The organism is Pseudomonas sp. GW823-FHT06E10 (genome assembly GCF_058794995.1).
This window is the reverse complement of the sequence record NZ_JBXAHJ010000011.1, coordinates 114,275-170,755: the sequence shown is the minus strand read 5'-3', so window position 1 is coordinate 170,755 and position 56,481 is coordinate 114,275. Positions and strand designations below refer to the sequence as shown.

General features: G+C 59.5%; 52 protein-coding genes and 2 pseudogenes (2 of these 54 only partly in view). 17 read left to right on the top strand and 37 right to left on the bottom strand.

Features of this window, described 5'->3' with window-relative positions; all coding sequences use genetic code 11:
* Window positions 1-138: the 3' portion of a hypothetical protein gene (locus tag AC1Q6Y_RS19010; RefSeq protein ID WP_090457778.1), read on the top strand. 126 nt of this gene lie to the left of the window's left edge; the window shows 138 of its 264 coding nt (coding positions 127-264); its start codon lies beyond the left edge, outside the window; it ends in the stop codon at window positions 136-138.
* 67 nt (window positions 139-205) lie between these two features.
* Here AC1Q6Y_RS19010 and AC1Q6Y_RS19005 read toward each other — a convergent pair whose 3' ends face one another.
* From AC1Q6Y_RS19005 to sdhC, 12 genes are all read right to left on the bottom strand, one after another.
* Window positions 206-607 (bottom strand): MAPEG family protein, encoded by a 402-nt coding sequence (locus AC1Q6Y_RS19005; RefSeq protein WP_150814888.1) that lies wholly within the window; start codon window positions 605-607, stop codon window positions 206-208.
* Window positions 607-1,344 carry a DUF599 domain-containing protein gene (locus AC1Q6Y_RS19000; protein ID WP_090453895.1) on the bottom strand — a complete coding sequence of 246 codons (738 nt, stop codon included), beginning with the start codon at window positions 1,342-1,344 and terminating at the stop codon, window positions 607-609. The genes AC1Q6Y_RS19005 and AC1Q6Y_RS19000 overlap by 1 nt, the downstream gene beginning before the upstream one ends.
* Before the next feature lie 272 nt (window positions 1,345-1,616).
* A complete protein-coding gene (brnQ, locus tag AC1Q6Y_RS18995; protein ID WP_057715825.1) occupies window positions 1,617-2,930 on the bottom strand; it encodes a branched-chain amino acid transport system II carrier protein in 1,314 nt (437 codons plus the stop codon).
* A gap of 402 nt (window positions 2,931-3,332) precedes the next feature.
* Window positions 3,333-4,214 (bottom strand): succinate--CoA ligase subunit alpha, encoded by an 882-nt coding sequence (gene sucD / locus AC1Q6Y_RS18990; protein ID WP_007919877.1) that lies wholly within the window; start codon window positions 4,212-4,214, stop codon window positions 3,333-3,335.
* Window positions 4,214-5,380 (bottom strand): ADP-forming succinate--CoA ligase subunit beta, encoded by a 1,167-nt coding sequence (sucC, locus tag AC1Q6Y_RS18985; protein ID WP_007919879.1) that lies wholly within the window; start codon window positions 5,378-5,380, stop codon window positions 4,214-4,216. The genes sucD and sucC overlap by 1 nt, the downstream gene beginning before the upstream one ends.
* 196 nt (window positions 5,381-5,576) lie before the next feature.
* Window positions 5,577-7,013, bottom strand: coding sequence for a dihydrolipoyl dehydrogenase (gene lpdA / locus AC1Q6Y_RS18980; protein WP_007998079.1), 1,437 nt, complete (start codon window positions 7,011-7,013; stop codon window positions 5,577-5,579).
* Window positions 7,014-7,111: 98 nt separating this feature from the next.
* Complete coding sequence (gene odhB / locus AC1Q6Y_RS18975; RefSeq protein WP_056721685.1) at window positions 7,112-8,332, bottom strand: 2-oxoglutarate dehydrogenase complex dihydrolipoyllysine-residue succinyltransferase; 1,221 nt, start codon at window positions 8,330-8,332, stop codon at window positions 7,112-7,114.
* A 42-nt stretch (window positions 8,333-8,374) separates the two neighbouring features.
* On the bottom strand, window positions 8,375-11,206 hold the full coding sequence (locus AC1Q6Y_RS18970) for a 2-oxoglutarate dehydrogenase E1 component (protein ID WP_090453893.1): 2,832 nt from the start codon (window positions 11,204-11,206) through the stop codon (window positions 8,375-8,377).
* Between the two features lie 253 nt (window positions 11,207-11,459).
* A complete protein-coding gene (locus AC1Q6Y_RS18965; protein ID WP_008063297.1) occupies window positions 11,460-12,164 on the bottom strand; it encodes a succinate dehydrogenase iron-sulfur subunit in 705 nt (234 codons plus the stop codon).
* An 11-nt stretch (window positions 12,165-12,175) separates the two neighbouring features.
* A complete protein-coding gene (gene sdhA / locus AC1Q6Y_RS18960; protein ID WP_057715828.1) occupies window positions 12,176-13,948 on the bottom strand; it encodes a succinate dehydrogenase flavoprotein subunit in 1,773 nt (590 codons plus the stop codon).
* Between the two features lie 3 nt (window positions 13,949-13,951).
* The gene (gene sdhD / locus AC1Q6Y_RS18955; protein ID WP_008049683.1) at window positions 13,952-14,320 is read right to left on the bottom strand and encodes a succinate dehydrogenase, hydrophobic membrane anchor protein; all 369 of its coding nucleotides are present in this window, start codon (window positions 14,318-14,320) and stop codon (window positions 13,952-13,954) included.
* Entirely contained in the window at window positions 14,314-14,688 is a 375-nt protein-coding gene (gene sdhC, locus AC1Q6Y_RS18950) for a succinate dehydrogenase, cytochrome b556 subunit (protein WP_057715829.1), read from the bottom strand. The genes sdhD and sdhC overlap by 7 nt, the downstream gene beginning before the upstream one ends.
* Window positions 14,689-15,052: 364 nt before the next feature.
* Here sdhC and gltA point away from each other — a divergent pair, with 364 nt between their 5' ends.
* Window positions 15,053-16,342 (top strand): citrate synthase, encoded by a 1,290-nt coding sequence (gene gltA / locus AC1Q6Y_RS18945; protein WP_007977501.1) that lies wholly within the window; start codon window positions 15,053-15,055, stop codon window positions 16,340-16,342.
* Between the two features lie 731 nt (window positions 16,343-17,073).
* Here gltA and AC1Q6Y_RS18940 read toward each other — a convergent pair.
* The 3 genes from AC1Q6Y_RS18940 to AC1Q6Y_RS18930 form a co-directional block, all read right to left on the bottom strand.
* Entirely contained in the window at window positions 17,074-18,732 is a 1,659-nt protein-coding gene (locus tag AC1Q6Y_RS18940) for a cation acetate symporter (RefSeq protein ID WP_154909967.1), read from the bottom strand.
* Window positions 18,729-19,040, bottom strand: coding sequence for a DUF485 domain-containing protein (locus AC1Q6Y_RS18935; RefSeq protein WP_102669691.1), 312 nt, complete (start codon window positions 19,038-19,040; stop codon window positions 18,729-18,731). The genes AC1Q6Y_RS18940 and AC1Q6Y_RS18935 overlap by 4 nt, the downstream gene beginning before the upstream one ends.
* Window positions 19,041-19,324: 284 nt before the next feature.
* A complete protein-coding gene (locus AC1Q6Y_RS18930; RefSeq protein WP_057715833.1) occupies window positions 19,325-20,176 on the bottom strand; it encodes a glycine betaine ABC transporter substrate-binding protein in 852 nt (283 codons plus the stop codon).
* A gap of 287 nt (window positions 20,177-20,463) precedes the next feature.
* Between AC1Q6Y_RS18930 and AC1Q6Y_RS18925 the strand changes: the two genes are divergently transcribed.
* Complete coding sequence (locus AC1Q6Y_RS18925) at window positions 20,464-22,059, top strand: glycoside hydrolase family 17 protein (RefSeq protein WP_492624959.1); 1,596 nt, start codon at window positions 20,464-20,466, stop codon at window positions 22,057-22,059.
* A 126-nt stretch (window positions 22,060-22,185) separates the two neighbouring features.
* On the opposite strand, the gene AC1Q6Y_RS18920 is transcribed toward AC1Q6Y_RS18925, so the two are convergent.
* Complete coding sequence (locus tag AC1Q6Y_RS18920) at window positions 22,186-22,554, bottom strand: hypothetical protein (RefSeq protein ID WP_057715835.1); 369 nt, start codon at window positions 22,552-22,554, stop codon at window positions 22,186-22,188.
* Between the two features lie 225 nt (window positions 22,555-22,779).
* Here AC1Q6Y_RS18920 and AC1Q6Y_RS18915 point away from each other — a divergent pair, with 225 nt between their 5' ends.
* Together AC1Q6Y_RS18915 and AC1Q6Y_RS18910 are read left to right on the top strand one after the other, a co-directional pair.
* Window positions 22,780-24,078: a serine/threonine protein kinase gene (locus tag AC1Q6Y_RS18915; RefSeq protein ID WP_057715836.1), complete on the top strand. Its 1,299-nt coding sequence runs from the start codon at window positions 22,780-22,782 to the stop codon at window positions 24,076-24,078.
* A complete protein-coding gene (locus AC1Q6Y_RS18910; RefSeq protein WP_057715837.1) occupies window positions 24,071-24,859 on the top strand; it encodes an MlaA family lipoprotein in 789 nt (262 codons plus the stop codon). The genes AC1Q6Y_RS18915 and AC1Q6Y_RS18910 overlap by 8 nt, the downstream gene beginning before the upstream one ends.
* 146 nt (window positions 24,860-25,005) lie before the next feature.
* On the opposite strand, the gene AC1Q6Y_RS18905 is transcribed toward AC1Q6Y_RS18910, so the two are convergent.
* Window positions 25,006-25,920, bottom strand: a complete 915-nt coding sequence (locus AC1Q6Y_RS18905; protein WP_349735934.1) for a DUF808 domain-containing protein — start codon at window positions 25,918-25,920, stop codon at window positions 25,006-25,008.
* Window positions 25,921-26,054: 134 nt separating this feature from the next.
* On the opposite strand from AC1Q6Y_RS18905, the gene AC1Q6Y_RS18900 reads away from it, so the two are divergent.
* The gene (locus tag AC1Q6Y_RS18900; protein WP_057715839.1) at window positions 26,055-26,660 is read left to right on the top strand and encodes a TetR/AcrR family transcriptional regulator; all 606 of its coding nucleotides are present in this window, start codon (window positions 26,055-26,057) and stop codon (window positions 26,658-26,660) included.
* A gap of 71 nt (window positions 26,661-26,731) precedes the next feature.
* On the opposite strand, the gene AC1Q6Y_RS18895 is transcribed toward AC1Q6Y_RS18900, so the two are convergent.
* The 3 genes from AC1Q6Y_RS18895 to kynU all read right to left on the bottom strand — a co-directional run bounded on the left by AC1Q6Y_RS18895 (window position 26,732) and on the right by kynU (window position 30,886).
* Window positions 26,732-28,141 carry an amino acid permease gene (locus tag AC1Q6Y_RS18895; protein WP_090453885.1) on the bottom strand — a complete coding sequence of 470 codons (1,410 nt, stop codon included), beginning with the start codon at window positions 28,139-28,141 and terminating at the stop codon, window positions 26,732-26,734.
* A gap of 74 nt (window positions 28,142-28,215) precedes the next feature.
* Window positions 28,216-29,529 (bottom strand): OprD family porin, encoded by a 1,314-nt coding sequence (locus AC1Q6Y_RS18890; protein WP_492588299.1) that lies wholly within the window; start codon window positions 29,527-29,529, stop codon window positions 28,216-28,218.
* 106 nt (window positions 29,530-29,635) lie between these two features.
* Entirely contained in the window at window positions 29,636-30,886 is a 1,251-nt protein-coding gene (gene kynU / locus AC1Q6Y_RS18885; protein WP_489340029.1) for a kynureninase, read from the bottom strand.
* 209 nt (window positions 30,887-31,095) lie between these two features.
* Between kynU and AC1Q6Y_RS18880 the strand changes: the two genes are divergently transcribed.
* Window positions 31,096-31,569: an Lrp/AsnC family transcriptional regulator gene (locus AC1Q6Y_RS18880; RefSeq protein ID WP_057398413.1), complete on the top strand. Its 474-nt coding sequence runs from the start codon at window positions 31,096-31,098 to the stop codon at window positions 31,567-31,569.
* Between the two features lie 102 nt (window positions 31,570-31,671).
* On the opposite strand, the gene AC1Q6Y_RS18875 is transcribed toward AC1Q6Y_RS18880, so the two are convergent.
* From AC1Q6Y_RS18875 to AC1Q6Y_RS18855, 5 genes are all read right to left on the bottom strand, one after another.
* On the bottom strand, window positions 31,672-32,685 hold the full coding sequence (locus tag AC1Q6Y_RS18875; protein WP_492624958.1) for an AraC family transcriptional regulator: 1,014 nt from the start codon (window positions 32,683-32,685) through the stop codon (window positions 31,672-31,674).
* Window positions 32,686-32,707: 22 nt separating this feature from the next.
* Complete coding sequence (locus AC1Q6Y_RS18870; protein ID WP_057715844.1) at window positions 32,708-34,111, bottom strand: amino acid permease; 1,404 nt, start codon at window positions 34,109-34,111, stop codon at window positions 32,708-32,710.
* A gap of 98 nt (window positions 34,112-34,209) precedes the next feature.
* A complete protein-coding gene (kynA, locus tag AC1Q6Y_RS18865) occupies window positions 34,210-35,064 on the bottom strand; it encodes a tryptophan 2,3-dioxygenase (protein ID WP_057715845.1) in 855 nt (284 codons plus the stop codon).
* Window positions 35,061-35,726, bottom strand: coding sequence for an arylformamidase (gene kynB / locus AC1Q6Y_RS18860; RefSeq protein WP_407515218.1), 666 nt, complete (start codon window positions 35,724-35,726; stop codon window positions 35,061-35,063). Before kynB ends, kynA begins: the two co-directional genes overlap by 4 nt.
* A gap of 223 nt (window positions 35,727-35,949) precedes the next feature.
* Window positions 35,950-36,390 (bottom strand): GlcG/HbpS family heme-binding protein, encoded by a 441-nt coding sequence (locus tag AC1Q6Y_RS18855; protein ID WP_492624957.1) that lies wholly within the window; start codon window positions 36,388-36,390, stop codon window positions 35,950-35,952.
* A 268-nt stretch (window positions 36,391-36,658) separates the two neighbouring features.
* Between AC1Q6Y_RS18855 and gcl the strand changes: the two genes are divergently transcribed.
* From gcl to AC1Q6Y_RS18815, 8 genes are all read left to right on the top strand, one after another.
* Window positions 36,659-38,434 carry a glyoxylate carboligase gene (gene gcl, locus AC1Q6Y_RS18850; protein ID WP_057715848.1) on the top strand — a complete coding sequence of 592 codons (1,776 nt, stop codon included), beginning with the start codon at window positions 36,659-36,661 and terminating at the stop codon, window positions 38,432-38,434.
* Window positions 38,435-38,565: 131 nt separating this feature from the next.
* Window positions 38,566-39,348, top strand: a complete 783-nt coding sequence (hyi, locus tag AC1Q6Y_RS18845; protein ID WP_090453874.1) for a hydroxypyruvate isomerase — start codon at window positions 38,566-38,568, stop codon at window positions 39,346-39,348.
* Window positions 39,349-39,504: 156 nt separating this feature from the next.
* The gene (locus tag AC1Q6Y_RS18840) at window positions 39,505-40,398 is read left to right on the top strand and encodes a 2-hydroxy-3-oxopropionate reductase (protein ID WP_057715850.1); all 894 of its coding nucleotides are present in this window, start codon (window positions 39,505-39,507) and stop codon (window positions 40,396-40,398) included.
* A gap of 162 nt (window positions 40,399-40,560) precedes the next feature.
* Window positions 40,561-41,841, top strand: a complete 1,281-nt coding sequence (locus AC1Q6Y_RS18835) for a glycerate kinase type-2 family protein (protein ID WP_007971416.1) — start codon at window positions 40,561-40,563, stop codon at window positions 41,839-41,841.
* Window positions 41,831-43,246 (top strand): pyruvate kinase, encoded by a 1,416-nt coding sequence (pyk, locus tag AC1Q6Y_RS18830; RefSeq protein WP_090453871.1) that lies wholly within the window; start codon window positions 41,831-41,833, stop codon window positions 43,244-43,246. Before AC1Q6Y_RS18835 ends, pyk begins: the two co-directional genes overlap by 11 nt.
* A gap of 145 nt (window positions 43,247-43,391) precedes the next feature.
* Window positions 43,392-44,306, top strand: a complete 915-nt coding sequence (locus AC1Q6Y_RS18825) for an urea transporter (protein WP_090457776.1) — start codon at window positions 43,392-43,394, stop codon at window positions 44,304-44,306.
* 21 nt (window positions 44,307-44,327) lie between these two features.
* Complete coding sequence (locus AC1Q6Y_RS18820; RefSeq protein ID WP_492624956.1) at window positions 44,328-45,152, top strand: ion transporter; 825 nt, start codon at window positions 44,328-44,330, stop codon at window positions 45,150-45,152.
* Between the two features lie 91 nt (window positions 45,153-45,243).
* Window positions 45,244-46,242 (top strand): sulfate ABC transporter substrate-binding protein, encoded by a 999-nt coding sequence (locus AC1Q6Y_RS18815; RefSeq protein ID WP_102669706.1) that lies wholly within the window; start codon window positions 45,244-45,246, stop codon window positions 46,240-46,242.
* Between the two features lie 129 nt (window positions 46,243-46,371).
* On the opposite strand, the pseudogene AC1Q6Y_RS18810 reads toward AC1Q6Y_RS18815, so the two are convergent.
* A pseudogene (locus AC1Q6Y_RS18810) lies at window positions 46,372-46,467 on the bottom strand (hypothetical protein); the annotation flags it as partial.
* Between the two features lie 169 nt (window positions 46,468-46,636).
* Here AC1Q6Y_RS18810 and AC1Q6Y_RS18805 point away from each other — a divergent pair.
* Both AC1Q6Y_RS18805 and AC1Q6Y_RS18800 read left to right on the top strand, forming a co-directional pair.
* A complete protein-coding gene (locus AC1Q6Y_RS18805; protein ID WP_150813444.1) occupies window positions 46,637-47,842 on the top strand; it encodes an MFS transporter in 1,206 nt (401 codons plus the stop codon).
* A 60-nt stretch (window positions 47,843-47,902) separates the two neighbouring features.
* Window positions 47,903-48,187: pseudogene (locus AC1Q6Y_RS18800) on the top strand (LysR substrate-binding domain-containing protein); the annotation flags it as partial.
* Window positions 48,188-48,201: 14 nt separating this feature from the next.
* On the opposite strand, the gene phnN reads toward AC1Q6Y_RS18800, so the two are convergent.
* The 11 genes from phnN to ccmA all read right to left on the bottom strand — a co-directional run.
* Complete coding sequence (gene phnN / locus AC1Q6Y_RS18795; protein WP_349735928.1) at window positions 48,202-48,753, bottom strand: phosphonate metabolism protein/1,5-bisphosphokinase (PRPP-forming) PhnN; 552 nt, start codon at window positions 48,751-48,753, stop codon at window positions 48,202-48,204.
* A 523-nt stretch (window positions 48,754-49,276) separates the two neighbouring features.
* Window positions 49,277-49,684, bottom strand: coding sequence for a hypothetical protein (locus tag AC1Q6Y_RS18790; protein ID WP_079246789.1), 408 nt, complete (start codon window positions 49,682-49,684; stop codon window positions 49,277-49,279).
* A 14-nt stretch (window positions 49,685-49,698) separates the two neighbouring features.
* Window positions 49,699-50,901, bottom strand: a complete 1,203-nt coding sequence (gene ccmI / locus AC1Q6Y_RS18785) for a c-type cytochrome biogenesis protein CcmI (RefSeq protein ID WP_340315072.1) — start codon at window positions 50,899-50,901, stop codon at window positions 49,699-49,701.
* Window positions 50,894-51,367 carry a cytochrome c-type biogenesis protein gene (locus AC1Q6Y_RS18780; RefSeq protein ID WP_218497131.1) on the bottom strand — a complete coding sequence of 158 codons (474 nt, stop codon included), beginning with the start codon at window positions 51,365-51,367 and terminating at the stop codon, window positions 50,894-50,896. The genes ccmI and AC1Q6Y_RS18780 overlap by 8 nt, the downstream gene beginning before the upstream one ends.
* Window positions 51,364-51,900, bottom strand: coding sequence for a DsbE family thiol:disulfide interchange protein (locus tag AC1Q6Y_RS18775; RefSeq protein ID WP_218497129.1), 537 nt, complete (start codon window positions 51,898-51,900; stop codon window positions 51,364-51,366). Before AC1Q6Y_RS18775 ends, AC1Q6Y_RS18780 begins: the two co-directional genes overlap by 4 nt.
* Window positions 51,897-53,885 (bottom strand): heme lyase CcmF/NrfE family subunit, encoded by a 1,989-nt coding sequence (locus tag AC1Q6Y_RS18770; protein ID WP_154910947.1) that lies wholly within the window; start codon window positions 53,883-53,885, stop codon window positions 51,897-51,899. Before AC1Q6Y_RS18770 ends, AC1Q6Y_RS18775 begins: the two co-directional genes overlap by 4 nt.
* A 3-nt stretch (window positions 53,886-53,888) precedes the next feature.
* On the bottom strand, window positions 53,889-54,344 hold the full coding sequence (gene ccmE, locus AC1Q6Y_RS18765; RefSeq protein ID WP_008052305.1) for a cytochrome c maturation protein CcmE: 456 nt from the start codon (window positions 54,342-54,344) through the stop codon (window positions 53,889-53,891).
* On the bottom strand, window positions 54,341-54,517 hold the full coding sequence (gene ccmD / locus AC1Q6Y_RS18760) for a heme exporter protein CcmD (protein WP_057715863.1): 177 nt from the start codon (window positions 54,515-54,517) through the stop codon (window positions 54,341-54,343). The genes ccmE and ccmD overlap by 4 nt, the downstream gene beginning before the upstream one ends.
* Entirely contained in the window at window positions 54,514-55,269 is a 756-nt protein-coding gene (locus AC1Q6Y_RS18755; RefSeq protein ID WP_057715864.1) for a heme ABC transporter permease, read from the bottom strand. The genes ccmD and AC1Q6Y_RS18755 overlap by 4 nt, the downstream gene beginning before the upstream one ends.
* Window positions 55,270-55,342: 73 nt before the next feature.
* The gene (gene ccmB / locus AC1Q6Y_RS18750) at window positions 55,343-56,011 is read right to left on the bottom strand and encodes a heme exporter protein CcmB (protein WP_007983326.1); all 669 of its coding nucleotides are present in this window, start codon (window positions 56,009-56,011) and stop codon (window positions 55,343-55,345) included.
* Window positions 56,008-56,481, bottom strand: the 3' portion of a protein-coding gene (gene ccmA / locus AC1Q6Y_RS18745; protein WP_429521398.1) for a cytochrome c biogenesis heme-transporting ATPase CcmA. 162 nt of this gene lie beyond the right edge of the window; only the last 474 of its 636 coding nucleotides appear in the window; its start codon lies beyond the right edge, outside the window — the gene reads right to left on this strand; it ends in the stop codon at window positions 56,008-56,010. Before ccmA ends, ccmB begins: the two co-directional genes overlap by 4 nt.

The window sequence follows — 56,481 nt, the reverse complement described above, 5'->3', positions numbered from 1 at the left end:
AACAAAGCTCAGGATAAAGTGAACGACGCTGCGAAAGAAAACGCCGAAGCTGCCAAAGCTCAGGCCGAATCGAACGCAGAAGCGGCAAAAGAGGCCGCTCCAGCCGCTCCGGCCGCTCCAGAAGCACCTAAGAACTAATACGGTTTTTAGAGTGGCAAAAGAAAACCCGCCAAGTGCGGGTTTTCTTTTGCCTTGAAAAAAATGGTTAGAGCAAAATCGTTCGAAAAGTCGGACTAATCATCAACAACAGCGAACAGATCAATCCCACCAGCCAAACCAAACTGCGCTGCCAGGCCAGATCCTTCCAGTAACACACCAGATAAATAACCCGTGTGATCACGAATATGATCGCCAGGCAGTCGATCAGCCAGCCCGCCGTCTGCGTGGTATGCGCCATCAACACACCCACCGCGAACAATATGAACGCTTCGAAACTGTTCTGATGCGCCGCCAGCGCCCGGGCTCCCAGACCTGTGAGTTGCATCTGCTGTTGGCGCGGCAGGTGGTTATCGTAACCACCTTGCTCTTTCATGGCCCTGGTCACGGGCATTCGCGCCAGATAAATCAACACCGCACTGATAAACACGCACCAGAATGGAATACTCATCAAGCTGCCTCTTTAATTGCCTCCGGCAACGGCGCCTCTGTAGGGGTATAGACCATCACGTCAAGAACGTCGGAATGAAACTCGCGGCGGTACAAAACAAACACGACGCCGGCACTCATCAACATGAACAGCCACGGGCTGACAAACCAGGCCAGCATGGTCATGCCGAAGTAGTAGGAACGCAGCCCGAAGTTGAACTGGTTGGCGGCCATGGAGATGACGCGGGCGGCGCGTGAAGCGAATGCTTTGCGCTCTTGCTCCGATACATGACGCTCACCGACCATCGGTGCCGAACCCACCAGTACCGCCGCAAAGTTGTACTGGCGCATGCACCAGCTGAACGTGAAGAACGCATAGACAAACACCAGCGCCAGGCACAGCAACTTGATTTCCGACATGCCCTGGGACGCCTGTTGCACCATCGGAATATCCGCCAGCAAGGATACCGCCCGTTCCGAAGCCCCCAATACCGTGAGAATACCGGCCAGGATAATCAATGTACTGGAGGCGAAGAACGACGCATTGCGCTCCAGATTGCCGATCACGCTGGCATCGGCGATGCGGTTGTCGCGCAGCAGCATGCGGCGCATCCAGTCTTCACGATACAGGTGCAGCACACTGGCCAGGCACGCGGTGTCACGGCCTTTCCATGTGGCATAGCGGGTGTACCCGCCCCAGCAGATAACGAACCAGACGGCGGCAAGAATGTGGATCAGGTTGGCTTGGATGAACGACATGCAGGTCCTTGTGATGTGTTTGCGGAGTACATAAACCCTGTAGGAGCGAGCTTGCTCGCGAAGACCCTGAGAGCAACGCGTTTATCCAGAAATCACGCGCTATAGTTCACGACCTTCGCGAGCAAGCTCGCTCCTACAAGGGCCATGGCAGTATTTCGACGTTAGCGCAGAAGAAAAGACACCGCATCACCCCATAAAAAAATGCCCCGTATCGATTGATACGGGGCATTTCTGTTTTGTTCACAGGCCCGTTTGTGACGGGCCGGTAAAGCTTAAGCCAGCGCTTCTTCGCGCTTGCCCAGCATACGGTCGCAGACCACGGCGACCACCAGCGTCATCACCGACGGCACCAACCACGCCAGGCCCTGCTCGCTAAGCGGCAGGTGGGCCATTTGTGTCGGCATCCAGTCCGCCAGGCCGGCCCCCTTCAGGGCATCGATCAGGCCGAAGATGAACGACACCAGCATCACCGGGCCGAGGATACGACCCTGCTCATGCCAGAAGTCCTTGCAGAAGCTCAACGCCACCAGAACGATGCACGGCGGGTAGATCGCGGTCAGTACCGGGATCGAGAACGCAATCAGCTTGGTCAGGCCCAGGTTGGACACCAGCAGCGAGAACGCCGCCAGGATGATCACCAGCGTCTTGTAAGACAACGGCACCACACGGCTGAAGTACTCGGCGCAGGCACAGGTCAGGCCGACCGCGGTCACCAGGCACGCCAGGGAGATCAGCACGGCAAGGAAACCACTGCCCAGCGAACCGAAGGTGTGCTGCACGTAAGCGTGCAATACCGCCGCGCCATTGGTAGCGCCCGCGGCCACTTCATGGCTGCCCGAACCTAGACGGAAAAGGCTGACATACACCAGCGCCAGACCCACGCCGGCGATGAGCCCGGCGATGATCGCATAACGGGTGATCAGTGCTGGCGACTCGACACCGCGGGAACGGATGGCGTTGACGATGACGATGCCGAACACCAGGGCGCCCAGGGTATCCATGGTCAGGTAACCATTGATGAAGCCTTGGGAAAACGGTGCTGCAACGTATTCAGGGGTTGCATGGCCAATGTCACCGGCCGGCAAGGCGAATGCTGCAATGCCCAGCACGGCCAGGGCGATGATCTTCAACGGCGCGAGGAAGCGCCCTACGGTATCCAGCAAACGGCCCGGATACAGCGAGATGAAGAACACCAGCAGGAAGTAAACCGAGCTGTACAGGAACAGCGCCAGCGGGCTCTCGCCGGTCAGGGGCGCCAGGCCCACCTCGAAGGATACCGTCGCGGTACGTGGCGTCGCGAACAGCGGGCCAACAGCGAGGTAGCAAGCCGCTGCCAGCAGGCCACCGGCCACTTTACCGATCGGGCTGCTCAAGGCATCCATTGCTCCGCCGACCTTGGCCAGCGCCACAACAGTGATCACCGGCAGACCAACTGCGGTGACCAGGAAACCCAGCGCCGCCATCCAGACATTGGGCCCGGACTGTAAACCGACGATAGGTGGGAAGATGATGTTGCCAGCCCCGACGAACAGGGCAAACGTCATAAAACCAAGTGCCAGGATGTCCTGGCCTTTCAACACTTTCATTAAGGAAATACCACACTACTGAATCGGAATTTAGAGAGGGATTTCCCTATGGGTGAGGGAAATGCTGTCAGTCCGTATAAGACCGACCCTTTTAGCGCGTTGCGCGCCTTGTGGGCCGCAGACGCAAAAATGGCGCATAGACTAACGAATTTGACCGATAAACGCACTGTTAGAGGGCGAACTATCCGATATACGAGATCTTTGTGTCGCGTTTCTGCATGTTGATAGATGTCGCCTGTCAGTCCGCCATCGCGAGCAAGCTCGCTCCCACAGTTGACCGCGTTCCAATGTGGGAGCGAGCTTGCTCGCGATGGCGTCCGCACTGTCAACGCAAACCCCGGAAACGACAAAGGCCACCCGAAGGTGGCCTTTGTTTGGTGAAGCGTCAGCTAAGCGCGAGGCTTACTTGACAGCCCAACCAGTCAGCTCGGCCAGGGCCTTGCCGATGTCTGCCAGCGAACGCACGGTTTTAACGCCTGCGTCTTGCAGAGCAGCGAATTTCTCGTCTGCAGTGCCTTTGCCGCCAGAGATGATTGCGCCAGCATGGCCCATGCGCTTGCCCGGAGGAGCAGTCACACCAGCGATGTAGGATACAACCGGCTTGGTCACGTGTGCCTTGATGTAGGCAGCCGCTTCTTCTTCAGCCGAACCGCCGATCTCACCGATCATCACGATCGCTTCGGTCTTCGGGTCTTCCTGGAACAGCTTCAGGATGTCGATGAAGTTCGAACCCGGGATCGGGTCACCACCGATGCCGACGCAAGTCGACTGACCGAAACCGGCGTCAGTAGTCTGCTTCACAGCTTCGTAGGTCAGGGTGCCGGAACGGGAAACGATACCGACCTTGCCTGGCAAGTGAATGTGACCTGGCATGATGCCGATCTTGCATTCGCCTGGGGTGATCACGCCTGGGCAGTTAGGGCCGATCAGGACTACGCCCAGCTCGTCGCACTTAACTTTAGCGTCCAGCATGTCCAGGGTAGGAATGCCTTCGGTGATGCACACGATCAGCTTGATGCCGCCGAAAGCAGCTTCCAGGATCGAATCTTTGCAGAAAGGAGCCGGAACGTAGATCACGCTGGCGGTGGCGCCAGTGGCAGCTACAGCGTCTTTAACGGTGTTGAACACTGGCAGGCCCAGGTGCTCGGTGCCGCCTTTGCCTGGAGTTACACCACCAACCATCTTGGTGCCGTACTCGATGGCTTGCTGGGTGTGGAAACTACCTTGCGAACCGGTAATACCCTGGCAGATAACTTTGGTGTCTTTATTGATCAGGACGCTCATTATTTGCCCTCCGCAGCTTTGACAACTTGTTGAGCAGCGTCGGTCAGGCTGGTAGCAGCGATGATGTTCAAACCGCTTTCTGCCAGTACTTTAGCGCCCAGCTCAGCGTTGTTGCCTTCAAGGCGAACAACAACCGGGATTTTCACGCCGACTTCTTTCACTGCACCGATGATGCCTTCGGCAATCATGTCGCAGCGAACGATGCCGCCGAAGATGTTGACCAGTACTGCAGCGACGTTAGTGTCGGACAGGATGATCTTGAACGCTTCGGTAACGCGTTCCTTGGTAGCACCGCCGCCCACGTCGAGGAAGTTGGCTGGTTTGCCGCCATGCAGGTTGACGATGTCCATGGTACCCATGGCCAGGCCGGCACCGTTGACCATGCAACCGATGTTGCCTTCCAGCGCTACGTAGTTCAGTTCGAACTTGGCAGCGTGCGCTTCGCGCGGATCGTCCTGCGACGGATCGTGGAAAGTCTTCAGCTTAGGCTGACGGTACATGGCGTTGGCGTCGATGTTGATCTTGGCGTCCAGGCAGTGCAGATCGCCGTCAGCCTTGATCACCAGCGGGTTCACTTCCAGCAGGGCCAGGTCGTGATCCTTGAACAGTTTGGCCAGACCTACGAAGATCTTGGCGAACTGGGCAACTTGCTTGCCTTCCAGACCCAACTGGAATGCCAGCTCGCGACCCTGGAATGGCTGAGCGCCAACCAGTGGATCGATAGTGGCTTTCAGAATTTTTTCTGGAGTGTCGTGAGCGATTTTCTCGATGTCCACGCCACCTTCGGTGGAAGCCATGAACACGATACGACGGCTCGAACGGTCAACGACAGCGCCCAGGTACAGCTCTTTAGCGATATCAGTGCACGATTCAACCAGGATCTTGGTGACTGGCTGACCATTGGCGTCAGTCTGGTAAGTCACCAGACGCTTGCCCAGCCACTGCTGTGCGAAGGCTTTGGCGTCTTCTTTGCTGCGAACCAGCTTTACGCCGCCCGCTTTACCGCGACCACCGGCGTGGACCTGGGCTTTGACAACCCACTCGCTGCCGCCGATTTTGTCGCAAGCTTCTGCTGCTGCTTCCGGGGTGTCTACCGCGTAACCGGTGGAAACTGGCAGGCCGTACTCAGCGAACAGCTGCTTACCCTGATACTCGTGAAGATTCATGCTTATTACCGTCTTCGTTAGGTACTGCGCATTCGGTGCTGCACTCATTCAAGTGCCGCACCACCTGTGACTGCTGCTTGCATAGCCTTTCCGGATACCCGGTGCAGCTATGCAAGACTGCGTCCAGCGGATATTCCGCGGTGAGTCTTGCATGCAAGGCTCACGACGGGCCATTCCGCCGTGGTTTCTTATTGTCTTAACGCTTCTTGCGGTTGGCGATGTGGATGGCGCCGCCATTCACAGCCAAAGCAGCTTCGTGCAAGGCTTCAGACAGGGTCGGATGGGAGAAAACCATCATGCCCAGGTCTTCAGCGCTGGTGCCGAATTCCATACCGATCGCGCCCTGCTGAACCAGTTCCGCAGCGCTCGGGCCAATCACGTGGACGCCCAATACGCGGTCTGTCTTGGCATCTGCGATGACCTTGACGAAACCACCGGTGTCGTTGGCAGCCATGGCACGGCCAGAGGCTGCGAACGGGAAGGTGCCGACGTTAACTTCAACGCCTTCAGCTTTCAAGGCCTGCTCGGTTTTACCGACCCACGCGATTTCCGGGTGAGTATAAATAACCGAAGGGATCAGGTCATAGTTCATCTGGGCCTTGTGGCCCTTGATGCGCTCGACAACCATGATGCCCTCTTCCGAGGCCTTGTGCGCCAGCATCATGCCGCGAACCACGTCGCCGATGGCGTAAACGCCCGGTACGGTGGTGGCGCAGTGATCGTCAACGTGCACGAAACCGCGCTCGTCCAGGGTCACGCCGCAGTCGGCAGCCAACAGATCAGTGGTCACCGGACGGCGACCAACGGCTACGATCAACTTGTCGAAAGTGATGTTCTGTTCGCCCTTGGCATCGGTGTAGTTCACCACGACTTCGTCGCCGTTCACTTTGGAACCGGTAACGCGAGCGCCCAGCTTGATGTCCAGACCCTGTTTGGTCAGGGTTTTCAGCGCTTCCTTGGAAACAGCGGTGTCCGCTGCCATCAGGAAGGTGTCCAGGGCTTCCAGGACAGTCACTTCTGCACCCAGACGCGACCAGACCGAACCCAGTTCCAAACCGATCACGCCAGCGCCGATCACGCCCAGACGCTTGGGTACGGATTGGAATTCCAGGGCGCCGGTGGAGTCGACGATCACATTCTGGTCAACCGGAGCTGGCGGAATGTCGATCGGACGCGAACCTGGGGCCAGGATGACGTTTTCGGCTTCGATGATTTCTACCGAGCCATCAGGCTTGGTGACTTCAACTTTCTTGCCAGCCAGCAGCTTGCCGTGACCCTGGATCGAGGTCACACCGTTGGCTTTGAACAGGGTCGCAACGCCGGAGGTCAGGCCTTTGACGATGTTGGCTTTACGGCCGACCATCGCTGGCACGTCCATGGTCACGCCAGCGTGATTGATACCGTGGATCGCGAAACCGTCCTGGGCTTCGTGGAATTTCCACGAACTGTCCAGCAGGGCCTTGGATGGAATGCAGCCGACGTTCAGGCAGGTACCGCCCAGAGCCAGTTTGCCTTCCTTGTCGGTGTACTTCTCGATGCAGGCCGTCGAAAGACCAAGCTGAGCGGCCTTGATGGCAGCCACATAGCCGCCAGGGCCAGCGCCGATCACTACTACGTCAAATTTCTGCGACATTCAAAAAATCCTCTTTAGCGAAAAGCTTCAAGCCGCGAGCGGCAAGCCAGGCTGCGGGTTTTCCGACAGCCAGGGCTTGCAGCTCATGGCTGCTTCTATCAGATATCCAGCAACAGACGAGCCGGATCTTCCAGCAGGTTCTTGATGGTCACCAGGAAGGTCACAGCTTCTTTGCCATCGATCAGACGGTGATCGTAGGACAGTGCCAGGTACATCATCGGACGGATAACGACCTGGCCGTTGATGGCCATCGGACGCTGGATGATGTTGTGCATGCCCAGGATGGCTGCTTGTGGCGGGTTGACGATCGGGGTCGACATCATCGAACCGAAAGTACCACCGTTGGTGATGGTGAAAGTACCACCGGTCATTTCGTCCATCGACAGCTTGCCGTCGCGGGCTTTCTTGCCGAAGGTGGCGATGCCGCCTTCGATTTCAGCCAGGCTCATCAGTTCGGCGTTACGCAGGACCGGTACAACCAGGCCGCGATCGCTGGAAACTGCAACGCCGACGTCAGCGTAGCCGTGGTAAACGATGTCGCCGCCGTCGATCGACGCGTTGACAGCCGGGAAGCGTTTCAGCGCTTCGGTGGCTGCTTTCACGAAGAACGACATGAAGCCCAGGCGCACGCCGTTGTGGGACTTCTCGAACAGGTCCTTGTACTTCGAACGCAGCGCCATGACTTCGGTCATGTCGACTTCGTTGAAAGTGGTCAGCATCGCCATGTTCGATTGAGCTTCAACCAGACGCTTGGCCACGGTGGCACGTACGCGGGTCATCGGTACGCGCTTCTCGATGCGATCGCCAGCAGCGAATACCGGAGCAGCAGCGGCAGGTGCAGCAGCCTTGGCAGGCGCGGCAGCCGGAGCGGCTTTCTTGGCTTCGACAGCGGCAACCACGTCTTCCTTGGTTACACGACCATCTTTGCCGGTGCCTTTGACGGAAGCCAGGTTGATGCCGTTTTCTTCGGCCAGCTTGCGAGCAGCTGGAGCCGCGATAGCGTCTTCGTCAGCGCCGGCAGCTGGAGCAGCGGCAGCAGCGGCCGGAGCAGCAGCGGCAGCCGGAGCGGCAGCAGCAGCGCCGCCTTCAACGATGGAGCCCAGAACTTCGTCGGACAGAACGGTTTCGCCTTCGTTCTTGACGATAGCGCCCAGCACGCCGTCAGCGGTAGCCAGCACTTCCAGCACGACTTTGTCGGTTTCGATGTCGACGATCAGTTCGTCGCGCTTGACCGCGTCGCCCGGTTGTTTGTGCCAGGTGGCAACGGTGCCATCGGCAACCGATTCCGGGAAAGTGGGGGCTTTGATCTCGATAGCCATTGTCTGTGGTTCCTTAAATTCGGTTTCAGGTGCGCGAAGGCGTTAAACAGTAAAGGCGTCTTGCAGCAGTTGTTCCTGCTGTTCGGCGTGCATCGATGCGTAACCGCATGCAGGTGCAGCAGAAGCCTCACGGCCCGCGTACTCGAGTACGAGAGACTTGTTGAGGTTGCTGATGCTGCGACGCATGTGGTGTTGGCTGCAGTACCACGCACCCTGGTTCATCGGCTCTTCCTGACACCAGACGGCATGCTTGACGTTGGTATAAGGAGCCAGGACTTCTTTCAAGTCGTCCTCAGGGAATGGGTACAGCTGCTCGATACGCACGACAGCGATGTCGTCACGACCTTCGGCACGGCGTTTTTCCAGCAGGTCGTAGTAGACCTTGCCGCTACACAGAACAACGCGCTCGACCTTTTTCGGGTCTTGGGCATCGATTTCCGGGATAACGGTCTGGAACGAACCTTCGGCCAGATCTTCCAGCGTCGAGATGGCCAGCTTGTGGCGCAACAGCGACTTCGGAGTCAGGACTACCAGTGGCTTGCGCAGCGGGCGGATCACCTGACGGCGCAGCAAGTGGTAGATCTGAGCCGGCGTCGTCGGCATGCACACCTGAATGTTGTGCTCGGCGCACAACTGCAGGTAACGCTCCAGACGAGCCGAGGAGTGCTCCGGACCCTGACCTTCATAACCGTGCGGCAGCAGCATGGTCAGACCGCACAGGCGGCCCCACTTGTGCTCGCCACTGGTGATGAACTGGTCGATAACTACCTGGGCGCCGTTGGCGAAGTCGCCGAACTGGGCTTCCCAGATAACCAGGGCATTCGGCGTGGTGGTCGAGTAACCGTACTCGAACGCCAATACCGCTTCTTCGGACAGGAACGAGTCGTACAGGTCGAAGCGTGGCTGACCGTCGTACAGGTTCTGCAGCGGGATGTAGGTGCCCGCGTCCTTCTGGTTGTGCAGGACAGCATGGCGGTGCGAGAACGTACCGCGGCCGATGTCCTGGCCAGTCATGCGAATCGGGTGACCTTCGAACGCCAGGGTCGCGTACGCCATGGTTTCGGCGTAACCCCAGTTGATCGGCAGGCCGCCGGCTTGCATCTTCTGGCGGTCTTCGTAGATCTTGGCAACCTGGCGCTGAACCACGAAGCCTTCCGGGATTTCCAGCAGCTTGGCGGACAGTTCCTGCAAGGTCTTGAGGTCGAAGCGAGTGTCGTGACGCGCGGTCCAGGCGTGGCCCAGATACGGACGCCAGTCCACGAACAACTCTTTGTTCGGCTCTTTGACCAGGCTTTTCACTACGTGCAGACCGTTGTCCAGCGCGTTGCGGTATTCGTCGACTTTCGCCTTGACACGCTCAGCATCCAGCACACCGGCCTGGGTCAGACGATCGGCATACAGCTCACGGGTGGTGCGCTGCTTGGTGATCTGCTGATACATCAGAGGCTGGGTGCCGCTTGGCTCGTCGGCCTCGTTGTGGCCGCGACGACGGTAGCAGACCAGGTCGATCACCACGTCACGCTTGAACTGCATGCGGTAGTCGATGGCCAGCTGGGTCACGAACAATACGGCTTCCGGATCATCACCATTCACATGGAGGATCGGCGCCTGGATCATTTTCGCAACGTCGGTCGCGTACTCGGTGGAACGCGAGTCCAGCGGGTTGCTGATGGTGAAACCGACCTGGTTGTTGATCACGATGTGCACGGTACCGCCGGTCTTGAAACCGCGGGTCTGCGACATCTGGAAGGTTTCCATGACCACGCCTTGACCGGCGAATGCAGCGTCACCGTGGATGGAGATCGGCAGAACCTTCTCACCGGTCGGGTCGTTGCGACGATCCTGACGGGCGCGAACCGAACCCTCGACCACCGGGGAAACGATTTCCAGGTGGGACGGGTTGAACGCCATGGCCAGGTGAACTTCACCGCCGGTGGTCATCACGTTGGACGAGAAGCCCTGGTGGTATTTCACGTCACCGGAACCCAGCTCGACCTTCTTCTTGCCTTCGAACTCGTCGAACAGCTCGCGCGGGTTCTTGCCGAAGGTGTTGACCAGCACGTTCAGACGGCCACGGTGGGCCATGCCGATGACGATTTCCTTGGTACCGTAGGAACCGGAACGCTGGATCAGCTCGTCGAGCATCGGAATCAGGCTTTCGCCGCCTTCCAGACCGAAACGCTTGGTACCCGGGTATTTGGTGCCCAGGTATTTTTCCAGGCCTTCGCCGGCGGTCACGCGCTCGAGCAGGTGGCTCTTGATGTCGGCGGAGTACGTCGGACGACCGCGCACGCTTTCCAGACGCTGCTGGAACCACTGGCGCTGCTCGGAATCGGTGATGTGCGTGAATTCAGCGCCGATGGTGCGGCAATATGTCTGCTGCAACGCTTCGTGAATTTCGCGTAGGCTCGCTTCCTCTTTGCCGATGAACAGGTCGCCGGCACGGAAGGTCGTATCAAGATCGGCATTGGTCAAGCCGTAATGATTGATCGACAGGTCTGCAGGTGCAGGACGCTGCCACAGCCCCAGCGGGTCAAGCTGGGCTGCCTGGTGGCCACGCATACGGTAGGCCTGGATCAATCGCAGCACTTCAACTTGCTTCTTCTCGTGCTCACTGCTCACGCTGCCGGCGGAAACCGGTTGGGCGCGGCGCTGGTTCTTTGCCAGCAAGACGAAATGATCGCGAATTGTGGAGTGCGAAACATCGGTGGCAGAGTTGCCGTCAGCAGGCAACTTCTGGAAGTAGGTGCGCCACTCTTCTGGCACAGCGTTAGGGTCGTGCAGGTAGAGCTCGTAAAGCTCTTCCACATAGGCAGCGTTACTACCGGATAGGTAGGCGCTGTTCCACATGCGCTGCATCACGCTTTCTTGCATGCTTGGTCACCCTCGGTTAGGGGAACACCATCGATGTCGACACCGAGCAAACTTGCAGAAGTCCGAATGCAGCGACCAAAACAAGCCACTAGGATCACACTGATAGTCCGGGTACCAGCCCGGATGCCCCTGCTTGTCTCATTTCTTCAAAATAAGAGCCGCAGCCTTTTAAGCTGCTGCTCAGGTTAAAACTACGGCGCCGGTTGAAGCCTGCGCCGTAGCATCTACGGGTACAGCGGGTACAGCAGCTGAATCACACGCCGCTTGAGAGCAACATGTTACGGATGTGACCGATGGCCTTAGTCGGGTTCAGGCCTTTCGGACATACGTTGACGCAGTTCATGATCCCGCGGCAGCGGAATACGCTGAACGGGTCATCCAGCGAAGCCAGACGCTCGGACGTCTTGGTGTCACGGCTGTCTGCCAGGAAGCGGTACGCTTGCAGCAGGGCAGCTGGACCCAGGAACTTGTCCGGGTTCCACCAGAAGGACGGGCAGGAAGTCGAGCAGCAAGCGCACAGGATGCACTCGTACAGACCGTCCAGCTTTTCACGCTCTTCAGGGGACTGCAGGCGCTCGATGGCCGGAGCCGGCGTGTCGTTCTGCAGGTATGGCTTAACCTTTTCGTATTGCTTGTAGAAGATGCTCATATCGACGACCAGGTCACGGATAACCGGCAAACCTGGCAGAGGACGAACGATCAACTTGTTACCTTTTACGACCGCAGACAGCGGCGTGACGCACGCCAGGCCGTTTTTGCCGTTGATGTTCATGCCGTCGGAACCGCAAACACCTTCACGGCAAGAGCGACGATAGGAGAAACCCTCGTCCTGCTCTTTGATCAGGGCCAGCACGTCCAGCACCATCAGGTCTTTACCACCGGTATCAACCTGGAATTCCTGCATGAACGGCGCGGCGTCCTGATCAGGGTTGTAACGATAAACGCTGACTTGCAACATGGCGGCCACCCTTAATAAGTCCGAATCTTAGGTTCAAAAGTCGGAACAGTCTTCGGCGAGAAGTTCACGGCACGCTTGGTCACGCGCTTGTCACCCGGGAAGTAAAGGGTGTGGCACAGCCAGTTTTCGTCGTCACGATCTTCGAAGTCTTCACGGGCGTGAGCACCACGGGACTCTTTACGTACTTCTGCAGCGATGGCGGTGGCTTCGGCCACTTCCAGCAGGTTCTGCAGTTCCAGAGCTTCGATACGTGCAGTGTTGAACGCCTGCGACTTATCGTTGATCTTCACGTTGGCGATGCGCTTGCGCAGGTCAGCCAGCTGGGCAATACCCTTCTGCATGTATTCGCCGGTACGGAATACACCGAAGTAGTTCTGCATGCAGTTTTGCAGCTCGCGACGCAGGGTTGCCACGTCTTCGCCTTCGGTACGCTCGTTCAGGGCGGACAGGCGCGCCAGGGCAGCCTGGATGTCGGCGTCGGTGGCTTCGTCGTATTCGATACCGTCGGTCAGCGCCTTTTCCAGGTGCAGGCCGGCAGCACGGCCGAATACCACCAGGTCGAGCAGCGAGTTGCCGCCCAGACGGTTGGCACCGTGAACCGATACGCAAGCCACTTCACCTACAGCGAACAGACCAGGAATGATCTCGTCCACGCCTTCGGCGTTCTGGGTGATTGCCTGGCCATGAATGTTGGTGGCAACGCCGCCCATCATATAGTGGCAGGTCGGAACAACCGGAACCGGAGCAACAACCGGGTCAACGTGCGCAAAAGTCTTCGACAGTTCGCAGATGCCTGGTAGACGGCTGTGCAGCACTTCTTCACCCAGGTGGTCGAGCTTGAGCATCACGTGGTCGCCGTTCGGACCGCAACCGTTGCCGGCGATGATCTCTTTAACCATCGAACGGGCAACAACGTCACGACCGGCAAGGTCTTTGGCGTTCGGAGCATAACGCTCCATGAAACGCTCGCCGTGCTTGTTGATCAGGTATCCACCTTCACCACGGCAACCTTCTGTAACCAGTACACCAGCGCCGGCGATACCGGTCGGGTGGAACTGCCACATTTCGATGTCTTGTACCGGTACGCCAGCACGCAGCGCCATGCCAACGCCGTCACCGGTGTTGATCAGGGCGTTGGTGGTCGAAGCGTAGATACGACCTGCACCGCCGGTAGCCAGTACGGTGGCCTTGGCGCGGATGTAGGTGGTTTCGCCGGTTTCGATGCAGATGGCGATCACGCCGACGAACTCGCCTTCGCCGTTCTTCACCAGATCGACAGCGTAGTACTCGTTCAGGAACACGGTACCGGCTTTCAGGTTGCCCTGATAAAGGGTGTGCAGCAGAGCGTGACCGGTACGGTCGGACGCAGCGCAAGTACGCGCAGCCTGGCCGCCTTTACCGTAGTCCTTGGACTGACCGCCGAATGGACGCTGGTAGATACGACCTTGCTCGGTACGCGAGAATGGCATACCCATGTGGTCCAGCTCGTAAACGGCAGCCGGGCCTTCCTGACACATGTATTCGATAGCGTCCTGGTCACCGATGTAGTCGGAACCCTTGACGGTATCGTACATGTGCCAGCGCCAGTCATCGTTCGGGTCAGCGGACGCGATCGCGCAGGTGATGCCGCCCTGGGCGGATACAGTGTGCGAACGGGTCGGGAAAACCTTGGTGATCACGGCAGTCTTGTGACCGCCCTGTGCCAGTTGCAGCGCTGCGCGCATGCCGGCACCGCCACCACCAATAATGATGGCGTCGAAAGAAATCGTTGGAATGTTAGCCATGACTCAGATACCCCAGAGAATCTGCACGCCCCAGACGAAGTAAGCGAACATCGCAACGCCGCAGACTGCCTGGAAAAGGAAACGTATAGCGGTCGCGGACTTGCCGAACGCCATTGGCGTCAGGTAGTCGGTCGCGATGGTCCACATGCCGACCCAGGCGTGAGCGCCGAGGGCAACAAGGGCCAAGAGGCTGAAAATACGCATTCCGTTATGGGCGAACAGTTCATGCCACTGGGCGTACTCGAGGCCAGGGTTGGCCACGATGTATCCGATCAGGAAGATGAAGTAAGCCGCGAGAACGACCGCAGACACACGTTGCGCCATCCAGTCATAGAGGCCCGAACGCGACAGGTTCGTGACGTTAGTTACCATATCCAAACTCCTGCCAGAACGATTACCACCACGGAAACGGCGATAACGATTTTCGAGCCCAGCTTGCCGCCTTCCAGCGTCTCACCGATGCCCATGTCCATCATCAAATGGCGCACACCGGCTACCAGGTGATAAAGCAGAGCGGACAGGATGCCCCATGTCACTAGCTTGGCTAGCGGACTGGTCAGACACGCTTTCACCTGACCGAAGCCTTCCTCGGAGCTCAGCGACTTGTCCAATGCGTAAAGCATGATGGCAAGGCACACGAAGAGGATGACACCGGAGATTCGGTGAAGGATGGACGTGTAAGCAGTGACTGGGAGTTTGATGGTCCTTAGGTCTAGGTTTACAGGTCGTTGGCTTTTCACGGCTTTTTTTTCACACTGAAGAGCCCCTAACAATCAGGGCAAAGTTGTTGGGGAGTGCACTGGTCAGGTAACCACCACCCAGGGATGCGACCCCCAATGAAAGCAAGCCCAAAAGCCCTTGGCGGTCGGTGGCCGAGTATAGACAGTTAGGCTACTAATGACAACGCAAACACCTAACCCAAACAGCTGATTGCGCAACTGACATAAAAGGCGTAAATGGCAGCCAATTTCGAGAAAAAAGTCCGGTTAAAGCCTTCTGGAGCAAGACTTTAGGCAAATTGACATTCGAATTTATCTCACTATAGTGGTGCGGGCCCTGCGTGGGGGGTCTGTCTGATGATTTCAAGCATAAATAGGAGGCCACATGGCTGACAAAAAAGCGCAGTTGATCATCGAGGGCGCAGCCCCCGTCGAGCTGCCCATTTTAACCGGCACCGTTGGTCCCGATGTTATCGATGTTCGGGGCCTGACGGCCACGGGCCGTTTCACCTTTGACCCAGGCTTCATGTCGACCGCCTCGTGCGAGTCGAAGATCACCTATATCGACGGCGACAACGGCATTCTGCTGCACCGCGGCTACCCGATCGAACAGCTGGCTGAAAAGTCGGACTATCTGGAAACCTGCTATCTGCTGCTCAACGGCGAACTGCCGACCGCAGAACAGAAGGCCCAGTTCGTCAGCACCGTGAAGAACCACACCATGGTTCACGAGCAGCTGAAGACCTTCTTCAACGGCTTCCGTCGCGACGCCCACCCGATGGCCGTCATGTGCGGCGTAGTCGGCGCCCTCTCGGCGTTCTACCACGACTCCCTGGACATCAATAACCCGCAGCATCGCGAAATCTCCGCGATCCGCCTGGTTGCCAAGATGCCGACCCTGGCCGCGATGGTTTACAAGTACTCCATGGGCCAACCCATGATGTACCCGCGCAACGACCTGTCGTACGCGGAAAACTTCCTGCACATGATGTTCAACACCCCGTGCGAGATCAAACCGATCAGCCCGGTACTCGCCAAGGCCATGGACCGGATCTTCATCCTCCATGCCGACCACGAGCAGAACGCCTCGACGTCCACCGTGCGCCTGGCAGGCTCATCGGGCGCCAACCCGTTCGCCTGTATCGCCGCCGGTATCGCTGCACTGTGGGGCCCTGCCCACGGCGGTGCGAACGAAGCCGTACTGACCATGCTCGATGAAATCGGCGATGTTTCGAACATCGACAAGTTCATCGCCAAGGCCAAGGACAAGAACGATCCGTTCAAACTGATGGGCTTCGGTCACCGCGTTTACAAAAACCGCGACCCGCGCGCCACGGTCATGAAGCAGACCTGCGACGAAGTATTGAAGGAACTGGGCATCCAGAACGATCCGCAACTCGAACTGGCCATGCGCCTGGAAGAGATCGCCCTGACCGACCCGTACTTCATCGAACGCTCGCTGTACCCGAACGTCGATTTCTACTCGGGGATCATCCTCAAGGCGATTGGCATTCCAACCAGCATGTTCACCGTGATCTTCGCCCTGGCGCGGACCGTCGGCTGGATCTCCCACTGGAAAGAGATGCTCTCCAGCCCGTACAAGATCGGCCGTCCGCGCCAGTTGTACACCGGCTACGAGTCGCGTGACATCACCAAACTGGAAGACCGCAAGTAAGATCTGTCTTGCTGTAGCGTGTTGAGTTGTACCGGGAACGGCCTCTGCTTTTTATATAAAGAGCAGGAGGCCGTTTTTGTTTGTGCGCTTTGGTCGGGTACGTATCCATTATTTAGGTAACGGCGGCTTATGGTTCCGCTCTTACAGCGGGTCACTTTGAAAAGCGCAAAGTAACCAAACGCTCTTGCCCCTGACATTCGGCCTCACGGGGGGCGTACACCGCAACAGCGGTAGGAGCGAGCTTGCTCGCGATGGACGTCAACAATAACGCGTGCTGCCTGATTGATCGTGTTGTCCAGACGTTTTTCGCGAGCAAGCTCGCTCCTACAGGGCCGAGCGTTAGCTCGCCTGCAGCTCTTGATCTTGATCCACCCGCCCCCTCGGGAGGCTGAGCGGAGGTGTTTATCCGGGGATTGGCGCGCAGCGCCGTTCGACGCAGTCGAACTCATTGCATGTAGGTCGAAGCGAAGCCGACCGGAGGGCAATGCCCCCGGATGAATGCCGGAGCGAAGGAACCCCGAGCCTTAGCGAGGGGCCGTACTGAAGGAATGGATATGTACACCCTCAAAAAACACTCCAACTGACACAAAGTCTTCGCGAGCAGGCTCGCTCCTACAGTAAAACGGGCAAATCCAAAAAAACCGGGTCGATTACCGCCCAATAAAAAAATGCCTCGATCTCTCGACCGGGGCATTCCATTCAACACAATTTAAACAGTCAAACCCAAACGCTTAGTGCGAAACAGCACCACTTGCACCCAGGCCAGTCTGCGAACGAACAAACTGCGGGAAGAACAACGCCCGCTCATTATCCGCAGCAGTGGACTTGTCAGTGATCGAGAAGAACCAGATCCCGACAAAGGCAATCATCATCGAGAACAGCGCCGGGTACTCATACGGGAAGATAGCTTTCTCGTGATGCAGGATCTGCACCCAGATGGTCGGACCAAGCACCATCAGGCCCACGGCACTGACCAGCCCCATCCAGCCACCGATCATCGCACCGCGAGTGGTCAGCTTTTTCCAGTACATGGAAAGCAGCAGCACCGGGAAGTTACAGCTCGCCGCGATGGAGAACGCCAGGCCCACCATGAACGCGATGTTCTGGCTTTCGAACAGAATACCCAGACCGATCGCCAACACCGCCAGCGCGATGGTGGTGATTTTCGAGACGCGAATCTCGTCCTTCTCGTTGGCCTTGCCCTTCTTGATCACGCTGGCATACAGGTCGTGGGACACCGCCGAAGCACCGGCCAGGGTCAGGCCGGCAACCACTGCCAGAATGGTCGCAAACGCTACTGCCGAGATGAAGCCCAGGAAGATACTGCCGCCAACCGCGTTGGCCAGGTGCACCGCCGCCATGTTGTTACCGCCCAGCAAGGCGCCAGCAGCGTCTTTGAAAGCCGGGTTGGTGCTGACCAGCAGGATCGCGCCGAAGCCGATGATGAAGGTCAGGATGTAGAAGTAGCCAATGAAACCGGTTGCGTACAACACGCTCTTGCGAGCTTCCTTTGCGTCACTCACGGTGAAGAAACGCATCAGGATGTGTGGCAGGCCAGCGGTACCGAACATCAGCGCCAGACCGAGGGAGAACGCCGAGATCGGATCTTTCACCAGGCCGCCAGGGCTCATGATCGCATCAGCTTTCGGGTGGACCTTGATCGCCTCGGAGAACAGCATGTTGAAGTCGAAGTTGACGTGCTTCATCACCATCAGCGCCATGAAGGAAGCGCCGGACAGCAGCAGGACAGCCTTGATGATTTGCACCCAGGTGGTCGCCAGCATGCCGCCGAACAACACGTAAAGGCACATCAGAATACCGACCAGGATCACCGCAACGTGGTAATCGAGACCGAACAGCAGTTGGATCAGCTTGCCGGCACCGACCATTTGCGCGATCAGGTAAAACGCCACCACCACCAGCGAACCGCAAGCGGACAGCGAGCGGATCTGGGTTTGCCCCAGGCGATAGGACGCCACGTCGGCAAAGGTGTATTTGCCCAGGTTACGCAGACGCTCGGCGATCAGGAACAGAATGATCGGCCAGCCCACCAGGAAGCCGATCGAGTAGATCAGGCCGTCGTAGCCAGAGGTGAACACCAGCGCGGAAATACCCAGGAAGGACGCAGCCGACATGTAGTCACCGGCAATCGCCAGACCGTTCTGGAAACCGGTGATCTTGCCGCCAGCGGCGTAGTAGTCGGCTGCCGAATTATTACGCTTGGAAGCCCAGTAGGTGATGCACAGGGTGGCACCGACGAAGGCGACAAACATCACGATCGCGGACACGTTAAGCGGTTGCTTCTGCACGGCACCGGTCAGGGCGTCAGCCGCCCAGGCGCCAGGTGCGAAAGCTGCGATGCTCAAAAGAGCCATTAGACGGCGGATCATTGCTGAGCCTCCTTGAGAATCGCATTGTTCAGGTCGTCGAACTCGCCGTTGGCGCGTCGTACGTAGATACCGGTCAGGATGAAAGCCGAAACGATCAGCCCGATACCGATCGGTATGCCCCAGGTAATCGAGGACTCAGGGCTGATTTTCGCCCCCAGCACCTGCGGCCCGTAGGCAATCAGAAGGATGAATCCGGAGTAAAGCCCTAGCATGATCGCCGAAAGAATCCAGGCGAATCGTTCCCTCTTGCTAACCAGCTCCTTGAAGCGCGGGCTGTTTTGAATCGAGAGGTAAATGCTGTCGTTCATTGTTTTTATCCTCGCAGCACAGATTTAGTTGGAACGGTATCCACTCTATGCGGCTGCGGGGCAGGTTCCAGACGACCTTAGTCTTAGAACCCCATGACGTATTCGCCAATTGCAGGAGCGAGCTGGCTCGCGATGAATTTGAAGGCGTCGCACTTTTTCAGACAGCACGCGTTAACGTTCACGCCCATCGCGAGCAAGCTCACTCCTACAGAAAAGCAAAGGGCCGCTTGGCATAAGTTTGCCAAGCGACCCTGGAAGATGCTGACCAGACGCGTCAGCTCAAATTATTTGGTCCAGTCAGCCACACGCTCAGGGTGTTTGGCGATCCAATCCTTCGCCGCGGCTTCAGGTTTGGCACCATCCTGAATCGCCAACATCACCTGGCCGATTTCATCCTTGGATTCCCACTGGAAGTTCTTCAGGAACTTGGCCACTTCCGGCGCCTTGGCTTCCAGGCCCTTGCTGCCGATGCTGTTCACGGTTTCAGCCGCGCCGTACACGCCTTTCGGGTCTTCGAGGAAGCGCAGTTTCCACTTGGCGAACATCCAGTGCGGTACCCAGCCGGTGACCGCGATGGATTCGTTCTTCTTCTCGGCACGGGTCAGCTCGGCGATCATGCCGGCACCGGAACTGGCCTTGAGTTGATAACCGGTCAGGTCGTAGTCCTTGATCGCCTGATCGGTCTTGAGCATCACACCTGAACCGGCGTCGATGCCGACGATGCGGTTCTTGAAGGTGTCGTCGGTCTTGAGGTCGTCAATGGACTTGGCCTTGACGTACTCCGGCACGATCAGGCCGATTTTCGCGTCCTTGAAGTTCGGGCCGTAGTCGACGACCTGATCCTTGTTCTTCGTCCAGTACTCACCGTGGGTCACCGGCAGCCAGGCCGACAGCATGGCGTCGAGTTTGCCGGTGGCCACGCCCTGCCACATGATCCCGGTAGCGACGGCTTGCAGCTTCACGTCATAACCGAGTTTCTGCCTGATCACTTCAGCCGCCACGTTGGTCGTGGCGACACTGTCCGACCAACCGTCGACATAACCGAGCGTCACGTCCTTGCCGGCGGCGCTCGCCACGGCCGAACTGATCGCCAGCACCAAAGCCGCACCTGCGCCCAAGAGTCGTCGCATCTTCATCGTTACTTCCCCGAAAGTGCTGCGCTCGACGGATGCCGAGTCGCTTAAACGTATTGTTATGGTGCACAGCGCCCCCATCACGCCCACCGCAAACTCGTTCGAACATCAGCGGAGTACTGACACTTGCGATAATCAACCTGACGCTCATGGCGACCTGCTCTGCCAGCGACCTCAAGCCATCGAGAAACGACATCAGAAAGCCATTAATCCTCAGCGCAACAGACCCCCCTGCCAATCCGCTCGAACTTTGCATGTCAAAATCATGCAGGCCACCAAGCACGCGGTAAATGCAGGTAACATGCGCCGCTTTGCTCCCACACGGCCTGACCATGTCCGCGACATCCCGCTTTCCTTTCGCTGCTTATCTATTCGCTTGCCTGCTGGGGCTGTTTGCCCTCGGTGGCTTCTGGTACGGCCTCGGCAAACCGGTGGCTTTACCGGACGTCGCCAGCGCGACGCACAAGCTGCAATGCGCCTCCTACACGCCGTTCGACAAGGATCAATCGCCGTTCGACCAGCCATTCAAATTGCGTCCGGAGCGCATGGACGCCGACCTCGCGCTGCTGGCGACCCGTTTCGAATGCATCCGCACCTATTCCATGACCGGCCTCGAAGCCCTGCCGGACCTGGCGCGCAAGCATGGCTTGAAGCTGATGATCGGTGCCTGGGTCAACAGCAACCCGGTGGACACCGAGAAAGAAATCGACCTGCTGATCGCCTCGGCCAATGCCAACCCGGATGTGGTGAGCGCAGTGATCGTCGGCAACGAAACCCTGCTGCGCAAGGAAGTCACTGGCGCGCAATTGGCGAAGCTGATCAACAAGGTCAAGAGCCAGGTCAAACAACCTGTCACCTACGCCGACGTCTGGGAGTTCTGGCTCAAGCATCCGGAAATTGCCCCCGCCGTGGATTTCCTGACCATTCACTTGCTGCCCTACTGGGAAGATGATCCGTCGAACATCGACGCTGCCCTGCAACATGTGGCCGATGTACGCCAGGTGTTCGGCAACAAGTTCGCGCCCAAGGATGTGCTGATCGGCGAAACCGGCTGGCCAAGCGAAGGTCGCCAGCGCGAAACGGCCCTGCCGAGTCGGGTCAACGAAGCCAAGTTCATTCGCGGCTTTGTCGCCATGGCCGAGCAACAGGGTTGGCACTACAACCTGATCGAAGCCTTCGACCAGCCCTGGAAACGCGCCAGTGAAGGTGCGGTCGGTGGATACTGGGGCTTGTTCGACGCCGATCGCCAGGACAAGGGCGTGCTGGCGGGGCCCGTGACAAACGTACCGTACTGGTCGCAGTGGCTGGCGGTGGGCGGCTTGATCTTCATCGGCACCTTGCTGCTCGGTGGTCGGGTCCGCACGACGCGGTCGGCACTGGTGCTGCCCCTGCTCGGTGCCTTGGCTGCGTGTTCGATTGGCGCCTGGGGCGACCTGGCACGGGTGACCACGCGCTTTACCAGTGAATGGCTATGGGTCGGATTGCTGACCGCGCTGAATCTGCTGGTGCTGGCTCATGCCGCGCTGACATTGAGCCCTCGCAACTGTTGGCGCGGGCGGGCTTTCAACCTGCTTGAGCGCCGTGCTGGCTGGCTGGTTGCAACGACAGGTTTCGCGGCAGCCGTGATGATGCTGGAACTGGTGCTCGATCCGCGTTATCGCAGCTTCCCGAGTGTCGCGTTCATCGTGCCGGCACTGGTCTATCTGTGCCGCCCGGTGAACGTGCCGCGCCGCGAGATTGCGTTGCTGACCTTCATCATCGGTGCCGGCATTGCGCCGCAGCTGTACCGTGAAGGTTTGCAGAACCAGCAGGCCTGGGGTTGGGCGCTGGTGAGTGTGTTGATGGTGGCTGCGTTGTGGCGCTGCTTGCGGGTTCGCAAGGTTTAACTCTTTAGCGACCTGACTGACCTCATCGCGAGCAAGCTCGCTCCCACAGTAGATCTTCAGTGAACACAATGTTTGCGTGCGATAAAGATCAAATGTGGGAGCGGGCTTGCTCGCGAAGACGGACTTTTAAGCGCTACGGGAAGCCCTGACCAACCGCAACCCCGCAATCACCACCGCAAACACTGCCAGCGTGGTGTTGTACAACGCCAGTGCCGGAAAACCGAACACCAGCGCCAGCACCGCCAGCCACCAGCCTGCCCGCCCCGGCACGACAAAGCCGATGATCGCCGCACCCAGCGCAGCCCAGCCCAACACCCCGAAATGGATCATCAGCCCCAGGTTCGAACGTACCAGGCATTCCCAACGATTCGCTTCATCCACGCAAATGCCAACCCACTGCGCATCCTCCATGAAGCCATAGCGCGCGCCATAACTGGCGGCCAGCCATAAAGGCAGCAAAACAAGCAGCAGAATCACGGGCAAGCGGCGAGACATGAAACACTCCAATTGGCGAAAAGCGGCGGCCAGCTTAATCGCCCTTAAGCGTTTCGCAAGCGATAACAACTGTTAACTGGTCTTTCAATCGCTGCAAAGTGTATCGTCCAGCTACTATTACTTCGAAATTAAGCCTGTTTGGTGCCGAGGGTTGGCACTTTGGCGCAAATCTGGTGGTCATAGCCTGCGAAATTCATTCGGCACCTTCCTCTAAGGGATTTAGTCATGCTCCGTTCCTTGCGCTTCGCTGCCCTGTTTGGCGGCCTTATATTGAGTGCGTCCGCACTGGCGGCCGACATTGACGCCGCCAGCTATGGCTACCCCCTGACCAACCCGTTCGAGGCGACCATCGCGACCACACCGCCGGACCTGCGTCCGGAGTTACCTCTGGACGAAGACATCGATCAGACGGTGCGCAGTGTCACCTTGCGTCCGGAACGGGCGTTCGAATTGCCGAACAACTTCTGGGCGGTCAAGACGCTCGACTACCGCATTGCCACACAGGATCACGCCGCACCGCTGATGTTCCTGATCGCCGGCACCGGCGCACGCTATGACAGCACCCTGAACGAATACCTGAAAAAGCTCTATTACAAAGCCGGCTACCACGTGGTGCAGTTGTCATCGCCCACCAGCTATGACTTCATGAGTGCCGCCTCACGCTTCGCCACGCCGGGTGTTTCCAAGGAAGACGCCGAAGATCTGTACCGGGTGATGCAGGCCGTACGGGCACAGAATCCGAAAGTGCCGGTCACCGATTACTACCTGACCGGGTATAGCCTGGGTGCACTGGATGCAGCTTTCGTCTCTCACCTGGACGAAACCCGCCGCAGCTTCAACTTCAAGAAAGTCCTGCTGCTCAACCCGCCGGTCAACCTCTACACCTCGATCACCAACCTCGACAAGCTGGTCCAGACCGAGGTCAAGGGCATCAACACCAGCACCACATTCTATGAACTGGTACTGGACAAGCTGACCCGCTACTTCCAGCAAAAGGGCTACATCGACCTCAATGACGCCCTGCTCTACGACTTCCAGCAGTCCAAGCAGCACCTGACCAACGAGCAGATGGCCATGTTGATCGGCACCTCGTTCCGCTTTTCGGCGGCCGACATCGCCTTCACTTCGGACCTGGTCAACCGTCGCGGCCTGATCACCCCACCCAAGTTCCCGATCACCGAGGGCACCAGCCTCACGCCATTCCTCAAGCGTGCGCTGCAATGCGACTTCGACTGCTACATCACCGAACAAGTGATCCCGATGTGGCGCGCCCGCACCGACGGCGGCAGCCTGCTGCAACTGATCGACCAGGTGAGCCTGTATGCACTGAAGGACTACCTGCACGAAAGCCCGAAAATCGCGGTCATGCACAACGCCGATGACGTAATCCTCGGTCCTGGCGACCTGGGCTTCCTGCGCAAGACCTTCGGTGATCGCCTGACCGTTTACCCGTATGGCGGCCACTGCGGCAACATTAACTACCGCGTCAACAGCGACGCCATGCTGGAGTTTTTCCGTGGCTAAATATCTCCTGCTTTTCGCAGCGTTACTCTGTGCAGGCGTCGCCAATGCCGACAACAGCAAAGCCAATGCCCCCGTGGTCGTCGACAGCGATGGCTTCAAGGAGCCGCTGAGCAAACTCAAATTCAACCCGGGCCTGGATCAGCGCGAGTTCGAGCGTTCGACGCTCAACGCGCTGGCCGTCTACGATCCGCTGGAAGAGTGGAACCGGCGCGTCTATCACTTCAACTACCGCTTCGACCAATGGGTGTTCCTGCCGGTGGTCAATGGTTACCGCTACGTTACACCGAGCTTCCTGCGCACCGGTGTCAGCAACTTCTTCAACAACCTCGGCGACGTGCCGAACCTGATGAACAGCCTGCTGCAACTCAAGGGCCAGCGCTCACTGGAAACCACCGGGCGACTACTGCTCAACACCACCATCGGCATCGCCGGCCTGTGGGACCCGGCCACCGCCATGGGCCTGCCGCGTCAAAGCGAAGACTTCGGCCAGACTTTAGGCTTCTACGGCGTGCCGGGCGGCGCTTATTTCGTCCTGCCGATCCTCGGTCCGTCGAACCTGCGTGACACCGGCGGCCTGCTGGTGGATTACTCGGCCGAGAATGCGATCAACTTCCTCAACGTGGCCGAAGTCAGCTCCAACCATCCGGAAGTCGTGATCCTGCGCGGCATCGACAAGCGCCACCAGACCGGCTTCCGCTATGGTCAGATGAACTCGCCATTCGAGTACGAAAAAGTGCGTTACGTGTACACCGAAGCGCGCAAGTTGCAGGTTGCCGAGTAAACAAGCCCCCCAAAAAACACTGTGGAGCGAGCTTGCTCGCGATGAGGCCGTTACATTCAACATTGATGTTGACTGTTACACCGCCATCGCGAGCAACCTCGCTCCCACAGTTGTTATGTACTGCAGATAAATCCTCTATTCGCGCTTCAGCCTTTCAGGACTTTCCAGATCTTGCCGGCAGCCATCACCCCAACCAACACCAACGCCCCCGCCACAATCCCCGCTACCCCATTGAGCAACGTCGGTACGATAAACCCGGCACCACCCGCCCCCGCGCTGACACTTTCGATCCAGTGATGCACCACCGGCACGCCGTGGGTCAGGATGCCGCCGCCGACCAGGAACATCGCCGCGGTGCCGATCACCGACAGGCTTTTCATCATGTACGGAGCCGCACGCAAAATCCCGCCACCGATGCTCTTGGCCATCTGACCAGGCTTCTGGGTCAGCCATAGCCCCAGATCATCGAGTTTGACGATACCCGCTACCAACCCGTAGACACCGACAGTCATGACGATGGCGATCCCCGACAGCACGACGACTTGCTGGGTCAGCGCCGACTCGGCGACGACGCCGAGGGTGATGGCGATGATTTCGGCCGAGAGAATGAAGTCGGTACGGATCGCGCCCTTGATCTTGTCCTTTTCAAACGCCACCAGATCCACCGCCGGGTCTGCCACAGCTTCGACCAATTCGGCATGTTCAGCCTGATCTTCAGCCTTGCTGTGCAGGAACTTGTGGGCGAGCTTCTCAAACCCTTCAAAGCACAGATAGGCACCGCCGACCATCAACAGCGGTGTAACCAGCCACGGAATGAACGCACTGATCGCCAGCGCCGACGGCACCAGGATCAGTTTATTGATGAACGAACCCTTGGCGACCGCCCAGACCACCGGGATTTCCCGTTCGGCACGCACGCCACTGACTTGCTGAGCGTTCAGCGCCAGGTCGTCACCGAGTACGCCGGCCGTTTTCTTGGCGGCCATTTGGGTCATCAAGGACACGTCATCCAGCACGGTCGCGATGTCGTCGATCAGCACCAGCAAACTGCTTCCTGCCATGAATCGGGTTTCCTTCTGCAATGAATGCGCAGCAGCATAGCGCGACATAAGAGCCTACGGTGCATTCTTGAGCGTCGCGCGAGGCCGGTGATACCATGCGCAACCGCCAGAACAGGCAAGGAATCACCCGGTTTATGAGCACTATCCGCGAGCGCAACAAACAACTGATCCTGCGTGCCGCCAGTGAGGAATTCGCCGACAAAGGCTTCGCTGCGACCAAAACCAGCGACATCGCAGCCAAGGCGGGATTGCCAAAGCCCAACGTCTACTACTACTTCAAGTCCAAGGAAAACCTCTACCGCGAGGTTCTGGAAAGCATCATCGAGCCCATCCTGCAGGCCTCGACACCGTTCAATCCGGACGGCGAGCCCGGTGAAGTGCTCAGCGGCTACATTCGCTCGAAAATCCGCATCTCCCGCGACCTGCCTTTCGCCTCCAAAGTGTTCGCCAGCGAAATCATGCACGGCGCCCCCCACCTGAGCAGCGATCTGGTCGAGCAGCTCAATGGCCAGGCCAAACACAATATCGAGTGCATCCAGACCTGGATCGACCGCGGGCAAATCGCCCCCATCGATCCCAACCACCTGATGTTCAGCATCTGGGCCGCGACCCAGACCTACGCCGACTTCGACTGGCAAATCACCGCCATCACCGGCAAGACCAAGCTGGATGACGTGGACTATGAAGCGGCGGCGCAGACGATTATCCGGTTGGTGCTCAAAGGGTGTGAGCCGGACTGATAGCGGCCCAGGATCAATGCCGACTCGGCAGTCCATGAAAACTGCCGGTCGGGATTGCATGTTTGCGCCCTCTAAACCTTCGGCAGCGGATTCAACGCCACGGCTGCCTTGGGTTTTCTGAAGAAGATCCAGTAGACAACCGTGAGGATCAGCAGGAAAGGCACACCGAATACCAAGGTCATTTTGAATGCATCGGTGAAGTAGGTGGTGATCATCACCGCGCCCATCAGCAGCAGCCCCAACAGCGTGGTGTACGGGAACAGGCGCATGCGGAAGGACAGTTTCCGTTCGCCGTTGCGCTCGTGGTAGCGACGGAAGCAGTAGTGGGTCAGGAAGATCATGAACCAGGTGAAGATCGCGCCGAACATCGAGATCGCCATCATCAAGGTGAAGGAGCTTTCCGGGTACAACACGTTGAGCAAGGTCGCCAGGGCAATGCCGGAGCTCGACAGCAACAAGGCATTCAGCGGGATTCCGGTCTTGCTCAACACCCCCATGGACTTGGGTGCATAACCGCCGCGGGACAGGCTGAACATCATGCGGGTGGTGATGTAGAGCTGACTGTTCATCGCCGACAACGCCGCAATCAGGATCACGAAGTTCATCACGCCGGTTGCGCCGGGAATACCAATGGTCTGCATGACGGTGACGAACGGGCTCTGCGCTTGACCGGCCTGGACCCACGGCACAATCGCCAGCATCAGGGCCAGGGTCAGCAGGTAGAACACCACCAGCCGCACGATGGTCGCGCGAAAGGCCTTCTTCACCGCCCGCTCCGGGTCCTGCGCCTCACCGGCGGCCACCGCGATCATTTCCACGCTCAGATAGCTGAAGATCGAGACGATCACCGCAATCCACATGCCTTGCAGACCATTGGGAAAGAAGCCTCCGTGGGCCGTGTAGTTGTGCACGCCGTAATCCGGGTTGCCGGAACCGTACACCACATACACCGCGAGGATGATGAAGCCGACAATCGCACCGATCTTGATGGTCGAGAACCAGTACTCGAAGGTGCCGAAGGTTTTCACGCTGATGGCATTGAGCACGATCAGCATGCTCGAGAACGAAACAATCCAGATCCATTCAGGCACGTTGGCGAACCAGTACTTCATGTACATCGCCACCGCCGTCACTTCCGTGCCCACTGCCAGCACAATCGCCGCCCAATAGGCATAGCGCACCAGGAACCCGGCCAATGGGCTGACATAGAATTCGGCATAGGCACCGAACGAGCCTGAGGTCGAATGGGCCACGGTCATTTCCGCCAGACAGCCCATCAACAGCAGGGTGATGATCGCGCCAATGGCGTAGCTGAGCAGCACGCTGGGCCCGGCATAACCGATGGCGTAGGCACTGCCCATGAACAGCCCGGTGCCAATCGCGCCGCCAATGGCGATCATGCTCATCTGACCCGAGGTGAGCTGGCGCCTGAGGCCCTGCTCACGCTTGGAGATGTTTTCAAAACCGGTGTTATCGGTCATTTATCTGTCCTCTGAATATTGTCTTTCTTGAAGAGAGCAAGTCGTTGGGATTGCCGTTGGGGATCAGCCACGAATCAGAAGATATTCAGCGGATACTCGACGATCACCCGGACTTCATTGTTGTCGGTGGTGTCCGCCCGGGCGACCTGGCCGGTGGAACGCACACTGGCCTGACGCACACGTATCGACAGGTCCCTGGCCTTGCCCTCCTGCACCACGTAGCGCGCTTCAAGGTCGCGCTCCCAGCGCTTGCCATCGCTGCCGTAACGTCCATAGGCACCATTGGGGCCGCCGTCGTAGTGGCTGTCGTCGATATGGTCACCGCTCACATAGCGCGACATGAAACTCAGGCCGGGCAAGCCGAAAGGCGCCATGTCCAGGTCATAACGCAGCTGCCAGGAACGTTCATTGGGCGCGTTGAAGTCGAGGATCTGTACCGAGTTGGCAAGGAATATCGAGGTGCCCGGCTGTTGATCGAAGCCGAGATAATCGAACGGCTCATCGCCATCGACCTGTTGGTAGGCCAGGGTCACGCGGTGCGCACCCACCTTGTAAGCGGCGGCCAGCGACCAGGTGGTGTTGTCGATCTTGCCGGCCAGGCTCTGGCCAGAGTCGTTGGTGCGATAGAGGTTGAAATCCAGGTTCAGCGACTGGTTTTCGCTCAGGGCATAGCTGTAGTTGGCATTGGCGTAGTACTGCCGCCAGATATCAGCGAACTGCGAACCGTACAGGCTGACGCTCAACTGATCGTTCAGGGCATAGCTGCCGCCCAGATAATCGACACTACGGGTTTCCACCCCGGCATACAGCGCCTTGAGGGCGCCATCGTCGTTGGTCGACGCACTGTCATTGCCCGAGGTGAAGTGCCCGGCATCGAGTTGCAGTCCTTTCAACTCGCTGCTGGTCAGCTGGAAACCATTGGCGTAGGTGGTGAACAGGCGCGCCGAGCCGGTGCCGAACACCGGGTTGAGCGGTGTCAGGTTGCCGTATTTGAGTTCGGTCTTCGAGATCCGCGCCTTGAGTGCACCACCCGCTTCGGAATACTCATCCTCGGCGCGTCCATCGGAATCGACCGGCAATAAACCGGTGCCGGTACGGCCCCTGCCGCTGTCGAGCTTGAGTCCCAACTGCGCGTAGGCGTCGACTCCGAAGCCCACAGTGCCCTGGGTATAGCCGGAACGGTAATCGAGCATGAGCCCGTGGGCCCACTCCTCCCGATAGTTCTGACCGCCGGGGTTGTTAAGGTTGTTTCGGTAAAAATAGAAATTGCGATTGGTCAGGGTCAGGCTGCTGTCTTCAACGAATCCATTGTCGGGTGCGGCATAGGCCACTTGGCCGAGACAGCTGGTAATGGCGAGCGGCAAGGCGGGCCAAAGGGACGGTTTCATTCTGCGTGCTCCTTATTATTGTGTTTTCACAGAACTGCTTATCGGAAGCGACCGAAGCCCTGCTGCCGGGAAATTCGCGGCAGCAAGACAAAGGCTTCGGGGGGTATCAGGTGACGCTGTGGCGGATCTGGAATTGCTCTTGCGACCAGGTTTTCTGATCGAGTATTTCGCCGAGGATCTGCACCGCATCCCAGACCTCGGTGAAGCTGGTGTACAGCGGGGTGAAGCCGAACCGCATGATCCGCGGCTCGCGGTAATCGCCGATCACGCCACGGGCGATCAAGGCCTGGATCACCGCATAACCTTGAGGATGTTCGAAGCTGACATGGCTGCCACGTTTGGCGTGTTCGCGTGGAGTGACCAAGGTCAGTTCGTGAGCGGCGCAGCGCTGCTCGACCAACTGGATGAACAGGTCCGTCAGGGCCAAGGACTTGCTGCGCAGGCTGGCCATGTCGGTCTGGGCGAAAACATCCAGACCACACTCGACCATCGCCAATGAAGTGATGGGCTGGGTGCCGCACAAATAGCGGGCGATTCCGCTGCTCGGCTGGTAATGCGACTCCATGGCGAACTGCCGCGAATGACCGAACCAGCCGGACAGCGGTTGCGCCACCAGATCGCACAGCTCAGGGGAAACCCAGACGAAAGCTTGCGAGCCCGGACCGCCATTTAGGTACTTGTAGGTGCAACCGATGGCGTAGTCGGCGCGCGCCTGATGCAGATCGACCGGCACCGCCCCGGCGGAATGCGCCAGGTCCCAGATGGCCAGCGCGCCACATTCATGGGTCAGCGTGGTCAGGGCCTGCATGTCGTGCATGTAGCCGGTCTTGTAGTTGACGTGGGTGAGCATGACCACCGCGGTGTCCTGGTCAATCGCTTGCGGCAGCTCTTGCGGGCTGTCGACCAGACGCAGGGTGTAGCCCTGCTGCAGCATGTCCGCCAGACCTTCGGCGATATACAGGTCAGTCGGGAAGTTGCCGGTCTCGGTGACGATCACCCGCCGCGTCGGCGCCCGCGTGGCCTGCACGCGCAAGGCGGCACTGAGCACCTTGAACAGGTTGATCGAGGTGGTGTCGGTCACCACCACTTCGCCGTCACCAGCGCCAATCAGCCCCGCCAGTCGATTGCCCAGACGTTCAGGCAGGTCGCGCCAGCCGGCGCTGTTCCAACTGCGGATCAGGCCATTGCCCCATTCCTCGGCGATCACTGCCTGAGCACGCGCCAGCGCTGCGACCGGGCGCGCGCCCAGGGAGTTGCCGTCGAGATAGATCACCCCTTCAGGGAGCGCAAACTGCTGACGCAGAGGGGCCAGAGCGTCCTGCGCATCGAGCGCCAGACAATCGTTTCTTGTAGTCATTGGGTGTCCTGCTTTTTGAAAGAAGTGCCGTCCGGGCAAATCGCGATAGTCGGGTGTGAGTGTCGTGTTTCAGGCGTTGTTTGCGCCTTCACGATGAGGAAATAATGAACGAAGCATTAGAGAATTTTCGTGCAAAGTAAGCGGCCATCTTGTATTTATCTCGAAGAAAATTCGAATCCAACTCCAAATATCGCGGATTTATTCTAGCCATGACACTCGACTCGACAGACCTGCGGATCCTGCATCTCTTGCAACGGGACGGCCGCATCAGCAATCACGAAATGGCAGAGAAGGTCGCACTGTCGCCGTCGGCCTGTTTGCGCCGTTTACGCTTGCTGGAAAGTGAAGGAATCATCACCGGCTATCGCGCGATGCTGAACGCCGAAAAGTTGGGAGTCGAACTGGAAGCCATCGTCCATGTGTCATTGCGACAGGACGTCGAGGATTGGCACGAGACCTTCATCAAGAAGGTCCAGTTGTGGCCGGAGGTGGTCACCGCCTACGTGATTACCGGGGCGAGCAACTATGTGCTGCGGGTCCAGGCGCGCAACATCAAACACTTCTCCGACTTCATCGTCAACCAACTGAACCGCACGGCGGGGGTGACTGATATCCGCTCGGAAATCGTGTTGCAGAAAATCAAGGAGCAGGAGACGTTGCTTGATTTGGTAGTGCGTAAGTGAGCGCCAGTTAATGGATATCGATGGTCAGGTGATGAATTGTGGCGAGGGCGCTTGCTCCCGCTGGTGCACGAAGCGGTCCTGAAATTCTGGGCGGCGGAATACTCAGACACCGCGCACGCGTCGGGCTTCGTTACGCTGCAAGGTCATGCTGGGGGACTCGTCGAACAACTTGCGGTATTCGGCACAAAAACGTCCGAGATGCGTAAAGCCCCAGCCCATGGCGATCGCGGAAATATTACGCGACGAGCCGTGTTCGAGGATTTCCTGGCGCACAGCGTTCAACCGGTACTTTTTCAGGTAGGCCATCGGCGACAGGGCGAAGTACTTCTTGAACGCCTCGAACAGCTTGAAACGCGAGACCCCGGCCGCGACCTCGATGTCCTCCAGGTGCAAGGCTTCGCGAGCATTGTCGTGAATGTATTGCTTGGCCCTGATCAGGTAGTGCGGAAGTTTCACGCCGAGCACGTTGCGCAATTCTTCGGAGTAGTTGTTCGGCTGGGCGAGGATCAAGCCTTTGATCAATGAGCTTTCGATGTCCCGAGTGAAGGCCACCTGTTCGTACAGTTCACTGCTGCGTTCCAGCTCCTCGATGAAATAACGCGCCATGCGCCACCACGAGGCCGACGCGCCGTCCACCGCATCCATCACCGGCTCGAAACACAGCGGCGTATCCAACGGTCGCTGCAGCATGCATTCCAGCGACTCGCTCATGGCGACGAGGGTGATCACCACCTGAACTTTGCGACAGTCCCCGGAGATCGCCAGCATCTGGTTCTCATTCGGGGAAATGATCACCCCTTGATCGCGGTTGGATTTCAACACGCTGCCGTTCTTGCTCAACTCCTGCTCGCCCACCAAAGGCAAACTCAGGCTGTAACTGCTGAAGTGCTCGGCGTCTTCGATATCGATGGTGACATCGGTACCGTATGAGAGAGTGCCCAGGGTCGTTGCCATCGACTTGAACACATTGGCGCTGTGATGAAAGCGGATCCGCTCGGGCGTCGAAGTCTGGAGGCGGTGCGGCCCGCAGATACCCGACATCCAGTTCCTCGCACCCTCGAGGTCATAGTGATCGATACGAATGTCGCGAAACTGCGGATCAACGTTGCTACTCATCACGGCGCCCCCACGGCAAAGGCTATTGAACCACCGGCAAGGCCCGATCCTTGGCCATACGCATCCGGTAAAAGCCGAAGATGATCAACACCCACACCGGTATGGCGAAGACTGAAGCGCGTATACCTGGAATCATCAGCATGACGCAGACGATCATGACCATGAAGGCCAGGCACAGGTAGTTGCTGAAGGGAAACCAGAACGACTTGAAGCCCGGAACGATGCCTTGCTGGCTCATGATTTTGCGAAACTTCAGGTGCGTCAGGCTGATCATCGCCCAGTTGATCATCAGCGATGCGACCACCAGTGCAAAGAGCAACTCAAGCGCTTCATGCGGGGCGAGGTAGTTGACCAGCACGGACAGCAGGGTGATCAACGCCGATACGCCCAGTGCCAGCAGAGGCACGCCCTGCTTGTTCAGTTTCATCAGCGCCTTGGGTGCGTCGCCCTGTTCGGCCAGGCCATAGAGCATGCGGCTGTTGCAGTAGACGCCACTGTTATAGACAGAGAGCGCAGCGGTGAGCACCACGAAATTGAGGATGTGCGCTGCTGTGTCGCTGCCGATCAAGGAGAAGATCTGCACGAACGGGCTGCCGCCATAGGCATCGCCCGAAGCGCCGAGTGTCTGTAGCAGTTGGTCCCACGGATACAACGACAGCAGCACGGTGAGCGCGCCGACGTAGAAGATCAGCACGCGATAAACCACCTGGTTGATCGCCTTGGGAATCACCTTTCCCGGCTCGCTGGCTTCAGCGGCGGTGATGCCGACCAGCTCCAGGCCGCCGAAGGAGAACATGATGAACGCCATCGCCATCAGCAGACCGCTGTAGCCGTTTGGGAAGAACCCGCCGTGGTCCCACAGATTGCTGACCGAGGCCTGCGGGCCGCCCGTTCCGCTGAACAGCATGTAGCAGCCCAGGGCGATCATGCCAATGATCGCTACGACCTTGATGATTGCGAACCAGAATTCCATCTCACCGAAGACTTTGACGTTCATCATATTGATCAAATTGACCAGGACGAAGAACACCGCCGCGCTGACCCAGGAGGGGACTTCCGGCCACCAGAACTGCACGTACTTGCCGACGGCCGTCAACTCGGCCATGCCCACCAGCACATACAGCACCCAGTAGTTCCAGCCGGACAGAAAGCCGGCATAGCCGCCCCAGTACTTGTGGGCAAAATGACTGAAGGAGCCGGCCACCGGTTCCTCGACAATCATCTCGCCCAGCTGGCGCATGATCAGAAAGGCGATGAATCCGGCAATCGCATAGCCGAGGATCATCGACGGCCCGGCCGACTTGAGCACGCCGGCAGAGCCGAGAAACAACCCGGTACCTATCGCGCCGCCCAATGCGATCAGCTGAATATGACGATTTTTCAGCCCTCGCTTGAGTTCGCCTTGTCGCAAGATTTCATCCGCCATCTGGTTACCTTCTAATTGTTATGGTCAGGCATGGTTTGAATGCGTCAATTTATTCAATTGCCGCCCGGTTTAAGCGTTCAGACATGACTCTCGGTAAATCAGAGCGTTGAGCGCACTCGCCACAACTCCGGGAACAGCACGGTATCGAGCATCTTGCGCAGATAACCGACACCTTCTGTGCCACCGGTCCCTGGTTGGAAGCCAATGATCCGCTCGACGGTGGTCACATGCCGGAAGCGCCATTGCCGGAACGAATCCTCAAGGTCGATGAGTTTCTCCGCCAACTGATAGAGATCCCAATAACGCGAAGGGTCCGTGTAGACCACGCGCCACGCAGCTTCGACCGACGCGTCATGCGCCGTCGGACTGGTCGGATCACGCTCGAAACGCTGTGGGTCGATGGTCAAGCCAGCGCTGGCCATCAAGCGAATCGCCTCGTCATACAGCGACGGTGTGGCGATCGCCTTTTCAAGCGCCTGCAACAGTTCCGGCCGATGCGCATGGGGGCGCAACAGGGTCGCGCTTTTGTTGCCCAGAATGAATTCGATCTCGCGGTACTGGAACGACTGAAAGCCCGATGACTGCCCCAGAAAGGGCCGTATCGCGTGGTACTCGGTGGGAGTCATGGTGGCCAGCACCGTCCAGGCATGCACCAGCTGATCAAAAATCCGCGAGACCCGCGCCAGCATCTTGAACGCGGGCGGCAACTCTCCCAGTCGAACGTGCTCACGGGCGGCATTGAGCTCGTGCAGCATCAGCTTCATCCACAGCTCCGAGGTCTGATGCTGGATGATGAACAGCATCTCGTTATGGTCCGGAGACAACGGGTGCTGTGCGCTGAGAATGCGCCCCAGATCCAGGTAGTCGCCGTAGCTCATGGAGTCGGAAAAATTCAGCTCGGCGTTATGCCATTCTTCCGTCTGGTTTGCAGGTGAATAGGGGCATTGGCTCATTGAGTCGGATCCTCAAGTTGCGGTTTGTTCAGTGGACGCAAAATTGCCCTGACCGGACTGGCGTCCAGATGGGCAAAACGCAGCGGCAGCGCGATCAATTCATAGTCCCCTTCCGGGACGTCATCGAGCACGATGCCCTCGAGGATAGCCATGCCATGTCGGGCCACGGCATTGTGCGAATCCATGGTTTTGGATTGCTGGGGGTCCAGCGACGGCGTATCGATACCGATCAAGCGCACACCGAGGCTCGCCAGCAGGTCGACGGTTTCTTTGGCGACTGCAGAGAAATCAGGATCCCAGGCGCTCAACGGCGCTTGTCGCCAGGTGCGCAGCAGCACCCGTTCAGGCAGGTCTTGCAAGCGACCTTCAAGCTGTTCGGGGTGCACCAGCCGGCCGCTGTTCAGGCAATGCAGCACACGGCAAGGCCCCATATAGACATCGAGCGACACATCGCCAATGGCCGCGCCATCAGCGCTGTAATGCAGTGGCGCGTCGACATGGGCACCCGTATGAGGCGACAGGGTGATACGCCCGACATTCACCGGACACTCTGGTCCGAAGCTCCACACGCGCTCTTCCTGAAAAGGTGTGTCACCCGGCCAGGTAGGTGTAGTGGTGCTCAACGGCGGGCTGATATCCCACCACGACAGTGTTGTTTTCATTGCAAAGCTCTCGGACTGTTCCGAGAGAATGATACGAGTGATACCTGTGAATTTTCTTGCGAAAATCTTCGGTAACGCCCAAATGTTTCGCACAAAATTCTAAAAAAACGGAATTTACCGGATGGAAATCTCAACGAAAAAAGCAGACAGCTAGAAAGCTGTTTTCATCCGTAAGGCGCTTTCGCGAGCAAGCCCGCGAAAGCGGTAAATCAGACGCCGAAGATCAACCAGCCACCCCCGCATCCGCCCTCAGCCCCTGCCCCTCGATCGCGCGGATCGCACATTGTTCGTCAACATCTGACAGATCCCCGCTGATGCCCACCGCCCCCAGCACAGTCCCGTCCTGATCCCGAACCAGCACGCCGCCCGGCACCGGGACGACGCTGCCCTGCCCCAGGCTATTGAGCGCGGCGAAGAACGCCGGGCGTTGTTGCGCGTCCTGTGCCAGCAGGCGTGAGCCCTTGCCCAGGGAGATCGCGCCCCAGGCCTTGCCGATGGCTATCTGCGGGCGCAGCAGGCTGGCGCCGTCTTCCCGCTGCAGCGTTATCAGGTGCCCGCCGGCATCCAGTACTGCAACGGTCAATGGCGCGGCAGAGATTGCCCGCCCCGCGGTGATGGCCTGATCGACCAGGTTGACTGCGACTTTCAAGGTTAAAGCGCTCATGGTGCCGTCCTCATTTTGTTTTTCGGAAAGTCGGTGGACTGCGCCGTTGTGCCGCAGCCCGATGCAACAAATAGAACACAATGAATTATTTTTTTGTATACAATAATCATCGAAAGGCGCCACATGCGACGAAAAGCCACAGCAGAACCGGCTTCCGACGAATGAAACAAGCGCTTGAGAAAATGGATTGACCTGCGCCGTCCGCCGTGAATACACTCTGCGCAAAGCCACTTGTATACAATTACAAAACGTAAAGAGGCACAAAACCATGAGCAAAATGAGAGCAATCGAAGCCGCCGTTCTGGTGATGCGCCGTGAAGGGGTCGATACCGCTTTTGGCATCCCGGGTGCCGCCATCAACCCGCTGTACTCCGCCCTGCAAAAGGTCGGCGGCATCGATCACGTACTCGCTCGCCACGTTGAAGGCGCCTCGCACATGGCCGAGGGCTACACCCGCACCAAGGCCGGCAACATCGGCGTGTGCATCGGCACTTCCGGCCCTGCCGGTACCGACATGGTCACCGGGCTCTACAGCGCCTCGGCCGACTCCATTCCAATCCTCTGCATCACAGGGCAAGCACCCCGCGCCCGTATGCACAAGGAAGACTTCCAGGCTGTCGATATCACCACCATCGTCAAGCCAGTCACCAAGTGGTCGACCACCGTCATGGAACCGGGCCAGGTGCCTTACGCGTTCCAGAAAGCTTTCTATGAAATGCGCTCCGGCCGTCCGGGCCCGGTGCTGATCGACCTGCCGTTCGACGTGCAGATGGCCGAAATCGAATTCGACATCGACGCCTACCAGCCACTGCCATTGGCCAAGCCGAGCGCTACCCGCGTCCAGGTTGAAAAGGCCTTGGCCATGCTGGATCAAGCCGAGCGTCCATTGCTGGTGGCCGGTGGCGGCATCATCAATGCCGATGCCGCCGATCTGCTGGTGGAGTTCGCCGAACTGACCGGTATTCCAGTGATCCCGACCCTGATGGGCTGGGGCGCCATCCCGGACGATCACCCGTTGATGGTGGGCATGGTTGGCTTGCAGACGTCGCACCGCTACGGCAACGCCACCATGCTCAAGTCCGACGTGGTTCTGGGCGTAGGCAACCGCTGGGCCAACCGTCACACCGGTTCCGTTGACGTGTACACCGAAGGCCGCAAGTTCATTCACGTTGATATCGAACCGACCCAGATCGGCCGCGTGTTCACCCCGGACCTGGGTATCGTTTCCGACGCTGCCGCCGCGCTGACCGTGTTCATCGAAGTCGCTCGCGAATGGCAAGCCGCCGGCAAGCTGAAGAACCGCAGCGCCTGGTTGCAAGACTGCCAGCAGCGTAAAGCCAGCCTGCAGCGCAAGACTCACTTCGACAACGTGCCGGTCAAGCCGCAACGCGTTTACGAAGAAATGAACCAGGTGTTCGGCAAAGACACCTGCTACGTCAGCACCATCGGTCTGTCGCAGATTGCCGGCGCGCAGTTCCTGCACGTCTACAAGCCTCGTCACTGGATCAACTGCGGTCAGGCAGGCCCTCTGGGCTGGACCATTCCGGCAGCACTGGGCGTGGTCAAGGCTGATCCGAACCGTAAAGTCGTGGCCCTGTCGGGGGACTATGACTTCCAGTTCATGATCGAAGAATTGGCAGTGGGCGCGCAGTTCAAGCTGCCGTACATTCATGTGGTGGTAAACAACTCGTACCTGGGTCTGATCCGTCAGGCGCAGCGCGGTTTCGACATGGATTACTGCGTACAGCTGTCGTTCGACAACCTGAACGCGCCGGAACTCAACGGCTACGGTGTGGACCACGTCGCAGTTGCCGAAGGCCTGGGCTGCAAGGCACTGCGTGTGTTCGAACCGGCTCAGATCCAGCCTGCCCTGCGCAAGGCCCAGGAGCTGATCGAAGAGTTCAAGGTTCCGGTGATCGTCGAGATCATCCTGGAGCGCGTGACCAACATTTCCATGGGTACCGAGATCAACGCCGTCAACGAATTCGAAGACCTGGCGCTGGTCGGCGACGACGCACCGACTGCGATTTCGTTGCTTGATTGATCACCCCCCCTGTGGGAGCGAGCTTGCTCGCGATGAGTCCGGCACATTCAACATCTATGTTGACTGACACACCGCTATCGCGAGCAAGCTCGCTCCTACAAGGGGCCTACACACATTTACAGGAGACCACCATGCCGCGTTTCGCAGCCAACCTGTCCATGCTGTTCACCGAACAGGACTTTCTTGCCCGTTTCGAAGCGGCCGCCAAAGCCGGCTTCAGTGGTGTCGAATACCTGTTCCCGTACGACTTCAGCTCCGCCGAAATCAAGGCCCAGCTCGACGCCAACGGTCTGACCCAAGTGCTGTTCAATCTGCCAGCCGGCGACTGGGCCAAGGGCGAGCGCGGTATCGCCTGCCTGCCGGACCGGGTCGAAGAGTTCCGTGCCGGTGTCGACCTGGCCATCGCTTACGCGCAAGTGCTGGGCAACACCCAGGTCAACTGCCTGGCCGGTATTCGTCCGCAGGGCTTTGACGATGCCACCGTGGAGAAAACCTTCGTCGCCAACCTCAAGTACGCGGCCGACAAGCTGCAAGCGGCGGGCATCAAACTGGTGATGGAAGCGATCAACACCCGTGACATTCCAGGTTTCTACCTGAACAACACGGCGCAAGCCCTGTCGATTCGCGAGCAGGTCGGCAGCGCCAACCTGTTCCTGCAATACGACATCTATCACATGCAAATCATGGAAGGCGATCTGGCCCGCACCCTGCAATCGCACCTGGGCGAGATCAACCACGTGCAGCTCGCGGACAACCCGGGGCGCAACGAACCAGGCACCGGTGAAATCAACTACCGCTTCCTGTTCGAACACCTGGACCGCATCGGTTACCAGGGCTGGGTCGGTTGCGAATACAAGCCGCTGACCACCACCGAAGCGGGCCTGGGCTGGCTCAAGACCCATAACGCAATCTGATGTAGATCCCTGTGGGAGCGAGCTTGCTCGCGATAGCGGTGGGACAGTCGACATCGATGCTGAATGTTATGGCCCCATCGCGAGCAAGCTCGCTCCCACAAAGAGCAGTACTCCCCTATTTGCTTGAAGCAGCAATAAAAACAAGAGGATTTTCTCATGGCTAAAATCGGATTTATCGGCACCGGCATCATGGGCCACCCAATGGCGTTGAACCTGCAGAAAGCCGGTCACAGCCTGTTCCTGTCGGCCCACCACGACCCTGCGCCTGCCGACCTGGTCGCCGCTGGCGCCGTTGCCCTGGCGAACCCGAAGGAAGTCGCCCAGGAAGCCGAATTCATCATCGTCATGGTGCCGGATACCCCACAGGTCGATGACGTGCTGTTCCGCGCTGATGGCGTTGCCGCCGGTGTTGGCAAAGGCAAAGTGGTGATCGACATGAGCTCGATCTCGCCGACCGCCACCAAGGCTTTCGCAGCAAAGATCAACGAAAAAGGCGCGCAATACCTCGACGCCCCGGTCTCCGGCGGTGAAGTCGGCGCCAAGGCTGCGACCCTGAGCATCATGGTCGGCGGCGATGCCGACGCCTTCGAGCGCGCCCTGCCACTGTTCCAGGCCATGGGCAAGAACATCACCTTGGTCGGCGGCAACGGCGACGGTCAAACCGCCAAGGTGGCCAACCAGATCATCGTGGCCCTGAACATCCAGGCCGTGGCTGAAGCCCTGCTGTTCGCTTCGAAAAACGGTGCCGATCCGGCCAAGGTGCGTGAAGCACTGATGGGCGGTTTCGCGTCCTCCAAGATCCTCGAAGTGCATGGCGAGCGCATGATCAAGGGCACCTTCGATCCAGGCTTCCGCATCAGCCTGCACCAGAAGGACCTGAACCTGGCCCTGCAAGGCGCCAAGGAGCTGAACATCAACCTGCCGAACACCGCCAACACCCAGCAAGTGTTCAGCACCTGCGCGGCCATCGGTGGCAGCAACTGGGACCACTCGGCGCTGATCAAGGGCCTGGAACACATGGCGAACTTCTCGATTCGCGACAAGAAGTAAGCCCCTGCCCGAAACTGCATCAAACCTGTGGGAGCGAGCTTGCTCGCGATGAGGCCCTGACTATCAACATCCATGTTGACTGACACACCGCTATCGCGAGCAAGCTCGCTCCCACAGGAACCCGAGTTGCCCTTCAAATAACAAGAATTCCGGGAGCCCGCCATGTCGGTCGATCCGCAACAATTGCTGCGCGAGCTGTTTGCCACAGCCATCGATGCGGCGCATCCGCAACAAGTCCTCGAAGCCCATTTGCCTGCCGACCGCAGCGGCCGCGTGATCGTCATTGGCGCCGGCAAAGCCGCAGCCGCCATGGCCCAAGTGGTCGAGCGCTGCTGGCAGGGTGAAGTGTCCGGCCTGGTGGTGACCCGCTACGGTCACGGCGCACCTTGCGAAAAAATCGAAGTGGTCGAAGCCGCACATCCGGTACCGGACGCTGCAGGTCTGGCGGTGGCCAAGCGTGTGCTGGAACTGGTCAGCGACCTGAACGAATCCGACCGCGTGATCTTCCTGCTCTCCGGCGGTGGCTCTGCCCTGCTGGCACTGCCGGCCGAAGGCATCACCCTGGCCGACAAGCAGTCGATCAACAAAGCCCTGCTCAAGTCCGGCGCCACCATCGGCGAGATGAACTGCGTGCGCAAGCACCTCTCGGCGATCAAGGGTGGGCGTTTGGGCAAAGCCTGCTGGCCTGCCACGGTTTATACCTATGCGATTTCCGATGTGCCGGGCGACCTCGCCACGGTCATCGCCTCCGGCCCTACCGTGGCCGACCCGAGCACGTCGGCCGAAGCGCTGGCGATCCTAAAACGCTACGCCATCGAGGTTCCGGCTTCGGTGCGCACCTGGCTGCAAAGCCCCGAATCGGAAACCGTCAAACCCGGCGACCCGAGCCTGGCACGCAGTCATTTCCAGTTGATCGCCCGCCCGCAGCAATCCCTTGAAGCGGCGGCGGTGAAATGCCGTCAGGCCGGGTTCAGTCCGCTGATCCTCGGCGACCTTGAAGGCGAATCCCGCGAGGTGGCGAAAGTCCACGCCGGCATCGCACGGCAGATCGTCCTGCACGGTCAGCCGCTGGCGGCGCCCTGCGTGATTCTCTCTGGCGGTGAAACCACCGTCACCGTGCGCGGCAATGGCCGTGGCGGGCGCAATGCCGAGTTCCTGCTCAGCCTGACCGACAGCCTCAAGGGCCTGCCCGGCGTCTATGCGCTGGCCGGTGACACCGACGGCATCGACGGTTCCGAAGACAACGCCGGCGCGATCATGACCCCGGACAGCTACGCCCGCGCCGCGGCAAAGGGCCTGAGCGCCAGCGACGAGTTGGATAACAACAACGGTTACGGCTACTTCGAGGCGCTGGACGCCCTGATCGTCACCGAGCCGACCCGTACCAACGTCAACGACTTCCGCGCCATTCTGATCCTTGAGAGCACTAAACATGACGCCTGATAAAAAGGTCAAAATCCTCGCCACGCTCGGCCCGGCCATCGACGGCATCGATGCCATCCGTGAACTGGTGCTGGCCGGGGTCAACATCTTCCGCCTGAACTTCAGCCATGGCGATCATGCTGACCACGCCCAGCGTTTCCAGTGGATTCGTGAAGTCGAGCGTCAGCTCAATTATCCATTGGGCATCCTGATGGACCTGCAAGGCCCGAAACTGCGGGTCGGCAAGTTCGCCGAAGGCAAGGTGCAACTGGTTCGCGGCCAGGCCTTGCGCCTGGACCTCGATGCCACGCCGGGCGATGAGCGCCGGGTCAACCTGCCCCACCCGGAAATCATCGCCGCGCTGGAGCCGGGCATGGACCTGCTGCTGGACGATGGCAAGTTGCGTCTGCGGGTGGTGACCAAGTACGCCGACGCCATCGACACCACCGTGCTCAATGGCGGCGAACTGTCGGACCGCAAAGGCGTGAACGTACCGCAAGCGGTGCTCGACCTGAGCCCGCTGACCGCCAAGGATCGCCGTGACTTGGCCTTCGGTCTGGAGTTGGGTGTGGACTGGGTGGCGCTGTCGTTCGTGCAACGTCCCGATGACATCCGCGAAGCCCGTACCCTGATCGGCGACAAGGCCTTCCTGATGGCCAAGATCGAGAAGCCCTCGGCCGTCGAGCAACTGCGCGAGATCGCCGAATTGAGCGACGCGATCATGGTCGCCCGGGGTGACCTGGGTGTGGAAGTGCCGGCCGAAAGCGTGCCGCAGATCCAGAAGAACATCATCAGCACCTGCCGCCAGCTCGGCAAACCGGTGGTGGTCGCCACTCAGATGCTGGAGTCGATGCGCTTCTCACCCGCGCCAACCCGCGCCGAAGTCACCGATGTGGCCAACGCCGTGGCCGAAGGTGCGGACGCGGTGATGCTGTCGGCGGAAACCGCATCCGGCGAATACCCGCTCGAAGCCGTGCAGATGATGAGCAAGATCATCCGCCAGGTGGAAAACGGTCCGGACTATCAGACTCAACTGGACGTCAGCCGGCCGAAAGCCGAGGCGACTGTTTCCGATGCGATCAGCTGCGCCATTCGCCGTATCAGCAACGTGCTGCCGGTGGCGGTGCTGGTCAACTACAGCGAGTCCGGTGCGTCGAGCCTGCGTGCGGCGCGGGAGCGGCCGACGGTGCCGATCCTCAACCTGACACCGAACCTGCAGACCGCCCGTCGCCTGAGCGTGGCGTGGGGTGTGCACTCGGTGGTCAACGACCGCCTGCGTCAGGTCGATGAAGTCTGCTCGACGGCACTGGAAATTGCCCAGGCCCAGGGCATGGCGCAGCGTGGCGACACACTGCTGATCACCGCAGGTGTGCCCTTTGGCCAGCCGGGGTCGACTAACTCTCTGCGTATCGAGACATTGATCTAGCGCCTGTACCGGCCTTATCGCGAGCAAGCTCGCTCCCACATTGGTTTTGTGTCGTTCACGGAACCAAGACTGAACAAAGATTCAGTGTGTGAGCGAGCTTGCTCGCGATGCAGGCAACCCGGTCCCACTGACTTTCAGACCTGCCATGCCTGCCAACCATTTCAACACCCACTGCCCCGACTGGGCCGAAGCCTTGCTCAACGGCTTCAGCCAGATCTTTCTCCAGCGCAATCCGCTGTGCGGCCTGCTGTGCGTCCTGGCCATTTTGTTCACGGCGCCCGCCTTGCTCGGCGGCGCCTTGCTCGGTGGTGTCGCCGGGCTGCTCACTGCGCAACGCCGCAACTATGCCAAGGCTGATCGTCAGGCCGGGTTGTTCAGCTACAACGGCGTGCTGCTCGGACTGTTACTGAGCCTGTATTTCCCCTGGTCGGCGATGATGCCGCCACTGATTCTGGCCGCCGGTGGCCTGAGCGCGATGGTCACCCAACAGTGGCTCAAGCGCGTCCGGTTCAGCCAATACCTGCCGGCCTACACCGCGCCCTTCGTTGGGCTGGGCTGGTTGCTGCTGTGCTTCGCCACGCCCTCGACAGAGCCGCATTTGATCGAAGTCAGCACCCTGAACATGCTCGCCGCGCCACTCAAAGGCCTCGGCCAGGTGATGTTCCTCGGTCATCCGCTGGCCGGTGCGATGATTGCCGCCGGTTTGCTGATCGCTGATCGCCGCGCATTCTGCTGGGCGTTGCTGGCCTCAGTCGCGGGCATGGGCTGGAGCCTGCTGAACCACGACTTCTATACCGCACTGCTCGGCCTCGGTGGCTATAACGCCGTGCTGGCCGCCCTCGCCTTCAGCTCCCAGCGTCGCCAACCGTGGCTGCCGCTGGTTGGCATCGGCCTGGCGCTGTTGCTGACGCCGCTGTTTGCCGCCATCGGTCTGCCCACGCTGACCGCGCCGTTCATTCTTGCCGGCTGGCTGATTCGCAGTGTTATTCAAATGCTCGGCAAAGCCACAGTCGAAAGCGCGCCTTGCGCTCCCGGGGAGAATCAACCTAGGCTGCGCTGATTTGCGGCCAAGGCGATGTGCATGATCAGCAACGACACGTGGCGAAATCGCCTGTACGTGATTATTTTCCAGACCGACACCGTCGCCGGTCGACGCTTCGACTCCACCCTGCTGCTGATCATCTTCGCCAGCCTGGTAGTCGTGATCCTGGACAGCATCGATGACGTTCACCAGCACTACGCCAGCCTGCTGGCGTACATCGAGTGGGGCTTCACGGTTATCTTCCTCGGCGAGTACATCCTGCGCCTGTACTGCTCGCCCAGGCCCCTGCGCTACGCCTTCAGTTTCTATGGGCTGGTGGACCTGCTGGCCATCGTGCCCGGCATCCTCGCGCTGTACTACAGCGATGCCCAGTACCTGCTGATCATCCGGGTGATCCGGATGCTGCGGATCTTCCGCGTGCTCAAGCTCGGCCCGTACCTCAAGCAAGCTCATTACCTGCTCGATGCCCTGCGTGGCAGCAAGCAGAAGATCCTTGTGTTCCTGCTCAGCGTCTGCACCCTGGTGACGGTGTTCGGCACCCTGATGTATGTGGTCGAGGGCCCGCAACATGGCTTCACCAGCATTCCCAAGGGCATTTACTGGGCTATCGTGACGTTGACCACCGTCGGTTACGGCGACATCGTGCCCAAGACCGCACTGGGTCAGGTCATCTCGTCGATGGTGATGATCACCGGTTACTCGATCATCGCCGTGCCCACCGGGATCTTCACCGCCGAACTGGCCACGGCCATGCGTGGTGGCCAGTTGCAGCACCACTGCCCGGTGTGCGCCAAGGACAGCCATGAGCCGGAGGCGTCGTTCTGTTCCCGTTGCGGTAATGCGCTATTCAGGAAACGGGAATAAGCAAAGAGCTTTTTAATCTTTAAAGGACTATACGAGCCCAGTTATAGTCGCTGGCAAATTGCCCCACTTTTAATAGAACAAGGAATGCGCAGTGAAAAAACTCTTTGGCGCCTCGCTTATCGCCGCTGGCCTGGCCCTGGGCAACATCGCCCAGGCTGCACCGACCCTGCTCAACGTTTCCTACGACGTGATGCGCGATTTCTACAAGGACTACAACACTGCGTTCCAGAAACACTGGCAAGCCGAGCATAACGAAAACATCACCCTGCAAATGTCCTTCGGCGGCTCCAGCAAACAGGCGCGTTCGGTCATCGACGGCTTGCCGGCCGACGTCATCACCATGAACATGGCCACCGACATCAACGCCCTGGCGGACAATGGCAAACTGGTCCCGGACAACTGGGTCACGCGCCTGCCGAACAACAGCGCGCCGTTCACCTCGGCCACCGTGTTCATCGTGCGCAAGGGCAACCCGAAAGCCCTGAAAGACTGGCCGGACCTGCTCAAGGACGGCGTTCAGGTCATCGTGCCAAACCCGAAAACCTCCGGTAACGGTCGCTATACCTACCTCTCGGCCTGGGGCTACGTGCTGAAAAACGGCGGCGACGAGAACAAGGCCAAAGACTTCGTCGGCAAACTGTTCAAGCAAGCGCCGGTGCTGGATACCGGTGGCCGCGCCGCGACGACTACTTTCATGACCAACCAGATCGGCGACGTGCTGGTGACCTTTGAAAACGAAGCGGAAATGATCGCCCGCGAGTTCGGCCGTGATCAGTTCGAAGTCATCTACCCAAGCGTTTCCGCCGAAGCCGAGCCACCGGTGTCGGTGGTCGACAAGACCGTCGACAAAAAAGGCACCCGTGCAGCGGCCGAGGAATACCTGAAGTACTTGTGGTCGCCGGAAGGTCAGGAAATTGCCGCGGCAAACTACCTGCGCCCGCGTGACCCAGCCGTGTTGGCCAAGTACACCGACCGTTTCCCGAAAGTAGACTTCCTGTCGGTCGAGAAGACCTTCGGCGACTGGCGCACCGTGCAGAAGACCCACTTCAATGATGGCGGGGTTTTCGACCAGATCTACAGCGGCAAGTAATCGACTGAAACACTGCAACTTCTATGGGAGCGAGCTTGCTCGCGATGACAATTGAACAGTCAGCATCGTCGTTGACTGCCATTACGCTATCGTGAGCAAGCTCGCTCCCACAGGTTCTGCGACATCCCGCTACATCGGCGGCGTCACGCCATCCTTGCCCGCCGAAATGGATTGGGCGGTGAGCGTGCCGTCAGCGCCCTGCGTCACAAAGGTCACGATCTTCACGAACAAGATGTAAGTGAATGTATCATTCACCCTCGATGTTCTGACGCAAGACACACACGTTCATCAGTCATTCCGCAATGGAATGATTGCTATCACTCCAATCCCACTTCCGCCGTTTCAGTCAGCCCATTAGCCTGCGCGCATTCCTTTCCGTACAGCGAGACCCATTATGAACCCAGCGACCCAGGTGTCCCATGGCACCGCGACAATGACCCGAGGCATGGTGCTGCTGTTCGCCTTCTGCTGCGGCGCCATTGTCGCCAATATCTACTACGCCCAGCCGATCATCGGCCTGATCGCGCCGGACATTGGCCTGACCAACACCATGGCCAGCCTGATCGTTTCCTTGACTCAGATCGGCTATGCGCTGGGACTGTTTTTCCTGGTGCCGCTGGGGGATCTGCTGGAGAACCGCCGGTTGATGATCATCACCACGCTGGTGGCAATTGTCAGCCTGCTAGGTGCGGCGTTTACCGACCAGCCGAACGTGTTTTTGCTGATTTCGCTGTTGGTGGGCTTCAGTTCGGTTTCGGTGCAAATCCTGATTCCGTTGGCCGCGCACCTGGCACCGGAAGAAACCCGTGGTCGTGTGGTGGGCGGGATCATGGGTGGGTTGTTGCTCGGCATTCTGCTGGCCCGACCGGTGTCCAGCGTGGTGGCCGACCACTTTGGCTGGCGGGCGATGTTTGTGATTGCCGCAGTGTTGATGGCGGCCATCAGCATCGTGCTGGCCGTGACCATTCCCAAGCGTGAGCCTGATCACAGCGCGTCCTATGGCCAGTTGCTGGGCTCTCTGTGGACGCTATTGCGCAAGCAACCGGTCCTGCGCCAGCGTGCGTTTTACCAGGGCTGCATGTTTGCCACCTTCAGCCTGTTCTGGACCGCCGTGCCGCTGGAACTGGCGCGCAATCACGGTTTGTCGCAAAGCGAGATCGCGATCTTCGCCCTGGTCGGGGCCATCGGCGCCATTGCTGCCCCGATCGCCGGTCGCCTGGCCGATGCCGGTCACACCCGCATCGCGTCATTACTGGCCCTGCTGTTTGCCAGCCTGAGTTTCATGCCGGCGTTTATCCATCCGGTCTACAGTGTCATCGGCCTGGCGGTGACCGGCGTGGTGCTCGACTTCTGCGTGCAGATGAACATGGTCCTCGGCCAGCGTGCGGTCTACGCCCTCGACGGCAAAAGCCGCAGCCGCCTGAATGCGCTGTACATGACCAGCATATTCATCGGCGGCGCCTTCGGCTCTTCGGTGGCCAGCGCGGTGTACGAACACGGCGGCTGGTTGTGGATCGTGATCGTCGGCAGCGCTTTTCCGCTGTTGGCGTTGTTGCGGTTCTTGAGTGTTTCGCAGAAGGCTTCGCTGGCGACGGCGTAAGCCTCAAAACCCGGTCGGATCGCCGCCCGGAGCAGGCTCGCTCCCACAGTGGATCGGCCGTTCAACAAGGCCGGAGAGGAGCAATCGGTCATCGTCAGCGGCCGGATCCGCGTCAATGCCGCCGAAGGCCTGCGAGAAGCCGTGCTGGCCCACCAAGGGCTGGCCATGGCCTCGCAATGGATGTTTGCGCCGGAACTGGCCGACGGTTCGGTTCGGGAAGTGATGAAGGACTGGGCACTGCCGGACCTGGATTTGTGGACGGTTTTCCCTACAGGGAGAATGGCCAGCGCCAACGCTCGGGCATTCGTGGAGTATGTGCAGGGGTTGTTGGCCTGGAAGGCCTGACAGGCAGCCGGGAGTTACTCGTCAATGCAAACCAGCAACCGTTCGACCGTTTGCTCAAGCGGCCCTGAGTTGTCGAGCAAGTGCACGGCCGGGTCCTCCGCCAGCAATTGCTCGCAGAATCGGGCATTGCGTGCCAACCGCTGATCGATCTCGATCGGCGATTCCCGCCCGCGTTCCAGCAAGCGCTGGCGCAGTACTGCCTGATCCACAGTCAACAACAGCACCAACGCGTTCGGATAGCGCTGGCGCGTGTTCTGCAAATGCCCTCGAGAGCCATTGATCAGCACATCCTGCCCGGCGGCCAGCCAATCGTCGATTTCCCGCGGGATGCCATAGGACAACCCGTTGGCGTGCCAGCTCAGGGCAAACGCGCCCTGGGCCTCCATTTCGGAGAACTGCTGTTCACTGACGCCCAGCGCCGCTTCGCCAACGGCTTCTGCCGAACGCGTGATGACCCGCCGCACGACGCGGCAGCCTCGTTCGGCCAACCGTGTACGCGCGGCATCCAGCAGGCTGTCCTTGCCCGAACCTGAAGGCCCGATGAGATAGATCAACCTGCCCGCCATCAAACCACCCTCTTCATTTTTCGACCTGTTTGCCGGCCCCACGGCAGACCGTCCTGATTGCGCTTGCGCCAGATCAGCCCGCAGGCCCGGCGTATGATCCATCACCGACACCGGTTGCACCAGCGGGTTTTCCAGCGGGTCTCGGTATACGCCAAGGGTGTCCTCGCAGTGCATTGACGCCTCGGCGCGGGCGAGTCCATCCAATTACGGCGGGTTACTTGGCAAATCCCCAAGTAACCAAGGGCTCTTGCCCCTCACGTTCGGCCTCTCGAGGGGGCAAGAAGATCAAAAGCCAAAGCAAAAGCGAGGCAGCCTACTGGCCGGCCTCATCGCAATTGAACGCGTTCCCCCTGTAGGAGCGAGCTTGCTCGCGAAAAACGCCGGGACACCGCGGGGATTCAAACAGCCCGCGTTATCGTTGACGTCCATCGCGAGCAAGCTCGCTCCCACAGAATTCAGCAGTGACCCACCAATCACATTCCGGCAGGCACAAAAAAGGCGACCCGAAGGTCGCCTTTTTGCGTTACTGCCCGAATTTCCGCCCCAGGCCACCCGGTACACCCTGGATGTCAGTATCTTCCCACGGCCCTTGCGGACTAATCGACCGACTCCAACCATTATCCCAGCGGTAATAGGTACGTTGGCGATAAAAGGTATTGGGCTGGTCATCAAGCACATACACCCCAAGCTTCGGATCCCAATGGCTATTGCCCCCCGGTGGTGGCGCGAAGCTGGCAGAAGTGCGTGGCAACGGCTTGGAGGGTTTGGCCGGGATGGTCGGCTTGCTCGGTACAGGCGACGTCGATGGCGTGGGGCTGGGCTGCGACGGCGGGAACGGTGGTGGTGCCTGATGTTCCGTTGGTTGCTGGACCGCACAAGCGCTTAACCCCAAAACAGCGCTGAGCAGGGCAATACGAGCAATGGCGGTCATGGTGGCGTTTCCTGTTATTTATCCGGGCTGTCGATGGTCAGTGTCTGCGGCGCGGTGGTGCTGCTGGCCAGGGGCTGGCTGCGACCAATCCATTCGCCGGCGGTCGGTTTGCCGGCACGGGAAATGCGCGCAACCAATTGGACTTCAGGGAAGTTCGACAGTTTCAATTGCGGCATCATTGCGTCGGCGTCGCCCAGTTCGACGGTCACCGGCAGGTCGGCCACGGTCATGCGCTTGACCGCCAGCGGGGCCGGAGGACCGGAGATCGCACGAGCGAAGATGAACACGCTGTCGCCAGGCTGGACCTTGGATTTGAGGTCCGCGGCCAGATCGACACTGACCTTGAGCAACGCCGAGGCCTTTGCCGCCGGTGCTTGTGCAACCTTGCCGCCACTGGCCACCAGCTTTTCCGTGGCCCGGGTAATTCCGCCTTGCAGCGCCTCGCGGGACTTGTCCTCCGGCGGCAGCTGCGCCAACAGGCGATTCCAGTAATCGATGGCGTCCTGATAACGCTCGCTTTCAAACGCGGCAATGCCAAGCAAGCCAAGGCTGGTGACTTCTTTCGGATCGGTCTTGAGCGCTTCGTCGGTCAGGGCCTGGACCTTGTCCGACCACTTCTTGCCATCGGCGAAGTACTGGGCCTGGGCCCATTGACCGAGCAACTCGGGCTGGCGACCGGCCAGGCTCACGGTGCGTTCGAACATTTTCGCCGCGTCCGCCGGGCGATCCTGAGCCATGTAGGTGCGACCGAGGAAATACATGCCTTCAGCGGAATCCGGTTGAGCGGCGACCGCACGTTCCAGGCGCCGCGTCATCTCTTCCATCGACTGGGGTGCCTGGGAGAATTCTCGGGTCAGTTCGACCTTGTCGCTGGCACCGAAATGCAGATACAGGCCCAGGCCCAGCACCGGCACCAGAATGGCCGCCAGCAACGGCAAGGGTTTGCCCAGACGCGACACCCGTGGCGCTTCAGCGCCTTCGGTGTCCGCCAGCAACTCACGGGCAGCTTCGGCGCGACCGGCGTCCATTTGCGCGGCATCGAGCACGCCCTCTTCCTGCTGAGTCTGCAACTCAGCCACGCGCTCCTGATACAGCGCGACGTTCAGGGCGGTACGATCCTCTTCGCGCTGGGCGCGACGGCTGCGCAGCACCGGGATCAACAGAAAACTCAGGGCAACCAGAAGCAGCAGACCTGCAGCGAGCCAGAAATCAATCATTCTTGGTTTTATCCAACAGGTGGTCGAGGCGCGAGCGCTCCTCGGCAGAAAGCGAGTCCGGGGTGCCGGCGCGTTGCACGCGACGACGGCGGACGATCACCGCGATGATCACGACACCGCCCAGCAGCAGGCCGGCGGGGCCAAACCAGAGCAAGGCGGTCTTGGCGTTCAGCGCAGGCTTGTAGCGGACGAAATCACCGTAGCGATCGACCATGAAGTCGATGATCTGCTGGTTGTCCTTGCCCTCGCCGAGCATGCGGAAAATCTCTTTGCGCAGGTCGGCGGCAATCGGTGCGTTGGAATCGGCGATGTCCTGATTCTGGCACTTGGGGCAACGCAGCTCCTTGGTCAACTCGCGGAAACGCTCGCGGTCTTCTTCCTTGGCGAACTCGTAGGTGTCGATGGCCGCGTGGGCCACGCCCGCCAGGCTCAAGCCCAGGACAACGGCAGCGAACCAGCGCTTCATGGCTTGGCCTCGTCGACCAGCGCCTGGTACTTGCCCGCCAGTTTTTCACGCCAGACCTGCTCGTCGATCACGCCGACGAACTTGTCACGGATGATGCCCTTGGCGTCGATGAAGAAGGTTTCCGGTGCGCCATACACGCCGAGGTTCAGGCCCAGCGAGCCTTCGTCGTCACGAATGTCCAGCGCATACGGGTTGTGGAAGTCCTTCAGCCACTTCAAGGCATCAACGTTGACGTCCTTGTAGTTGATGCCGTAGATCACCACGCCCTGCTGGGCCAGTTTGTTCAACACCGGGTGCTCGACCCGGCAGGAAATGCACCAGGTGCCCCAGACGTTGACCAGCGCCGGTTTGCCCAGAATGTCAGCGCGGGTCAGGGTCTTGTCGCCCTGCACCGACGGCAGGGAAAACTCCGGGAACGGCTTGTTGATCATGGCCGAAGGCAGCTCGGCCGGATCCAGGTACAACCCACGGTAAAGGAATACAGCGACCACCAGAAAAATCGCCAGTGGCAGCAACATCAACCAACGCTTCATGCAGTGGCTCCCGACATGCCCAGTGCTTCGCGCACGCGGCTCTTGACCTTGACCCGATAACGCCGATCCAGCGCCGCCAGCAACCCGCCTGCGCCTGTCAGCAAGCCGCCGAACCAGATCCAGCGCACGAACGGCTTGACGTGCACACGCACGGCCCAGGCGCCGTTACCCAGTGGTTCACCGAGGGCGACATAGAGGTCGCGGGTGAAACCGGCGTCGATGCCCGCTTCGGTCATCACCGAGTTCTGCACGGTATAGAGGCGTTTTTCCGGGTGCAGCACGCTGATCTCCTTGCCGTTGCGGATCACCCGCACGGTGCCCTTGTCGGAGGTGAAGTTCGGGCCTTCGAAGTGTTTGGCGCCTTCGAAGACGAACTGATAGCCGCCCAGGTCCATGGATTCGCCGGGTGCCAGGCGCAGGTCGCGCTCGGCACTGTTCTGGCTCGACAGCACGACACCCAGCGCACACACCGCAATACCCAGGTGCGCGACCTGCATGCCCCAGTAGCTGCGGGTCAGGGTTGGCAGTCCTTTGATCAGGCCTTTGTGGCGAGTCTTGTCGAAGATGTCACGCACGCCGGCCAGCAACACCCAGGCAGCGAGCATGAAGGTCGCGAGCACGGCCCAGTTGAAATCGCCGTAGGCGATGCCGGCCACTACGGCCAGCGCGGCACTGCCGAGCAGGACCGGGGTGAGCATGCTTACCAGCCATTTCACCGGAGTGTCTTTCCAGCGCACGATCACGCCGACCGCCATCACCACCATCAGCAATGCCATCAACGGAATGAACAGCGCGTTGAAGTATGGCGGACCGACGGACAGCTTGGCACCGGTCATGGCGTCCAGAATCAGCGGATACAAGGTGCCGAGCAGAATCATCGACGCGGCCACCACCAGCACCAGGTTGTTACCCAACAGCAGGGTTTCCCGGGACCAGAGGTTGAAGCCCACCTGGCTCTTGACCACCGGCGCGCGCAGGGCGAACAGCGTCAGCGAACCACCGACCACGAACAGCAGGAAAATCAGGATGAACACCCCGCGCTCCGGGTCGGACGCAAAGGCGTGCACCGAGGTCAGCACGCCGGAACGCACGAGGAAGGTGCCCAGCAGACTCAAGGAGAATGCGGCGATGGCCAGCAACACGGTCCAGCTTTTGAACACGCCACGTTTTTCCGTGACCGCCAACGAGTGAATCAGTGCGGTGCCCACCAGCCATGGCATGAACGAGGCGTTTTCCACCGGGTCCCAGAACCACCAGCCACCCCAGCCGAGTTCGTAGTACGCCCACCACGAACCGAGGGTGATGCCGATGCCGAGGAACGCCCAGGCCACGATGGTCCACGGACGCGACCAGCGCGCCCAGGCGGCGTCCAGGCGACCGCCCATCAGCGCGGCGATGGCGAAGGCGAAGGCCACCGAGAAGCCGACGTAGCCCATGTACAGCATCGGCGGGTGAACGATCAGGCCGATGTCTTGCAGCAGCGGGTTGAGGTCGGCACCGTCGGTGGGCATTTGCGGCAGGATGCGCTTGAACGGGTTGGAGGTCATGATCAGGAACAACAGGAAACCGGTGCTGATCATGCCCATCACCGCCAGCACGCGAGCCAGCATGACCTGCGGCAATTGCCGGGAAAACACCGATACCGCAAAGGTCCAGCCGCCAAGAATCAAGGCCCACAACAGCAGGGAACCTTCGTGGGCACCCCACACGGCGCTGAACTTGTAGTACCACGGCAAGGCACTGTTGGAGTTGTTGGCCACATAGGCCACGGAGAAATCGTCGACCATGAAGGCGTAGGTCAGGCAACCGAAGGCGAACAGCAAGAACGCGAACTGTCCCCACGCGGCCGGCTGGGCCAGGCTCATCCAGAAGCGGTCACCGCGCCAGGCACCAACCAATGGCACCACGGCCTGAACCAGCGCGAAACACAGCGCCAGGATCATGGCCAGGTGGCCCAATTCGGGAATGAAGATTCCAGCTGTCATCAGTTAGCCCTCTTTCGCGGGAGTGGGTGCCGACTGGCCGCTGTCTTTCAACGCCTTGGTCACTTCCGGCGGCATGTACTTTTCATCGTGCTTGGCCAGCACTTCATCGGCCACCACCACACCATCGGCATTGAGCTTGCCCAAGGCGACGATGCCCTGCCCTTCGCGGAACAGGTCCGGCAGGATGCCGCGATAAGTGATGGTCACGGACTTGTTGAAGTCGGTGACGACAAACTTCACGTCCAGCGAGTCGCCGGAACGCTGCAAGGAACCGGCCTCGACCATGCCGCCGGCACGGATACGCGTGTCCTGCGGGGCTTCGCCGTTGGCGATCTGGGTCGGTGTGTAAAACAGGTTGATGTTCTGCTGCAGGGCGCTCAGGGCCAGGCCAACGGCAGCGCCGACCCCGACCAGGATCGCGAGAATGATGATAAGACGCTTTTTACGCAGCGGATTCACTTGCCGTTCTCCCGGCGCAGACGGCGCGCCTCTTGTTGCAGATACCGCTTGCGGGCCAGGATCGGCGCCGCCACGTTGAGGGCCAATACCGCCAGGCAGATGCCATAGGCTGACCAGACATACAGGCCATGATGACCCATGGCGACGAAGTCGCCGAATGAAGCAAAACTCATCGAGCGACCTCCAGGCTGTTTTCGACTTCGGTTTTGACCCAACTGGCCCGGGCTTCGCGCTTGAGCACTTCAAGACGCATGCGCAGCAGCAGGACCGCGCCGAAGAAACAGTAGAAACCCAGCGCCGTCAGCAGCAGTGGCAGCCACATCTCGGCTGGCATCGCCGGTTTTTCGGTGAGGGTGAAGGTCGCGCCCTGGTGCAGGGTGTTCCACCACTCCACCGAGTACTTGATGATCGGGATGTTGATCACACCAACGATCGCCAGCACCGCACAGGCCTTGGCCGCGCTGTCACGATTGCTGATGGCGTTGCCCAATGCAATGAGACCGAAGTACAGGAACAGCAGGATAAGCATGGACGTAAGGCGTGCATCCCAGACCCACCACGAGCCCCAGGTCGGCTTGCCCCAGATCGCCCCGGTGACCAGCGCCACGGCGGTCATCCAGGCGCCGATGGGCGCCGCGCATTGCAGGGCGACGTCGGCCAGTTTCATCTTCCACACAAGGCCGACGATGCCGCACACGGCCAGCATCACGTAGATGGACTGCGCCAGCATGGCGGCCGGAACGTGGATATAGATGATGCGGAAGCTGTTGCCCTGCTGGTAGTCCGGCGGCGCGAAGGCCAGGCCCCAGACCACGCCAACGCTGATCAGCAGCAACGCCGCGACGCTCAGCCAGGGCAGCATTCTGCCGCTGATGCCGTAAAACCATTTGGGCGAGCCGAGTTTGTGAAACCACGTCCAGTTCATACTGTTTCCATCACGGTTGCTCTTTACTGTGAAGAGCCTGGGCCTTTACTGATCAAATTTTGACCAGACCTCATTATTCGCCGACGCTGATCTTCAAGCCAGCGGCTATTGCAAAAGGTGTCAGGGTTATCGCCAAGGCGGTCAGGCTGCCAAGCCATAGGAGATAACCGGTCGCCGGCATTCCCTGCAAGGCCGCCTGCAAGGCGCCACTGCCAAGGATCAATACCGGGATGTACAACGGCAGAATCAGCAGTGCCAGCAACAGGCCACCGCGCTTCAAGCCCACCGTCAGCGCCGCACCCACCGCACCGAGCAGGCTCAGTACCGGTGTACCGAGCAGCAACGAAAGCAGCAACACCGGCAGACAGGCGGCAGGCAAACCGAGCATCAGCGCCAGCAAGGGTGCGAGCAAAACCAGTGCCAGACCGGAAAAAGCCCAGTGTGCCAGCACTTTGGCCAAAACCAGAAGAGGCAGGGGGTGCGGCGAAAGGACCCACTGCTCAAGGGATCCGTCTTCGAAATCACTGCGGAAAAGCCCGTCCAGCGAGAGCAGAACCGATAAAAGTGCCGCGACCCAGACCAACCCCGGAGACAAGGTTTGCAACAATTGAGACTCGGGGCCGACCGCCAACGGGAACAGGGAAACGACGATGGCGAAGAACACCAGCGGATTGGCCAGTTCAGCCGGACGGCGAAACAGCAGACGAGCCTCGCGGGCGACCAGCAGGCCGAAAACACTCATACGGCCCAGCTCCCCAGATCGATGTCGCGATAACCGGCCGGCATCCGGCTCAGCGTGTGGTGGGTGGTCAACACCACCATGCCGCCGCGTTCGCAGTGGCCGGCCAGGTGTTCTTCCAGTTGAGCCACGCCCTGCTTGTCGAGGGCGGTAAAGGGTTCATCGAGGATCCACAGCGGCGGACTGTCCAGATACAGGCGCGCCAGGGCAACGCGCCGCTGTTGTCCGGCGGACAACGTATGACAGGGAACATCCTCGAATCCGCGCAGCCCGACCGCGGCCAGCGCCTGCCAGATCGCCGCATGGGTCGCCGGATGATGCAAGGCGCACAGCCAGCTCAGGTTCTCTTCCGGCGTCAGCAAATCCTTGATCCCGGCCGCATGGCCGATCCACAGCAGGTTGCGCGCCAGCTCACCGCGTTGTTCATTCAGCGGCTGGCCATTGAGCAGCACTTGACCGGCGGTCGGCTGCAT

What these genes read in the sequence shown, in the direction of transcription:
- AC1Q6Y_RS19005 (WP_150814888.1), bottom strand. Translation starts at nt 607, where the DNA reads ATGAGTATTCCATTCTGGTGCGTGTTTATCAGTGCGGTGTTGATTTAT.
- AC1Q6Y_RS19000 (WP_090453895.1), bottom strand. Translation starts at nt 1,344, where the DNA reads ATGTCGTTCATCCAAGCCAACCTGATCCACATTCTTGCCGCCGTCTGG.
- brnQ (WP_057715825.1), bottom strand. Translation starts at nt 2,930, where the DNA reads ATGAAAGTGTTGAAAGGCCAGGACATCCTGGCACTTGGTTTTATGACG.
- sucD (WP_007919877.1), bottom strand. Translation starts at nt 4,214, where the DNA reads ATGAGCGTCCTGATCAATAAAGACACCAAAGTTATCTGCCAGGGTATT.
- sucC (WP_007919879.1), bottom strand. Translation starts at nt 5,380, where the DNA reads ATGAATCTTCACGAGTATCAGGGTAAGCAGCTGTTCGCTGAGTACGGC.
- lpdA (WP_007998079.1), bottom strand. Translation starts at nt 7,013, where the DNA reads ATGTCGCAGAAATTTGACGTAGTAGTGATCGGCGCTGGCCCTGGCGGC.
- odhB (WP_056721685.1), bottom strand. Translation starts at nt 8,332, where the DNA reads ATGGCTATCGAGATCAAAGCCCCCACTTTCCCGGAATCGGTTGCCGAT.
- AC1Q6Y_RS18970 (WP_090453893.1), bottom strand. Translation starts at nt 11,206, where the DNA reads ATGCAAGAAAGCGTGATGCAGCGCATGTGGAACAGCGCCTACCTATCC.
- AC1Q6Y_RS18965 (WP_008063297.1), bottom strand. Translation starts at nt 12,164, where the DNA reads ATGTTGCAAGTCAGCGTTTATCGTTACAACCCTGATCAGGACGCCGCG.
- sdhA (WP_057715828.1), bottom strand. Translation starts at nt 13,948, where the DNA reads ATGGCTAACATTCCAACGATTTCTTTCGACGCCATCATTATTGGTGGT.
- sdhD (WP_008049683.1), bottom strand. Translation starts at nt 14,320, where the DNA reads ATGGTAACTAACGTCACGAACCTGTCGCGTTCGGGCCTCTATGACTGG.
- gltA (WP_007977501.1), top strand. Translation starts at nt 15,053, where the DNA reads ATGGCTGACAAAAAAGCGCAGTTGATCATCGAGGGCGCAGCCCCCGTC.
- AC1Q6Y_RS18940 (WP_154909967.1), bottom strand. Translation starts at nt 18,732, where the DNA reads ATGATCCGCCGTCTAATGGCTCTTTTGAGCATCGCAGCTTTCGCACCT.
- AC1Q6Y_RS18935 (WP_102669691.1), bottom strand. Translation starts at nt 19,040, where the DNA reads ATGAACGACAGCATTTACCTCTCGATTCAAAACAGCCCGCGCTTCAAG.
- AC1Q6Y_RS18930 (WP_057715833.1), bottom strand. Translation starts at nt 20,176, where the DNA reads ATGAAGATGCGACGACTCTTGGGCGCAGGTGCGGCTTTGGTGCTGGCG.
- AC1Q6Y_RS18925 (WP_492624959.1), top strand. Translation starts at nt 20,464, where the DNA reads ATGCAGGTAACATGCGCCGCTTTGCTCCCACACGGCCTGACCATGTCC.
- AC1Q6Y_RS18920 (WP_057715835.1), bottom strand. Translation starts at nt 22,554, where the DNA reads ATGTCTCGCCGCTTGCCCGTGATTCTGCTGCTTGTTTTGCTGCCTTTA.
- AC1Q6Y_RS18915 (WP_057715836.1), top strand. Translation starts at nt 22,780, where the DNA reads ATGCTCCGTTCCTTGCGCTTCGCTGCCCTGTTTGGCGGCCTTATATTG.
- AC1Q6Y_RS18905 (WP_349735934.1), bottom strand. Translation starts at nt 25,920, where the DNA reads ATGGCAGGAAGCAGTTTGCTGGTGCTGATCGACGACATCGCGACCGTG.
- AC1Q6Y_RS18900 (WP_057715839.1), top strand. Translation starts at nt 26,055, where the DNA reads ATGAGCACTATCCGCGAGCGCAACAAACAACTGATCCTGCGTGCCGCC.
- AC1Q6Y_RS18895 (WP_090453885.1), bottom strand. Translation starts at nt 28,141, where the DNA reads ATGACCGATAACACCGGTTTTGAAAACATCTCCAAGCGTGAGCAGGGC.
- AC1Q6Y_RS18890 (WP_492588299.1), bottom strand. Translation starts at nt 29,529, where the DNA reads ATGAAACCGTCCCTTTGGCCCGCCTTGCCGCTCGCCATTACCAGCTGT.
- kynU (WP_489340029.1), bottom strand. Translation starts at nt 30,886, where the DNA reads ATGACTACAAGAAACGATTGTCTGGCGCTCGATGCGCAGGACGCTCTG.
- AC1Q6Y_RS18880 (WP_057398413.1), top strand. Translation starts at nt 31,096, where the DNA reads ATGACACTCGACTCGACAGACCTGCGGATCCTGCATCTCTTGCAACGG.
- AC1Q6Y_RS18875 (WP_492624958.1), bottom strand. Translation starts at nt 32,685, where the DNA reads ATGAGTAGCAACGTTGATCCGCAGTTTCGCGACATTCGTATCGATCAC.
- AC1Q6Y_RS18870 (WP_057715844.1), bottom strand. Translation starts at nt 34,111, where the DNA reads ATGGCGGATGAAATCTTGCGACAAGGCGAACTCAAGCGAGGGCTGAAA.
- kynA (WP_057715845.1), bottom strand. Translation starts at nt 35,064, where the DNA reads ATGAGCCAATGCCCCTATTCACCTGCAAACCAGACGGAAGAATGGCAT.
- kynB (WP_407515218.1), bottom strand. Translation starts at nt 35,726, where the DNA reads ATGAAAACAACACTGTCGTGGTGGGATATCAGCCCGCCGTTGAGCACC.
- AC1Q6Y_RS18855 (WP_492624957.1), bottom strand. Translation starts at nt 36,390, where the DNA reads ATGAGCGCTTTAACCTTGAAAGTCGCAGTCAACCTGGTCGATCAGGCC.
- gcl (WP_057715848.1), top strand. Translation starts at nt 36,659, where the DNA reads ATGAGCAAAATGAGAGCAATCGAAGCCGCCGTTCTGGTGATGCGCCGT.
- hyi (WP_090453874.1), top strand. Translation starts at nt 38,566, where the DNA reads ATGCCGCGTTTCGCAGCCAACCTGTCCATGCTGTTCACCGAACAGGAC.
- AC1Q6Y_RS18840 (WP_057715850.1), top strand. Translation starts at nt 39,505, where the DNA reads ATGGCTAAAATCGGATTTATCGGCACCGGCATCATGGGCCACCCAATG.
- AC1Q6Y_RS18835 (WP_007971416.1), top strand. Translation starts at nt 40,561, where the DNA reads ATGTCGGTCGATCCGCAACAATTGCTGCGCGAGCTGTTTGCCACAGCC.
- pyk (WP_090453871.1), top strand. Translation starts at nt 41,831, where the DNA reads ATGACGCCTGATAAAAAGGTCAAAATCCTCGCCACGCTCGGCCCGGCC.
- AC1Q6Y_RS18825 (WP_090457776.1), top strand. Translation starts at nt 43,392, where the DNA reads ATGCCTGCCAACCATTTCAACACCCACTGCCCCGACTGGGCCGAAGCC.
- AC1Q6Y_RS18820 (WP_492624956.1), top strand. Translation starts at nt 44,328, where the DNA reads ATGATCAGCAACGACACGTGGCGAAATCGCCTGTACGTGATTATTTTC.
- AC1Q6Y_RS18805 (WP_150813444.1), top strand. Translation starts at nt 46,637, where the DNA reads ATGAACCCAGCGACCCAGGTGTCCCATGGCACCGCGACAATGACCCGA.
- phnN (WP_349735928.1), bottom strand. Translation starts at nt 48,753, where the DNA reads ATGGCGGGCAGGTTGATCTATCTCATCGGGCCTTCAGGTTCGGGCAAG.
- AC1Q6Y_RS18790 (WP_079246789.1), bottom strand. Translation starts at nt 49,684, where the DNA reads ATGACCGCCATTGCTCGTATTGCCCTGCTCAGCGCTGTTTTGGGGTTA.
- ccmI (WP_340315072.1), bottom strand. Translation starts at nt 50,901, where the DNA reads ATGATTGATTTCTGGCTCGCTGCAGGTCTGCTGCTTCTGGTTGCCCTG.
- AC1Q6Y_RS18780 (WP_218497131.1), bottom strand. Translation starts at nt 51,367, where the DNA reads ATGAAGCGCTGGTTCGCTGCCGTTGTCCTGGGCTTGAGCCTGGCGGGC.
- AC1Q6Y_RS18775 (WP_218497129.1), bottom strand. Translation starts at nt 51,900, where the DNA reads ATGAAGCGTTGGTTGATGTTGCTGCCACTGGCGATTTTTCTGGTGGTC.
- AC1Q6Y_RS18770 (WP_154910947.1), bottom strand. Translation starts at nt 53,885, where the DNA reads ATGACAGCTGGAATCTTCATTCCCGAATTGGGCCACCTGGCCATGATC.
- ccmD (WP_057715863.1), bottom strand. Translation starts at nt 54,517, where the DNA reads ATGAGTTTTGCTTCATTCGGCGACTTCGTCGCCATGGGTCATCATGGC.
- AC1Q6Y_RS18755 (WP_057715864.1), bottom strand. Translation starts at nt 55,269, where the DNA reads ATGAACTGGACGTGGTTTCACAAACTCGGCTCGCCCAAATGGTTTTAC.
- ccmB (WP_007983326.1), bottom strand. Translation starts at nt 56,011, where the DNA reads ATGAGTGTTTTCGGCCTGCTGGTCGCCCGCGAGGCTCGTCTGCTGTTT.